This window comes from Streptomyces sp. NPDC052101 (assembly GCF_040680235.1).
GTDB lineage: Bacteria > Actinomycetota > Actinomycetes > Streptomycetales > Streptomycetaceae > Streptomyces.
In genome coordinates this window covers 113,294-170,964 of sequence record NZ_JBFAWH010000001.1, presented here as the reverse complement: position 1 = coordinate 170,964, position 57,671 = coordinate 113,294, and the positions used below count along the sequence as shown (strand labels likewise).

Here is a 57,671-nt window from a genome sequence, read left to right as displayed (position 1 = left end):
GATCTTGGGCCAGAAGTAGCTGTCCTGGCAGGAGTACGCGGGCGTGAAGCCGTCGCAGCCCGCGCCGTCGCTGTCGCCGATCTCGATGGTGAAGCTGGCCAGGCCGAGCTTGTCGTAGGTCCAGTCGTCGGTTCCGCCGGAGGCGTTGTAGAGGATCTCGCCCGCCTGGCCGTACTGGTAGCCGGTCAGTGAGGCCATGTGGGCGGCCAGCGCACGCAGGGCGGCGTCGTTGCCGGTGTGCACGGAGGCGTCGTACTCCCAGGGGAAGAGCACCATGCTGGCGTCGCTGTGCATGGTGATCATCATGCCCTTGGCGGTCGACGGCGCCGGGTCGGTGTCGCCGGTGCCGGTGCGCACCGCGGGGAACAGCTCGCGGAAGAGGTTCTCCAAAGCGGTGTTCTCCACCTCGGAGTTGCCCGCGGGACCGCCGTAGGTCTGGTCGCAGGACGCGTGGGAGGTGCCGGAGGCGCCCCAGTGGGAGCCGGCGTTGCGGTTGAGGTCGACGCCGATCTGGCTGTAGGCGCTGACCCCGCACCGGGAGCCGTGCGAATCATCGGCGTTCTTGCGCTGCAGTACGGGGTTGTCGCCGCCCGCCGCGACCATGTCGACGCCGTCGGGGTTGGCGTCGGGCACCACCCACATCTCGGTGGTGTCCATCAGCTTGGTGATCGCCGAGTCCTTGCCGTAGCCGCTGGTCAGCGCGTCGATCCAGCGCCACGACATCTCACCGGTCGTCAGTTCTCGGGCGTGGATCTGACTCATCAGGAAGAACCGCGGCTTGGTCGAGTTCGGGCTGAGCGCGCAGTCGCCCGCCTTGATCCTGGTGACGCAGATCGCCTTGAGGTCGCGGCCGCCCTTCCCCTTCTGCTTGAGCCATGACTGGCCGTACGTCACCACCTTGGCCAGGTCGGGGTGTTGGGACGCGGCGTCGTTCATATGGGAGTACTGGGCGGTGACCGTGTGGTAGCCGCCGTCGTAGGTGTCGCCCACGGCGTGGGGCGCCGCGGCGGAGGAGGGGAGCGCCTCGGTCAGTGTGGTGGCGACGGCGGGGCTGAAGCCGAGCCGTCGCAGTCCGGTCGCGGTCGACGTGTCGCCGGAGACGAACAGGCTGTTGCCCTGCCGTTTCTCCAGCAGGTCGTATCCGGAGTCGATGAGGCGTTCGGCGTCCGTGCGCGGATGGCGCGTGGGTACACGGTAGATGACGACCGTACGGTACCCACCGTGGGCGCGGCCGGAGGTGGTGGCGCGGCCCGCCGCGGCGTCCATGTCGGTGCTGGCATGCGCCAGTTGCGGCAGCAGAGCGGCGGCGACTATGACGGTACCGGCGGTCAGGCCCGCCAGGCGTTTGTGTGCCATGGAGGTGACCTTTCGTGGGGGATGGTCCACCTCAATATGGCATGTCCATGATGTATGGGGGTATGGGTTGCGCGGTACGAGGGTGAGTTTCGTCCTGGCCGCCCTCCCGCCAACTCGCCCGCCGCTGTGGCTGCACACCGACAGCCGAGACGCTGACTCACCGGAAACGCCTACGCACGGAAACACCGACGCACCGGAAAAAAAATCACGTGCCCCGGCCGCCCCCCTCTCGTACCGTCGTGCCGTACCGAGCGCCGCGACGACCGTGGCGGCGCCAGTCGTCCGATGCAGAGGGGAGTCCGGCCGTGCGCGCACGCACCGCTGTTGTCGCTCCCCGTTCCCGGTACGAGGTGATCCTCGTGTCCTGGTGGTGCCGGTGCCCGCTGCGCGGCCGGCACCGGACGCCCGTGACGCCCAGCTGACCTCCGCTGCCGAACCGGCCCACGCCGACGGCCGGGAGTCGGCGCTCGGCGCGAACGCACGGGTAATCGCGCTGCCCTTTCCCCTGGTCGTCGGACCCGCTCGTCAAAGCCGGCCGACAGACCTGATCGTCAGAAAGGCCCTGGGCCGTGCGCACGAACAACACCACCCTCGCCGCCGTCCGCAACCTCGGCATCCTCGCCCACGTCGACGCGGGCAAGACCACCGTCACCGAGCGGATCCTGTATGCGACGGGCACCACCCACAAGCGGGGCGAGGTGCACGACGGCACCACCGTCACCGACTTCGACCCGCAGGAACGGGACCGCGGCATCACCATCTTCGCCGCCGCCGTCACCTGCTCCTGGGACGGCCGCCGCATCAACCTCATCGACACCCCCGGCCACGTCGACTTCGCCGACGAGGTCGAGCGCTCGCTGCGCGTCCTCGACGGAGCGGTCGCCGTGTTCGACGCCGTCGCCGGGGTCGAGCCGCAGAGCGAGTCGGTGTGGCGGCAGGCAGACCGGCACGGTGTACCGAGAATCGCCTTCGTCAACAAGATGGACCGTGCGGGGGCCGACCTCGACCGGGCCGTCGCGTCCATCCGGCAGCGGCTGCACCCCGTCCCGCTCGTGGTCCAGCTTCCCATCGGCGCGGAGGACGCGTTCACGGGTGTGGTGGACCTCGTACGGATGCGCGCGCTGGTCTGGGCCGAGGGCGCGGGTACGGCCGTGGAGGGGCCGGTGCCCGAGGAGCTGAGGGAGGAGGCCGTACGGCGGCGGCGCGCGCTGGAGGAAACGGTTTCGGAAATGCATCCGGCCGCCCTGGAGGAGTTCTGCGATCGCGAGACCCTCTCCTGCGACACCCTCGCCCGCACCCTGCGTGACCTCACCCGCACCGGGGACGGCGTCGTCGTCCTGTGCGGCTCCGCCTACCGCAACCGCGGCATCGAGCCGTTGCTGGACGCGGTCGTGGCCTACCTGCCCTCGCCGCTGGACGTCCCCGCCGTACGCGGTGTCCACGACGGCACCGAGCAGGAACGTGCCGCGGATCCCGAAGTGCCGTTCTTGGGGCTCGTGTTCAAGGTGAACGCGACCGCCACCGGGCGGCTGGCCTATGTCCGCGTCTACGCGGGCACCGTCGAGAAGGGAGACACCGTGCGGGACCCGGGCACCGGGCGCACCGAGCGTGTCGCGCGCATCCTGCGGGTCATGGCGGACCGGCACGTCCAGCTGGACCGGGCCGTCGCCGGTGACATCGTCGCGTTCGCCGGGGTGAAGTCGGCGCGGGCCGGCTCCACGCTGTGCGACCCCGGCGCCCCGCTCGTCCTGGAACCGCCGCAGGCCGCCGAGCCCGTGGTGTCCGTGGCCGTCGAGGCCCGGCGCGCCACGGACACCGGTCGGCTGGCGACGGCGCTGGCGCGGCTGGCCGAGGAGGACCCCTCGCTGGTGGTGCGCACCGACGCCGAGACCGGACAGACCGTGCTGTCCGGGATGGGTGAACTCCACCTGGAGGTCGCGGTGGAGAAGATCCGCCGTGACAGCGGACCGGAGGTCGTCGTGGGCCGGCCGCGGGTCGCCTACCGGGAGACGGTTGTCGAGGGGGTGACCGGTTTCGCGTTCCGGCACGTCAAACAGGACGGCGGGGCGGGCCAGTTCGCCCATGTCGTGCTCGATGTGGAACCGCTCGGCCGCGAAGTCGGCGCAAATGGTTTCGAGTTCCGCTCCGCCGTGGTCGGCGGCCGGGTGCCGCAGGAGTATGTGCGCGCGGTCGAGGCCGGGTGCCGGGACGCTCTCGCCGAGGGCCCGCTGGACGGCCACCCGGTGACCGGGCTGCGGGTCACGCTCACGGACGGCTCCACCCATGTGAAGGACTCCTCCGACACGGCGTTCCGTACCGCCGGCCGGCTCGGGCTCCGTGATGCCCTGCGCGTCTGTACGACGGCTCTGCTGGAGCCGGTTGCCGAGGTGACGGTCACCGTGCCGGAGGACGCCGTCGGTTCGGTCCTCGGCGACCTCGCCGCCCGGCGCGGCCGGGTCGGCGGCTCCGTGACCCGTGGCGGCGCGGCCGTGGTGACCGCGACCGTGCCACTGGCCGAACTGTTCGGCTACGCCACGCGGTTGCGCAGCCGCACCCAGGGCCGGGGCACCTTCACGACCCGGCCCGCCGGCTACGCCCCGGCGCCCCGACCGGCGCCGGTCCGATAGCGAGCGGCGGAGGCCCGCACCATGTGCCGACCGGGCGCGTGGTGCGGGCTCCACCACCGTGCGCCTCGGAGGGGCACGGTGGTGCGGGTACAGGAGAGAAAGGAGAGAGCGGGAAGCGGTGGGGAGGCGCTTGGTCCGAACGGGCGGCTCAGTCACGGCAGTTGACTCCGCTTGTCATGCCAACCGCCCCGCTGACACGAACGCGGCGAGGGGGAGCACGGCCGCGCCCACGGTCACCGCGTCCGGTCCCAGTCGGCCCAGCTCGACGCGGACCCGGCCCGCGGGGTGGCGCAGCGCCCGGGCCAGGGCGTGGGCGCGGACCTGGTCGAGCCCACTACCGGCTCATCGGCCCGTCGACATACAACCGTTGCAGAACGGCGCCCCGCCTCTCCCGCCGCAGGTCACGCACCGTACGGCCGCCCAGTGCTGCCACCCGGCCTCCCCGTTTTCCGGCGTTTCTGCGCGGTTTTCCGGCCTGTTCGGACGTCCGCTGCCGCCGGATCTCTTGACGAGCGTTTCCCTTGAGGTTTAACTCACGTCCTAAATTAAGCCATGAGGGGCTTCGAGGGCCGCACGGGTGTCGACCCCGTGAGCAGCCTCGGGGATCTCGCCTCCCGGAAAGGGGCACCAGGAGCCATGCGCAGCATCCGAGCCGCGGCCACAGGCGCCGTCACCCTGTCTCTCGTCCTCGCGGCCACGGCCTGCGGAGGCGGCTCGTCCAGTGGCGGCGGGTCCGACGACTCGCCGAAGACGCTGACGTACTGGGCCTCCAACCAGGGCGCCGGCGTCGCCGTCGACAAGCAGGTCCTCCAGCCCGAACTCGACAAGTTCCGGAAGCAGACCGGGATCAAGGTGAATCTGGAGGTCGTGCCCTGGTCGGATCTGCTCAACCGGATCCTCACCGCGACCACCTCGGGCCAGGGCCCGGACGTGCTGAATATCGGCAACACCTGGAGTGCCTCGCTGCAGGCGACCGGCGCGCTGCTGCCGTGGGACGCCGGGAACTTCGCGAAGATCGGCGGCAAGGACCGGTTCGCCGGCACCGCGCTCGGCTCGACCGGCGCGGCGGGCAAGGACCCGGCCGCGGTCCCGCTGTACTCGATGGCGTACGCGCTCTACTACAACAAGAAGATCTTCGCCGACGCCGGCATCTCCAAACCCCCTGCCACCTGGGGCGAGTTGACGGCCGACAGCAAGAAGATCCAGGCCAGGGGCAAGTCGGCGCTCGGCGCCGAGGGCTCGAACCTGGCGGAGAACATCCACCACGTCTTCGTCTTCGCCAAGCAGCACGGCGCCGACTTCTTCACCGCCGACGGCAAGCCCGACTTCACGGGCCCCAAGGCGGTCGAGGCGGTCAAGAGCTACGTGGACCTGATGGCCAAGGACAAGGTCATCCCGGCCGGTGACGCCGAGTACGCGCAGAACCAGTCCGTCAGCGACTTCGCCAAGGGCAGGCAGGCGATGCTGCTGTGGCAGTCGGCCGCCGCCAACCTCAAGTCCCAGGGCATGAACGAGGACGCCTACGGCATCGCGCCGGTACCGGTGATCTCGGGCACGCCCGGCGGCGGCACCCAGGTCGACTCGGCGGTCATGGGCATCAACATGGCCGTCTTCAAGAACACCCACAACCTCGACGGTGCCACGCGGTTCGTGAAGTTCATGACCTCCGACGAGGAGCAGAAGATCCTCAACAAGGCCTACAGCTCCATCCCGCCGGTCACGTCCGCCCAGCAGGACCCGGCGTTCAGCGCCCCCGACACCGCCGTGCTGAAGAGCACCCTCGCCACCAGCGCGGCCGCCCTGCCGCAGGTCGCGGCCGAGTCACAGTTCGAGACGGTGGTCGGTACGGCCGTCAAGGACCTGTTCGCCGACGCCGCCGCCGGGCGCGCGGTGACCACCGACTCGGTCATGGCCGAGCTGCAGAAGGCCCAGCAGCAGATGCCGGCGGCGTGAGGGCGAAGATGACGACCACCGCCTTCAAGGAGCCGGTGCGTGCACAGGCCCCCGGTGCGGCGGCGGCGCGCAGACCCCGCCGCCGCACCGGACGGTTCCGCCGCGCATCGCTGCCGTATCTGCTGCTTCTGCCCGCCCTGCTGCTCGAACTCCTCGTCCACCTGGTGCCGATGGCCATCGGCATCGTGATGAGTTTCAAGGAACTCACCCAGTTCTACATCCGTGACTGGGGCACCGCCCCCTGGTCCGGCCTCGCCAACTACAAGGTGTCGGTGGACTTCGACGCGCCCGTCGGGAAAGCGTTGCTGCACTCGTTTCTCGTCACCGTCGGCTTCACCCTCCTGTCGGTCGGCCTGTGCTGGCTGATCGGCACCGCCGCCGCGGTCTTCATGCAGGACGCCTTTCGCGGCCGAGGCCTGCTGCGCGCCCTGTTCCTGGTGCCGTACGCGCTGCCCGTCTACGCGGCCACCATCACCTGGGTGTTCATGTTCCAGCACGACAACGGCCTGGTGAACCACGTCCTGCATGACCAGCTGCACCTCACCGACAAGCCGTCGTTCTGGCTCATCGGCGACAACAGTTTCTACGCCCTGCTGACCGTGTCGGTGTGGAAGGGCTGGCCGTTCGCCTTCCTCATCGTGACGGCCGGCCTGCAGAACATCCCGCGCGAGCTGTACGAGGCGGCCGCGCTGGACGGCGCCGGGATGTGGCAGCAGGTCCGCCGGATCACCCTGCCCTCGCTGCGCCCGGTCAACCAGGTGCTGGTGCTGGTGCTGTTCCTGTGGACGTTCAACGACTTCAACACGCCGTACGTGCTGTTCGGCAAGTCCGCCCCGCAGGCCGCGGACCTCATCTCGGTCCACATCTACCAGGCCTCCTTCGTCACCTGGAACTTCGGCACCGGCTCCGCCATGTCCGTCCTGCTGCTGCTCTTCCTGCTCGTCGTGACGGGCCTGTACCTGATGTTCACCTCGCGCGGACGGAGGACCGCCGATGGCTAGCCCGCCCCTCGTCCCGGCCCCACGCAACTCGCCCATGGCGCCGCCGCGTTCGTTCCTGTGGTCCCGGCGGATCTTCCTGACCCTGCTCACCGGATTCGTACTGATCCCGGTGTACGTGATGGTCTCCAGCTCGCTGAAGCCGCTCGCGGACGTCACCGGCACGTTCCGCTGGCTGCCGAGCGGTCTGACCTTCCGGCCGTACATCGACATCTGGTCGACGGTCCCGCTCGCGACGTACTTCGTGAACTCGCTGATCGTGGCGGGCGCGGCGACGGTCTGCTCGGTCGTCATCGCGGTCTTCGCCGCCTACGCCGTGAGCCGTTACGACTTCCGCGGCAAGCGGGTGTTCACGGTGACCGTGCTGTCGACGCAGATGTTCCCGGGCATCCTCTTCCTGCTCCCGCTGTTCCTGATCTACGTCAACATCGGCAACGCCACCGGTGTCGCCCTGTTCGGCTCCCGCGGCGGCCTGATCCTCACCTACCTCACCTTCTCGCTGCCGTTCTCCATCTGGATGCTGATCGGATACTTCGACTCGGTCCCGCGTGATCTGGACGAGGCGGCGCTGGTGGACGGCTGCGGCCCGCTCGGCGCGCTGCTCAGGATCGTCGTACCGGCCGCGATCCCCGGCATCGTCGCGGTCGCCGTCTACGCCTTCATGACCGCGTGGGGAGAGGTGCTCTTCGCGTCCGTCATGACCAACGACACCACCCGCACCCTCGCCGTCGGCCTGCAGGGCTACTCCACCCTCTACGACGTCTACTGGAACCAGGTCATGGCCGCCTCGCTGGTCGTCAGCGTGCCCGTGGTGGCCGGTTTCCTGCTGCTGCAGCGCTATCTCGTCGCCGGTCTGACGGCAGGCGCCGTCAAGTGACCGACCTCCCGCATTCCGAAGGGACTTCCGTGTCCGAACGCATCGACCTCGCCGCCCTCCCGCACGACTTCCTGTGGGGCACGGCCACCGCGGCGTACCAGATCGAGGGAGCCGTCGCCGAGGACGGCCGTACGCCCTCGATCTGGGACACCTTCTCGCACACCCCGGGGAAGATCGCGAACGGCGACACCGGCGACGTCGCCTGCGACCACTACCACCGCTGGCGCGAGGACATCGGGCTGATGCGGCAACTCGGCGTCAACGCCTACCGGTTGTCCGTCGCCTGGCCGCGCGTGCTGCCCGGCGGCACCGGACCGGTCAACCCCGAGGGCCTCGCGTTCTACGACCGCCTGGTGGACGCCCTGCTGGAGGCGGGCATCGCCCCGTCCGTCACCCTCTACCACTGGGACCTGCCGCAGGTGCTCCAGGACCGCGGCGGCTGGCCGGAGCGGGACACCGCCTTCGCGCTCGCCGAGTACGCCTCGGCCGTCGCCGCCCGCCTCGGCGACCGCGTCAAGCTCTGGACCACGCTCAACGAGCCCAGCTGCTCGGCCTGGATCGGCCATCTGGAGGGCAAGATGGCCCCCGGCTGGACGGATCTCACCGCAGCCGTACGCGCTTCCTGCCATCTGCTGCTCGGCCACGGTCTCGCCACCCAGGCGATCCGTGCCGCCGCCCCCGGCGCCCAGGTCGGCATCGTCAACAACCTCTCCACCGTGCACGCCGCCACCGACCGCCCCGAGGACGTCGCGGCCGCCCACCGGCACGACGGCCACGTCAACCGCTGGTGGCTCGACCCGGTGCACGGCCGCGGCTTCCCCGCCGACATGATCGAGACTTATGGCGTCGAACTCCCCTTGTGTGCGGGGGATTTGGCGGCCATCGCGACACCCCTGGACTGGCTCGGCCTGAACTACTACTTCCCGGCCCATGTCGCCGACGCCCCGGACGGCCCGGCGCCGTACGTCCGTGCGGTGCGCCGCGAGGGCGTGCCGCGGACCGGCATGGACTGGGAGATCGACGCGAGCGGCATCGAGACCCTGCTGCTGCGGCTGAGTGAGGAGTACGGCGCCCGGAAGATCTACGTCACGGAAAACGGTTCCGCCTTCCCGGACGTGGTCCGCCCCGACGGCAGCATCGACGACCCCGAGCGCCAGGACTACCTGGAAGCCCATCTCGCCGCCTGCGCCTCGGCCGCCCGCAGGGGAGCCCCGCTGGCCGGCTACTTCGCCTGGTCCCTGCTGGACAACTTCGAGTGGGCGTACGGCTACGACAAGCGCTTCGGTCTGGTCCACGTCGACTACCGCACCCAGGCGCGCACGATCAAGGGCAGCGGACACCGGTACGCGGACATCGTCCGCGTCCACCGCGGCCAGGCGCGCCGGGCCGCCTGAGCCGGGCCCGGCGGGTCGTCCGGTGAGCACGGGAAGGCGGGCTGATCACGTTCCGGACTTAATACATATGATGTGCAAGTGCATGTGATTAGCGTTAGGACTGCGACCCCCACCGACCTGGACGGCGCCCGGGCCGTCATGCTCGACACCGTCTACCGGGAGTTCGGGACCGGTTACCTGCCTGGCTGGCACGGGGACATCGTGGATCCGGGCGGGGCGTATCTCCTGCCCGCCCGGCACACGCTGCTCGTCGCGGTCGACGAGGCCGGAGAGACCGTCGGGACCGGGGCGCTCGACGCGCGGGGGCCGGGGTCTCCGCCGAATCCGGGGTGGTTGGCACAGCGGTATCCCTCCGGGCCCACCGCTCAGCTGCGGCGCGTGTATGTGCGGCCCGAGTGCCGCAGGCGGGGGATCGCGCGGGAACTGGTCCGGCAGCTCGTGGAGTTCGCCGTCGCGGACGGGGGGTACCGGGCCCTGTATCTGCACACGGATCCGGCCGTGCCCGGCGCCGAGGCGTTCTGGCGGTCGCTCGGGAAGGTCGTGCACGACGAGCGCACGGACCCCGAACACCCGCACAGCCTCGTCCACTTCGAGCTTCCGATGGGGCGATAGGCGTGCGCACCTCCCCGGCTTCCCGCGTCTCCCATGTTTCTCGCGTTTTCCGCGCCTCCCGCTCTCCGCGTGTTCCCGGCGGCCCGCGGCTGCTCGCCGCGCTGGCGGTCGCGCCGCTGCTGGCCGGATGCTTCGCCTCCGGTGGGGCCAGCGGTTCCCCCGGTGACGAGCCTGGCGGCGGGGCCCGGCTGCGGGTCGCCCTCGCCTTTCCGCCCGCCGAGCGGCTCTCGCCGTACGGCGCCGACGGCACCATCCTCACGCGGCTCGGCGTCACCGAGTCGCTGACATCTCTCGACGGCAACGGGGCCGCCGCGCCCGCCCTCGCCTCCTCCTGGCGGCAGGAAGGCGCCCGCAGCTGGCTCTTCACGCTGCGCGAGGCCACCTTCCACGACGGGTCCGACGTGACCGCGCAGGCCGTCGCCGCCTCGCTCGCGCAGGCCGCCCGGGCCGAGCCCGCCCCGGCCGCCGTGTCCGGACTCACGCTCACCGCACGAGCCGTGGACCGGCACCGGGTGCGCATCACCACCGGCCGGCCCGACCCGATCCTGCCGCTCCGGCTCTCCAGCCCCGGCCTCGCCGTACTGTCCGCCAAGGCGTACGCACACCGGGGCGCCGTCGATCCGGCGGGCAGCGGCACCGGGCCCTTCGTGCTGAAGAAGGTGAGCGGCGCCTCGTCCGCGACCCTCGACCGGTACGACGGCTACTGGGGCGGACATGCCCGGGCGACCGGTATCGACGTCCGTTTCATTCCCGACGGCACCGCCCGCACCAACGCCCTGCGCAGTGGCGACATCGACATCGCCGAGGCCGTGCCCGTCGCCCAGGCCGCCACCCTGGACGAGCGCACGCGCCGGGAGACCGCCACCACACGGACGACCAGTCTGCTCCTCAACTCCCGGTCAGGGGTGTTCCAGGACGCCGGTCTGCGTGCCGCCGCCCGTGCGGCCGTCGACACCTCCGGTCTCGCCCGCGGGGTGTACGAGGGGCACGCCGATCGCGGCGCCGGGATCTACGGGCCCGCCGTCAGCTGGGCCGCGGGCAAGCGCGTCGTGCCCGTGGGGCGGGCCGCGGCGAAGCGCCCCGGCGGGGCCGCCGTCACCCTGGCCACCTATGACAACCGTCCCGAACTCCCTGAAGCCGTCCAGGTGTTGAAGCAGCAGCTGGAGCAGGCCGGCTTCGCTGTGAAGCTTGTCGTACGCGAGTACTCCCGGCTGGAGGGCGACGCGCTCGCCGGGAAGTTCGATGCCTTCGTGCTCGCCCGCAACAGCCTCGTCGACACCGGCGACCCGGTCGCCGTCCTCGCCAGTGACTACACCTGCGACGGCGGCTACAACCTGGCCCGGCTGTGCGACAAGGGCGTCGACCGTGCCGTGGCCGCCGCCGAACGCACCGCCGGCACCGCCCAGCGGCAGGACGCGGCGATGCGCGCCGAGGCGGCGATCCTCGGCACCGACACCGTCGTACCGCTGGTCCACCAGCGGGTGATCACCGGCGTCGGCGCCGCGGTCGAGGGAGTGCTCCTCGACCCTTACGAGCGCACCCTCGTCGGCACCGGCACCCGGTGCTGAACGATGCGCAGCATGCTGTGGCGGGCCTCGCTCGCCGGTGCCCTGGTGTGCGGGATCGGGCTGCTGCCCTGGCTGGCGCGCACCGATCCCGCGCTCACCGTCCTCAAGGCCCGTGCCCAGGACCGCGACCCGGACCCCGAGGTCCTCGCCGCGATCCGCCGCCAACTGGGCTTGGACGACGGTCCGTTGATGCTGCTCGGGCGCTGGCTCGGCGGACTGCTGCGCGGCGACGCCGGGCGGTCCTGGATCTCGGGCACCGAGGTCGGGCCGGCCGTGCTCCAGGCGCTCGGCGCCTCCCTGCTGCTCATGGCGGTCGCCCTCCTCGTCGCCGTCTGCACCGCCGCCGCCGTGTGCGCGCCCACCCTGTACCGGGGCGGGCGCGTCCGGCCCGGCGGCACCTGCTCGGCCGTAATCGCCGCACTGCCGGAGTTCCTCACTGCCTCGGTCCTTGCCACCGTCGTGGGCGTACAGCTCGGCTGGCTGCCCGCCCTCGGCTGGTACGGCCCGCAGTACACCGTCCTGCCCGCACTCGCCCTCGGCCTGCCCGCCGGCGCCGTCCTCGGCCGGCTCCTCGACGACCAGCTGCCCGGCGCCTTCGCCGAACCCTGGGTTCGGGCCGCCGCCGCGCGGGGACTGCCCGCGCGGACCCTCGCCCGGCAGGCGGTACGGCGCTGTCTGCCCGGACTGCTGCCCAACACCGCGCTGTTCGTCGTCGGCATGACCGGCGGCGCCGTCGCCGTGGAGCAGCTCTTCGACATCCCCGGCCTCGGCCGCACCACCCTCCAGGCCGCCCTCGCCCAGGATCTGCCCGTCCTGCAGACCGGCACCCTCGCCCTGGTGCTCCTCGCGGCCCTGGCCGCGGGCGCCGCCCGGTTCGGCGTCCGCCTGCTCATCGGGCCCGCGCTGAGGGACGGCGCCGTCCCGGCGCTGCACAGGCCTGCCGCGCCCGCCCGGCGTACGACGCCCTTCGTCCTCGCGGCGGCCCTGCTGGCCGTCCTCGCCGCCGGCCTGCCCCGCGACCCGCTCGCCGTGCACACCACCGCCCGCCTCCAACCCCCGTCCACCGCCCACCCGTTCGGCACCGACGCGCTCGGCCGCGACCTGCTCGCCCGCATCGCCCACGGCGCCCTCGACACCCTCCTGCTCGCCCTCGCCATCAGCGCCGGCACCCTCCTCACCGGGCTGCTGCTCGGGCTGCTGCCCCGGCTGTCCGGGCCGCTCGTCGACACCGTCAACGCCGTACCGCCGGTGCTCGCCGCGCTCCTCGTCACCGCCGTCGCGGGCGGCGGCCCGGCCGCACCCGCGCCGGCCGTCGCCGCCGTGGCCTGGGCCCCGCTGGCCGCCCACACCTCCGCTCTGCTTCGGCAGGAACGGGCGGCCCTGCATCTCACCGCCACCCGTGCCCTCGGCGCCGGCCGCTGGTATCTGCTGCGGCACGAACTGCTGCCCGCCGTCGTCCCGCCGGTCGCCCGGCACGCCCTGCTGCGGCTTCCGGGCACCGCCCTCGCCCTCGCCTCACTCGGCTTCCTCGGCCTCGGCGCCCAGCCGCCGTCCCCCGAATGGGGTCAACTCCTCGCCGAGAACCAGCCGTACGCCGAGCGCGCGCCCTGGACGGTCCTGGCGCCCGCGGTCGTCCTCGCCGCCCTGGGCGTGCTCGCGGTGACGGCGGCGGGAGGGGTACGGCGCTCGCGGCGCGGTACCGGTGCCGCCTGAGGCGCGGTGGGCCAGAGGGCTTTCGCAGGCACTGGGGGAGGCACGACCGGCCGCAACCACGCGGGACAGGCGGGGTGTGAACACGGCATCCCCGCCGCACGTATCAACCGGACGTGGGAAGATCCCTCACCATGAGTGCGTCCCCGGCGGTGAGAGGTCTGCGGGCCGCGGTGTTCGCCGCGGTGTGCGTGCTGCTCGCCGCCGCCGGGCACGGGCTCGCCATGGGCGACATGCCGCCGCTGAGGGCCGACGCGGCCGGATTCCTCGCCGTGTTCGCGGTCGGCTGGGTCCTGGGCGGACAGGAGCGGTCGCTGGCCGGGATCGGCAGCGCCATGCTGCTCACCCAGGCCGCACTGCATCTCGGTTTCGACGCCGCCCACCGCACCACCTCGCGCGCGGTCATGCCGGGGCACGCCATGGCCGCGATGCACACCGGCGCGGCATCCCACGTCGCCGTCCACCCGCACATCACCGCCCACGCCACCGCCGCCCACCTCCTCGCCGCGCTGGCCGCCTCCTGGTGGCTGCGGCGGGGCGAGGCCGCGCTGTGGTCGCTGCTGCGCCGGACCGCGACCTTCGTGCCCGGCCTCGTCGCCTGGTGGCGCGACGCCCCGCTGCCCGCCCCCGCCCCGCGCATCCCGCGCGTCCCGGCCGCCCCCGCGTCGCCCCGCCGGACCCCGCTGCGGCACGCGGTCAGCCGGCGCGGGCCCCCGCACCCGATCCCGTACTCGCTCTGACCCTGTTCCCCGCGTCATTCGTACGGAGATCGACTCACTCATGTCCGCATCACATCCCACCGCGCGCCGCGCCGTCACCGTCGCCGCCGTCGCCGCCGTCGCCGTCCTGCTCGCCGCCGGTGCCGCCTCCGCGCATGTCACCGTGCACCCCGAGAGCTACGCCAAGGGAGCCACCGACGGCGTGCTGACCTTCCGCGTGCCCAACGAGGAGGACAGCGCCTCCACCACCAAGGTGCAGGTCTTCCTGCCCACCGACCACCCCGTCCTCGGCGTGCTCGTCCATCCGCAGGACGGCTGGACGGCCAAGGTCACCACCACCAAGCTGAAGACACCGGTCAAGACCGACGACGGCACCATCACGGAGGCGGCCTCCGAGATCACCTTCACCGGCGGGAAGATCGGCGCCGGGCAGTACGAGGACTTCGACGTCGCCTTCGGTCAACTGCCCGACGACACCGGCCAGTTGGTCTTCAAGACCCTGCAGACCTACTCCGACGGCAAGGTCGCGCGCTGGATCGAGGGGCCGACCGGCGGCGACGAGCCGGAGAACCCGGCCCCGGTGCTGAAGCTGACGGCCGGTGACGCGAGTGCGGCGCCCGCGCCCGCCAGGGCCGAGTCCGCCGGCACGAGCGACTCCACGGCCCGTGGGCTCGGCATCGCCGGGCTGGTCACCGGTGTCCTCGGCCTCGCGGCCGCCGCGTTCGCGATCGTACGAGGCCGGGGCGCACGCTCGTAACTCCCGGCGGCGAGCGCAGGGCCCGGACCGGCAACCCGGTCCGGGCCCTCTCGCATGCCGCGTCGGCCTCAGCGCACCGCCAGCTCCAGCAGCTCCGCCCCAGCCGGCGGCGCCTGCACGGATATCCGCGAGGTACGCCACAGCCACCGCACGTCCCGTCCGAAGGACCACAGCAGCGAGCCCAGGGCCAGCAGCACGACCGCCAGATCGGCCAGGTGGGGGAGAAGCTCGGCGCCCGCCAGGAGCAGCGCGACGCCCTGGACCGCGGCGACGGTCTTGCGGGCGAACGACGGCGGCAGCGGGGCGTTCAGCCAGGGGGCCAGGCGGGCCGCGGCGACGAAGGCGTAGCGCATCCCGCCGATCAGCAGCACCCACGGGCCGAGCTGCATGGCCACGTACACGCTCAGCACCAGGATCAGAAACGCGTCGACCTCCATGTCGAAGCGGGCGCCGAGCGCGGTCGACGTACCGGTGCGGCGGGCCACCTTGCCGTCGACGCCGTCCAGCAGCAGCGCGACCGCGGTCAGGCCGACCAGCAAAGTCACCGGCGGTGCGCTCTCGAAGGAGTCCGCGACCAGCGCGGTCACCCCGCCCACCAGGGTCGCGCGGCCGAGCGTGACCCGGTTCGCCGGGCCGAAGGAGCGCAGGCAGGAGCGGTGCAGGGCGCGCGCCAGCACCGCCCAGGTGGCGAACGCGAACGCGAGCCCCGTCAGCCAGCCGGCCGGCCCCATGCCTATCGCCGTGCCGAGCAACGCGAGCAGCAGGACCTGTAGGCCCGCTCCCACAGCGGTCTCCTGCTGGGGCCTCGCGTCATACGTGTTGTTCAGGGCCACCGCACACCCTCCGGCCGAGTGACAGAGTCGATCACGCCGCGTACTGTGCGCGGCCTGTGCACTTCTCGGTACGTGAACAACTTGCCTACTGTTCAGGAGGATGCCGATGAACCGCTCGGCCCGCGCGTTCTGGCTGCGCTCACCCGGTCACGGCGAACTGCGCGATGTCACCCTCACGGAGCCCGCCGAGGGTGAGGTCCTGGTGCGCGCGCTGTACTCCGGGGTGAGCCGCGGCACGGAGACGCTCGTCTTCCGCGGCGGGGTCCCGGAGAGCCAACACGCCGTGATGCGGGCGCCGTTCCAGGAGGGCGGCTTCCCGGGCCCGGTGAAGTACGGCTACCTCAGCGTCGGCACGGTGGAGGAGGGCCCGGCTGAGCTGATCGGGCGAACCGTTTTCTGCCTGTATCCGCATCAGAGCCGTTACGTCGTTCCGGTGAGTGCCGTGACGGTCGTGCCCGAGCGGGTGCCCGCCGCACGGGCCGTGCTCGCCGGGACCGTGGAGACCGCCGTGAACGCCCTGTGGGACGCCGCGCCGCTGATCGGCGACCGGATCGCGGTGGTCGGCGGCGGCATGGTCGGCTGCTCGGTGGCCGCCCTGCTCGCCCGCTTCCCCGGCGTCCGCCTCCAGCTCGTCGACGCCGACCCGGCCCGCGCGAAGACCGCCGAGGCGCTCGGCGTGGACTTCGCCACACCCGACGCCGCGCTCGGCGACTGCGACCTGGTCGTGCACGCCAGCGCCACCGAGGCCGGCCTCACCGGCGCCCTGCGGCTGCTCGCCCCCGAGGGCACCGTCGTGGAACTGAGCTGGTACGGCGACCGGCGCGTCGCCCTGCCGCTCGGCGAGGCCTTCCACTCCCGCCGGCTCACCCTGCGCAGCAGCCAGGTCGGCACCGTCTCCCCGGCCGCCCGCGCCGGCCGCGACTACGCCGACCGGATGGCGCTCGCCCTCGACCTGCTCGCCGACCCGGCACTGGACGCGCTCATCACCGGAGAGAGCGCTTTCGAGCAACTCCCGGACGTCATGCCGCAGCTCGCCTCGGGCGAGATCCCCGCGCTGTGCCACCGGATCCGGTACGCCGAGACGGGCCTGACCTGAGAAAAGAGTGAGAGAGCGCTGAACGCGGGGAAGCGAAGAGCCGTACTACACGGCATCCCCCGCCGGGTAAGGAACACGGGTAAGGAACAGGGGGACCAGACGCGTCGTACCTGGAGGGTCGTCCGTTGTTCAGCATCACCGTCCGCGATCACATCATGATCGCCCACAGCTTCCGCGGCGAGGTGTTCGGGCCCGCGCAGCGACTGCACGGCGCCACGTTCCTGGTGGACGCCACCTTCCGCCGCGAGCAGCTGGACGAGGACAACATCGTGGTCGACATCGGCCTGGCCACGCAGGAACTGCGGGTCATCACCGCCGAGCTGAACTATCGCAACCTCGACGACGAACCCGAGTTCGCGGGCATCAACACCTCCACCGAGTTCCTCGCCAAGGTCATCGCCGACCGGCTTGCCGAACGCATCCACAAGGGCGCGCTGGGCGAGGGCGCCAAGGGCCTAGCGGGCATCACGGTCACCCTGCACGAATCGCACATCGCCTGGGCGAGTTACGAGCGTGGCCTGTGACCGGGGCGACCACGCGGCGGGCGCGCCTGGCGTATGTGCCGGCGCAGCCCACCGCCGTCGCGCAGGCCACCGCCGTCGCGCAGGCCACCGCCGTCGAGAAGGCCACCGCCGTCGAGAAGGCCGGAATCACCCCCATGTCCCTGCGCACCGTGCACTTCGTCCTGCCGGGCGGCGTCGACGACCCGGCCGCGCCCAGCGGCGGCAACGCCTACGACCGCCGGGTCTGCCTGGACCTGCCCGGCTTCGGCTGGGACGTCACCCGGCACGCGGCGCCCGGCACCTGGCCGTGCCCCGACCGGGCCGCCCGCGACCGCTTCGTCCGCACCCTGAGCGACCTGCCGGACGACGCGGTCGTCCTGCTGGACGGGCTCGTCGCCTGCGGGGTGCCGGAACTCCTCACCCCGCACGCCGACCGGCTGCGCCTGGCCGTGCTCGTCCATCTGCCGCTCGGCGACGAGACCGGCCTCGCCCCGGCCGTCGCCGGCGACCTCGACGCCCGCGAACGCGCCGTGCTGCGCGCCGTGCCCGCCGTCGTCGCGACCAGCGACTGGGCGGTGCGCCGGCTCGTCTCCCACCACGGCCTCGCCCCCGAACGGGTGCATGTCGCCGCGCCCGGCGCCGACATCGCGCCGCTCGCGCCCGGCACCGACGGCGTCTCCCGGCTGCTGTGCGTGGCCGCCGTGACCCCGCGCAAGGGCCAGCACCGGCTCGTGGAGGCGCTCGCGGCGGTCCGGGACCTGCCGTGGACCTGCGAGCTGGTCGGCGGCCTTAGCCACGACCCCGCCTACGTCGGCCGGTTGCGCACCCTCATCAACCGGTACGGCCTCGCCGACCGGCTGCACCTGACCGGCCCGCGCGCCGGGGCGGACCTCGACGCCACGTACGCCGCCGCCGACCTGATGGTCCTCACCTCCTACGCCGAGACCTACGGCATGGCGGTCACCGAGGCACTGGCCCGCGGCATCCCGGTCCTCGCCACCGACGTGGGCGGAGTGCCGGAGGCGGTCGGCCGCGCCCCCGACGGCGGGGTGCCCGGCATCCTCGTCCCGCCGGAGGATCCCGGCGCGCTCGCCGCCGAACTGCGCGGCTGGTTCGGCGAACCCGACGTACGCCGCCGGCTCAAGGCCGCGGCCCGCGGCCGCCGCGCCGCGCTCGACGGCTGGGCCGCCACCGCCCGCAGCCTGGCCGGAGTCCTCGCCCGACTCCCCGAAGCCCCGAGGAGGGCGGCATGACCACGCCGGAGACCACGACGAACGGCGCGGCGAGGAACGGCATGGTGTCGATCCCGGGACAGCCCGGGCCGAAGGATGTGGAGCCGGTGCGCGGGACCGAGGACGAGGTGGAGCCGGTGCGCGAGGCCGGCCGCGGTGCGGCTCGTACGCCGGACGCCATGACGCGGGGGGAGGGGGCCTGTGCGGGGGAGCGCGGCGACGAGGCCGCCGCGGCGACGGACCGTGCCCGCGACTCCGCCGGCGGAGCACACGCTGCCGGCTCCGCCGTCGTCGCCGGGGCCGGGCCCGTCGGGCGTCCCGGGGAGCGGGCCACGCTGCGGCTGCGCGGCGACGAACCCGAGGAGCCACCCCGGTACGCGCCCGAATGGCTGCGCCTGCGGGAAGCGGCCGACGCGGACGCCCGGGCCCAGGACCTGCTGGAACCGCTGCGGATCCGGCTGGCGGACCTGCCGGAGCGCACCGGCGGACTCGCCGTGCACGACCTGGGCTGCGGCACCGGCTCGATGGGCCGCTGGCTCGCGCCCCGCCTGGACGGACCCCAGCACTGGGTCCTGCACGACCGCGACCCCTACCTGCTGCACTTCGCCGCCGTGGCCTCCCCCCGCTCCGCCGCCGACGGCAGCGGCGTCACCGTCGAGACACGGCGCGGCGACGTGGCCCGGCTGACCCCGGACGCCCTGGCCGGCGCCGCGCTGGTCACCGCCTCCGCGCTGCTCGACGTCCTCACCCGCGAGCAGGTCGACACCCTCGCCGACGCCTGCGCCGGGGCCGGTTGCCCCGCCCTGCTCACACTGTCCGTCGTCGGACGCGTCGAACTCACCCCGGCCGACCCGCTGGACGCGGAGATCGCCGAGGCGTTCAACGCGCATCAGCGGCGTGCCGGGCTGCTCGGCCCGGACGCGGTCACCGTGGCCCGCGAGGCGTTCGGCGAGCGCGGGGCCGCCGTACGGGTGCAGCCCAGCCCGTGGCGGCTCGGCCCGCAGCAGATGGCGCTGACCGAGCAATGGCTGCGCGGCTGGGTGGGCGCGGCCGTGGAGCAGAGGCCCGAGCTGCGCGACGGCGCCGAACGCTATCTGCGGGACCGGCTCGCCGCCTGTGCGGCCGGCGAATTGCGGGTCGTGGTCCACCACAGCGACCTGCTGGCCGTGCCCCGGCCGACGGACGGAGCGTCATGACCGCACGGTCGGCCGCGACGGACCACGAGCACCGGGTCACCGCAGCGGGCCCGCACGCGCGCGTGACGCCCACGGGCACCACGCACGCGCGCGTACCCGACACCGGCCCGGCGGGCGCCTGCGTGTACGGCGCCGGCACGGTCCACACGCGTGTGCCGGGCGTGAACCCGGGGCGCGCGGCGCACGACTCCGGCACCGGGCCGGCAGAGCCGCAGCCCGCGGCCGCCGCACCAGCGGCCGCACGGGACAGCGCACCGGGGCCCGCAGGAGAGACCGCGCCCGAGGCCGTACCGCCCCCCGTCCACCGGCGTCCCGGACTCCGCGCGCTGCGTACGCACTTCGGCACCTTCGCCGGCGTGGTCATCCTGGGCGCTCTGCTGTGGCAGCTCGGCACCGGGGTGCTGCTCGACGGGCTGCGCCGGATCGACACCGCGACGGTGCTGGCGGCGCTGGCCATCGGCGTGGTCACCACCGTGTTCAGCGCCTGGCGCTGGCAGTTGGTGGCCCGCGGACTGCGCATCCGGCTGCCGTTCGGTCCCGCCGTCGCCGACTACTACCGCGCGCTGTTCCTGAACGCGGCGCTGCCCGGCGGGATCCTGGGCGATGTGCATCGCGCGGTGCGGCACGGACAGAGCGCCGGTGACCTGCGGCGCGGCGTGCAGGCCGTGGTCCTGGAACGGGTCGCCGGGCAGATCGCGCTGGCCGTGTTCGCCGCGGCGGTGCTGCCGACGCTGCCCTCCCCGGTGCGCGCCGAGGCCCGCGACTTCGCCGCACCGGTGGCGCTCGCCCTGGCCGGCGCCCTCGCCGTCGGCCTCGCCGTCCGCATGAACCGCGCGCCCTCCCGCCGAGCCGGGGCCCTCGGCGCCGCGCTCGGCGAGGCACGCCAGGGGCTGCTGTCCCGCCGCGGCGGACCGGGCATCGCCGTTTCCTCCGCCGTCGTCCTGGCCGGGCACCTGGCGATGTTCGTCGTGGCCGCCCGGGTCGCCGGGTCGGCCGCCCCGGTGGCGGTGCTGGTCCCGCTCGCCGTCCTCGCCCTGGTCGCCATGGGGCTGCCGCTGAACGTCGGCGGCTTCGGACCCCGCGAGGGCGTGACCGCCTGGGCGTTCGGCGCCGCGGGGCTCGGCGCGAGCACCGGTGTCGCCGTCGCCGTCGTGTACGGCGTGCTCAGCTTCGTGGCGAGCCTGCCCGGTGCCGTCGTCCTCGCTGTGCGCTGGTACGCCGGTGTGCGGGGCGGGGCCGGCACGGCGGACCCCGCCCCGGCCGCCGAGACCGGCCCTCCCGCAGAGGACTACCGGCCTTCCCGCGCGGAGGTGAGCAACGCGAAATACGACTCGAAGGATTCCGCCAGGCTCGCCAGCAGTTCCTTCCCCTTTTCCGCCGACCCCAGGGAAGGACGGCCGATGACCCCCGATTCGGTATAGGCGGACATTCCCACGGTGAGCAGATGACGACGGTCGTCAGCGATGAAATCGGCGGACTCGTGACCAGGGCGGACGAATTCGGGATGAGCGTGCAACAGAATCGAGGTCTCGATTTCCCCCGCGTGCATGTCGGTGAGCAGCGAGGTGACGACCCCCGCGCGCTCGCGCGCCGCCTCCCAGTCCTCGGCGGCCGGGAACAGCGCCATCCGCTCACCGCGCGCGGAGGCCTCCTGGACGACGTTGCCCAGAACGTAGTTGCCGCCGTGCCCGTTGACCACGACGAGCGCGTCGACGCCCGAGCGGCGCAGCGACGCCGCGATGTCCGAGACCACCGCATGGAGGGTCACGGCGGAGATGCTGACGGTCCCCGGCCAGTGCGCGTGCTCGTGCGAGCAGGAGACCGTCACCGGAGGAAGGAGGTGCACCGGGTACGCGGCGGCGATCTCCCGCGCCACGGCACAGGCGACGAGCGTGTCCGTCGCCAGCGGCAGGAAGGGACCGTGCTGCTCGAAACTGCCGACGGGAAGGACGGCGACCTGTGCTGACACACCCGCCCCCCGCGCCGTCACGTCCTTCGTGGTGTCCGTCGGCACCACGCCGTACGCCACGCTGTTCGTTCCCCCGCATGCCGCTGCACGCGCGCCCGAACCACTCATCGTTCCACGGCCTTTCGTCTCTGCTTAGGAATCAGATCATGACAGAAAACACCGGCGTCAACCTCGGCGTACTCGGTAAGAAGTCCCCGCGGCGTTCGGGCGCGGAACGAGTGGTGAATGCACCGCTGCCCACCGTGTACGGAAAATTCCAGGCGATCGGTTACCTGGACCACGACCGCGGGGACGAGCAAGTGGCCCTGGTGTACGGCGAGATCGGCACCGAGAGCGTGCTGACCCGGCTGCACTCGGAGTGCCTGACCGGGGACGCGTTCGGCTCCCGGCACTGCGAGTGCGGCGACCAGCTGGCGTCGGCGCTGCGCGCCGTCGTCGCCGAAGGCAGCGGAATCGTCGTCTACTTGAGGGGCCACGAGGGCCGCGGCATCGGGCTGCTCGCCAAGCTGCGCGCGATGGCCCTGCAGGCGGAGGGCCTGGACACGGTGGAGGCGAACCTCGCGCTCGGCCTGCCCGTGGACGCCCGGGACTACGGCGTCGCCGCCGAGATCCTGCGCGACCTCGGGGTCCGCTCGGTGCGCCTGATGTCCAACAACCCGCGCAAGCGTGAGGCGCTGGTACGGCACGGGATCCAGGTCGCCGAGCAGGTGCCGCTGCTGATCGAGCCGTGCGAGAGCAACATCACCTATCTGCGCACCAAGCGGGAGCGGATGGACCACATCCTGCCTCATCTGGATGCCGTCGCCCACGGCTCCTGAGGCGACGGTGACCGGCGCGGCGTCCGCCGCCTCCCCCACGGGCGGTGGGCGCCCGGTCGGTCAGTCCGTCAGTGCCTCGTGCACCAGCCGCCGCAGCTGCGGGAAGACCTTCAGTGTCCTCGGGCGTACCTGCGTCATGAACTGGACGGTCAGCGCGCGGGCCGGATCGACCCAGAACGCGGTCGTGGCCGCGCCGGTCCAGCCGTACGTGCCCGGGCCGGCGGGGGCGAGGGTACGGGACGGGTCGGTCACCACCGACACGTTGAAGCCGAAGCCGAGCCCGTCGTTGGCGGGCTCCTGGTGGACGGGGGCGCCGAAGGACCGCAGGCCCGCGTCGCCGGGCAGCTGGTTGCGGGTCATCAGCGCGACCGTGTCCGCGGACAGCAGCCGGACGCCGTCCAGTTCACCGCCCCGGCGCAGCATCTCCATGAACCGATGGAAGTCGTAAGCGCAGGAGACCAGGCCGCCGCTGCCGGACAGGAACCGCGGCCGGCCGTGCACCGGCAGCCCCGGCACCGGCGCGATCCCGCCGTCGTCGGTCTCCCCGTACAACTCGGCCAGCCTGTCCGTCTGTTCGGGCTCGATGTGGAAACCGGTGTCGGTCATGCCGAGCGGCCCGAGGATCCGCTCGGCGAAGAACGCGTCCAGCGGCCGCCCCGACACCACCTCGATCACCCGGCCCAGCACGTTCGAGGCGACCGAGTAGTTCCACTGTGTGCCCGGTTCGAACTGCAGCGGCATCCGCGCGTACACCTCGACCGTCTCGGCCAGATCGGCGCCCGGCGGGACCGAGTACTCCAGGCCGGAGGCGCGGTAGAGCGCGTCGACCGGGTGCCGGTGGTAGAAACCGAACGTCAGGCCCGCGGTGTGGGTGAGCAGATGCCGGATCAGGATCGGGCCGGCGGCCGGGCGGGTGCGCAGGTCCGCGCCCGAACCGCCCTCGTACACCACGGGATCGGCGAAGTGCGGCAGGTGGCGGTCGAGCGGGTCGTCCAGGGACAGCCTGCCCTCCTCCACCAGCAGCAGCACGGCGACCGCGGTCACCGGCTTGGTCATCGAGTAGATCCGCCACAGGGTGTCCGTCTCGACCGGCAGCCCCGCCGCCGCATCGCGCAGGCCGTACGTGGTGAGATGGGCGATCCGGCCGTCGCGGGACAGGGCCAGGAGAGAGCCCGGCAGCCGGCCCTGGTCGACGAGGCCGGCGACCCACCGGTCCAGGCGGTCCAGCGCCTTGCCGTCCAACCCCGCCTCGCCCGGCCCGACTTCCTGCCGCAGCTGTGCCATCGCTCTCCTCCGGTCGCTCGTCCGCGATACGTCCCCGACCGCCCGCCGGGAACGCACCCGGTCCTCATCGTCCCGCAGCAGCACCACCGCGCACCCGCTGATCAGCGCCGGGTGTGATCGACGCGACGCGGTCGGCCGTATCGGCGCCGTCGGCCGCTTCGGCGCCGTCGGTCCGGGGCAGCGCACGGGCCAGGGGTACGGCGAGCGCCGCTACGGCGGCCAGCGTGAGCAGCGCGGTTTCGGTCCCGGCGCTCATCAGCGCGCTCGCCGTGGCCACGCCCACCGCCGGGCCGACGTTCATCGCCGTCTGCTGCAGCCCGCCCGCCACTCCGGCCACCGCCACCTCCGCCCGTCGTACGACGACCTGGGTGGCCGCCACCATCACCGTTCCGAACCCCGCGCCCAGCAGCGCGCACGCGCAGCCGAACGCCGGTGCGGACGTGGCCCCGGACAGCACGAGGACACCGAGCGCGAGCAGCGCCGTCGCCGCCGTCGTCGTACCGCGCGCGCCGAGGCGGCGCAGCAGTGCCGGGCACAGCGCGGCGGACGCCACCATCAGCACCGCCAGGGGCAGACTGCGCAGCGCGCTGTGCAACGGGTCGAGCCCCAGGCGGCGTTGGAGGACGTAGGTGGCCACGAAGAGGGTGCCGAACAGGGCCGCCGAGACGACGACCAGGACGCCGAGCGCCGCACCGATCGCCCGCGAGCCGAGGACGGCGGGCGACAGCAGCGGGCTCGCCGTACGCCGCTCGTGCCGTACGAGGACGGCGGCGGCGACCGCGGCGACGGCGAGCCCCGCCGCGGAGACCGGCCGCGCGCTCAGCGAGTACACCAGGCAGGACAGGGTCACCGCGAGCAGTACGGCACCCGGCAGGTCCAGCGGAGTCCGGGAACCGGCGGGGGTCTGCTGCGGCCTTGAGCAGGGTGGGCGAAGTCCGCTGCGGTTCGGCCGGTCAGGACGGCGCCGCGGACGAACGGGGGCCCGTCGCGGCAGTGGCGGCGGAACGCCCGGCAGGGCCGGCAGGCCGAAGACGAGCGCGGGCAGTACGTTGACGAAGAACACCGCCCGCCAGCCCAGGGCCGTCACCAGCGCCCCGCCCAGCAGCGGACCCGCGGCCGCCGCCAGCCCGATCGCGGCGGTCCGCACGGCGAGAGGCGTGGCCAGCCGGTCCGGCGGGAACGCGGCCCGCAGCATGCCCAGCGTGGCGGGCTGCAACAGCGCCCCGAACACCCCCTGCAGCGCCCGCAGTCCGATGACCCAGCCGACGCCGGGCGCGACACCGATCGCCGCCGACGCCGCCCCGAACCCCAGCATGCCGAGTGCGAACACCCGCTGCTGCCCGTACCGGTCACCGAGCCGCCCCGCGAACACCAGCAGGCTCGCCACCGCGACGAGATACGCCGTACTGGTCCACTGCACCTCCGCGAGCGATGCGCCCAACTGCCGCTGCAGACGCGGCTGCGCGACGGTGAGGACCGTACCGTCCAGCGCGACGACCACCGCGCCCGCCACGCTGCTCGCCAGTGTCCACCGCCGGTTCACCGGCCGCCCTCCGCGCCGAGGTGCGCCTCCAGTGCCACATCGAGGATCGCCGCCAAGTCGTCGTCTTCGACGGCGAGTTGGAGGCTGCGCCAGCGGCCCAGCTGGGCGAGGCCGTGCAGATTGGCCCACAGGGCGCCCGCCACCCGCCGCGCGTCGGCCCCCGGCCGGGCCTCCCCGACCAGCCCCGCCAGCACGCCGAACAGGGGAAGGCTCGTCTCCCGCAGCCCCAGATGCCCGCTCTCCAGCAGATCGTGACGGAACATCAGCTCATACATGCCGGGGTTGTCCAGCGCGAACTCCAGATACGTCCGCGCCAGCGCCGCCACCCGCGCCCGGGGGCCGGCCGGCGCCTGTGCGAGCGCCGTCCGGCTCCGCTCGGCCAGGCCGGCGAAGCCGCGCCGGGCGATGGCCGACAGCAGTTCCAGATGGGTGGGGAAGTAGCGGCGCGGCGCCCCGTGCGAGACCCCGGCGCGCCGGGCGATCTCCCGCAGGGTCAGCGCCTGCAGCCCCTCGGCGGCCAGCAGCTCCACGCCCACGTCGACCAGACGCTCCCGCAACCCGATGTCGGACTCAGTCATAGACACTGTCTACCACTGGTCGGTAGACACCGTCTACCGCATGCCTGTGCGAAGGGAATGCGGGGCCCGCTCCCGCGAGTTGACCGTGGTATGACTCACGACACCACCCAGGACGTCCTGCTCGAACTGCTCGCGGCGGGCCACGGCGGCGTACTGGTCACCCTCAAGCGCGACGGCCGCCCCCAGCTGTCCAACGTCAGCCACGCCTACTACCCCGACGAGCGGATCATCCGGATCTCCGTCACCGACGACCGCGCCAAGACCCGCAACCTGCGCCGCGACCCCCGCGCCTCGTACCACGTCACCAGCGCCGACCGCTGGGCGTACGCCGTCGCCGAGGGAACGGCCGGACTGTCACCCGTCGCCCGGGACCCGCACGACGACACCGTCGAGGAACTGATCCGCCTCTACAGGGACGTCCTCGGCGAACACCCGGACTGGGACGACTACCGGGCGGCGATGGTCCGCGACCGCCGCCTGGTGGTCCGGCTGCATGTCGACCGGGTCTACGGCGTCCCGAAGCGCTGACCCGCGGGCTCTCCTACAGCCCGGCGGCGCGCGCCTCGATCGCGCGCAGTACAGCGACCATGTCCTCGCCGCCGTACCCCTGCGCCACCGTCTTCAGCACGTCCAGCGCGGCCGCCTGCACCGAGAAGTCCCGCTCACGCGGCTTCGGCGCCTTCATCCGGGAGACACCGCCGGCCATGGGGCCCGCGTCCAGGACGTCCAGGAACAGCCGCCGGTCCAGGCCCTGCCGCTCGGCGAAGGGGAACGCCTCGGTCAGCCCGGTCACCAGGGTGATCAGGAAGAGGTCCGTGTGGACGACGGTGCGTCCCGCGACGCGTGCGGCGACGGCGGGTGTGCCGCGACCGAGGATGGCGTCGACCGCGGATTCGTCGGCGAGCATCAAGAGCCATGGGCCGGCCCATCACTCCGAGACCGATGAAACCGACGTTCACATGTTTGTGGCCGCCGTCGTTATGACGTCAGTCATAGAGTGGGCACGGCGAGGAACGGAGGCCGGGATGGGCGAGATCCGACGGGGCCCGCGGGAGCGGATGGTCTTCAGCGCGGCCCAGCTGATCCGGCGCGACGGTGTCGCCGCGACCGGCATGCGGGAGGTCGCGGCACACGCCGGCGCACCGCGCGGCTCGCTGCAGCACTACTTCCCGGGCGGGAAGGAGCAGCTGGTCAACGAGGCGGTCGACTGGGCCGGACGGTATGCGGGCAAGCGGATCACGCGTTTCCTCGCGGGGCTGGAGCGGCCGACGCCGAGCGGTCTTTTCACGGCGATGGTCGCGCAGTGGACCGACGAGTACACGGCGGACGGCTTCCAGGCGGGCTGCCCGGTCGCCGCCGCCACCGCCGAGTGCGCCTCCGCCGGCGGCTCCACCCGTGCGGCCGCGGCCGCCGCGTTCACCGCCTGGCGGACCCCGCTCGCCGAGGCCCTGACCTCCATGGGCGTCCCCGCGGCCCGTGCCGCATCGCTGGCCACGCTGATGATCAGCACCCTGGAGGGCGCGATCCTGATGGCCCGCGCCGAACACGACGTAGGCCCCCTGACCACGGCCGTACGGGAACTGTCCCCGCTCCTCGACGCGGCGGCGGCCCCGGCCCCCTGAGCCCGGCAACCGGTCCTCTAGTCCTCGTCCCGCAGTCTCCGCCAGATACGGGTGCGGTACAGCACGTAGAAGGCGACGAACAGAACAGCCACCTGAAGTCCCACGCCGAGCAGCCAGAAGACCGCCCTGCTCTCCAGCTCATCGGTCATGAAGGCGAAGTTCATGCCGAAGAAGCCGGTCAGGAACGACAGCGGCAGGAAGATCACCGACACGATGGCCAACCGGTTGATCACGCCGTTCTGCTCGCCCGCGACCAGGGACGCGTAGCTGGCGAAGGCCCGCCGGGTGGCATCCTGGAGGGACTCGATGTCCGCGAGGACCAGCCGCGCCGCACGCTGGAACTCCTGGGCGAGCCGCTGCCGTTCCACCGGGAAGTCACGGCTCATCATCCTGCGCGTGATGATCTCCTCGACCACCTGGAGATAGGGCAGCAACGAGTGGTGCAGGAGGGCGGAACGGCGGCGCAGCTGGGACAGCCGGTAGATCTGCTCGGGCCGCCGCCCCTCGAACATGTCGTCCTCCAGCCCCTCCACCTCCAGCAGCGCGTCCACCGCGGCACGGCGAAAGGTCGCCAGCGTCTCCTGGAGCAGAAGGAACAGCGTGGCCACGGCGTCATGGGGCTTCTCCTGCCGCAGGTGCGTCGTGATGTCCGCCGCCAGGACGGCCCGGCCCCGGTGAGCGATGACCAGGAAGCGCTCACTGGCCAGGGCGTGCACATGGGCGATTCGCACGCCATGGACCACCGGTATGACGAAGCCGGCGATGTCGCCCAGGAATTCGGCCCGTGCGGACTCGCCCGGTCTGCCGAACCAGGCCAGTTCCTCGGCGTCCAGCCCGAGCCGGCGGGCCGGCGGCTCGTCCGCCGGGCCCTCCTTCGGGCCCTCCTCCTCCGGCAACTCGACATCGAGGAGCAGGAAACGGTCCATGGCGAGCCGCTGGCGTGCCTCCGACACGGAGACACGCGTCGTGGCCCCCTCCGGCATCGACACCATCGTTACGATCATCACCCTCACCGCTCATCCCGTGCCCCCGCGGGCCGGCTCTGCGACGGTGCGCCGCCCCTGGCCGCCAGCCTGGACCAGAAGACACTCAGCGCCGGATAGTCGTACGCGAGGTAGTACTGCGCACTCATGTCTCGTCCTCCGTTCGGCGGGTGAACGGCCGTCACGGCAGCGACGGATCCGCTGGGCCGGCGGCCGGCCCCGTCGCGGCGGCCAGGGCCGCCGTGGCGGCGAGCACGGCCACGACCAGAAGCAGAACGAGTGCCACCGCGCCCGCCGTGGGGTGGTTCCACAGGACGAGCGCCAGCGCACCGGCCCCTATGGTGACGCCGGTGGTCCACGGCCGATGGGCGGCCAGCCACTGTCCGAGGTGCCCGGTGTGCACACCGGCACGGCTCAGTCCCCGCCCCGCCGCGGTGGCGCCCTTCTGCGCCCCGGAGCGCACGGCCCGGGCAACTCGGCTCGGCCCGTACAGGTAGGCCGCCAGTGCCGTGATCACGGAGACGACGAGCAGCGTACGGACGCTGTTGCGCAGGAAACGTACGAAGGTATCGAAGATCACCGCCGCGGCGTCGGGCGGCAGCGTGGCCGGGGGGACCGAGTCCAGGTAGACACGCCGTACGACGACCAGGGCCACGAGCAGCACGATCATCATGGCGCCGATGCCGAGGGAGGTGATCATCAGCATCACCCGGTGTCCCGGAGCGGCCCACGGCCGCGGCGGCCGCGGCGAGGGTCAGTACGGGCATCCAGGTGCCGAGGATGTCGAGCAGCCGCATCGCGTTCTGGGCCTTGTGGAGTTTGTCGGTGCGGAACAGGGTGATCGAGCGGTCGACCTGCGGGATGGCGGAGGCCTGCTTGAAGCCGGCGTCGACCAGGCGCTTCTGCACCTGGTCGATGACCACTCCGAGGTCGAGCTGGACGGTGTCGCCCTGGGCCTTGAGCGCTCCCTGCCCCTCTCCGGTGAGCATCCCCACCACCGCGGACTGCGCCCGCCGGTTGCCCGTCACCCATGCCTGCTGGAAGACGTCGCTGGTCACCACGCGGTCGATGGTCCGGTGCACGACGGTCTGCAGGGCGGAGCGCAGGGGACCGGTCAGTGCCCCGGACGCGTCGACCACGCGTGGCGGTGCGCCGTTGTCCGCGAGCAGCTTGGTGACCGCGGCCGTCACCGCCTGGACGTCGACCTGGGACACCACACGATCGGTCAGCCTGTTCACGAGGGCGTTCTGGACGGCCGGTTCCGAGGCGAGCGGTGTCACGGTCTGCACATACCAGTCGGTGTCGGCGACGGTGTCATGGACCCAGACCGCGACGACGGCCAGCGGAGCGAGCACGAGCGTCAGCACCAGGAGCACCGAGGCGCCCAGCCGGCGCAGGCGCCGGTGGCGCAGCCGCGAGGCACGCCGGAGCCGCAGATACTCCGCGTGTTCCTCGTCGCTCAGGACATGACCGCCCTGCCCGGGCGAGCCCGGACCGGACGGTCCGGAGGCGGTGCCGGAAGCCATGGCGCCTCCTTGGTCGGGAGTGCCGTCGGCGGCGGTGGCGGGGACGGAGACCGCGGAGGGATCCCGTCCGGGAGGTCCGCGAACGGCCTGGCGGAGTGGTCAGACGTCGACGTCCGGGCGTACCGGCTCGTGAGGCCACCGCGACGCCGGCCAGGAAGCCGCGGTGGGGCAGGTCCGGGAACGGCCGAGCCTCGCCGGCGCGTCCGCCGGGTCGACGGCTCCGGTGAGGGAGGCCCCGCCGGGAACCTGCTCCGATCCGGCGTACGGCTCGTGACCACGGGACTCGGTCATGGCTCCTCCTCACGTGATCAGCAGATCCGCTCCGGGACGGCCGGCGGGGCCGTGTGCGGGGACCTCACCGGGCCAGCGTCCCGCCGGCCGGCCGCCCCGGGCGTCACCCCTGGCGGGTGATCCGTAGCGGGGGCCGGGGCGATGAGGTGGGTCACGGAGGGCCGGCGACCGGCCCGCGGCGGAGCGGACGAGGAGGCACACGATGACCGATCCAGCGGGTGCCGGGAAACGGCGGACCTCGCCGCAGGGGGCTGTCCCTCCCCGCCGGCCGGGGCCCGGGGCCGCGGCCGTGTCCGTCGCCCGGTCGGTCGGCATCGCGGTCGGTCTCGTCGCCGCGTACTACCTGCTGCCGCTGGACTGGCACGGTGACGCCGTCACCGCGCTGATCCTCGTCGGTGGCCTGCTGGCGGTGAGTCTGTTCTTCGGCTGGGAGCTGTGGCTCATCATGCACTCGCCCTCGCCCCGGCTGAAGGCGGTCGAGGCCCTGGCCGCCACGGTCACCCTGTATCTGGTCCTCTTCGCGAGCGGCTACTACCTGCTCGAACACGACGTGCCCGGCTCCTTCAGCAAGCACCTGACCAGAACGGACGCCCTGTACTTCACCCTCTCCACGTTCACCACCGTCGGCTTCGGCGACATCACCGCGCTCTCCGAGACCGGCAGGGTGGTGGTGATGTGCCAGATGGTCTGCAGTCTGCTGATCGTGGGTGTGGCGGCACGGGTGCTCGCGGCCGCGGTCCGTGCCGGGCTTCGACGCCAGGGACGGCAGACGCCGCAGTGAGGCTCCTGGTCATCCGGCGGACGGAGTCTGGCGTATCTCGAGCACCCTCAGCCCCAATGACCGGCAGCGGGCCAGCAGCCCGTACAGCTGCGCCTCGTCGACGACCGCTCCGAACAGGATGGTCTGGTCGGCCAGCAGCACATGGTCCAGCTCGGGGAACGCCTTGACCAGCGGCTCGGTCATCTGTCCGTCGACGCGAATCTCGTAGCGCATGAGCCGCTCTTCCCCACGTCTCCCGAAGGGGTGTGCCCGTTCCTGTCCGTTTCCTGTCCGTGCGATCCTGCGCCCTCGGTCCACCGCGCGGCCTCACCCCAGGGAGGTGATACCGCCGCCGCGCCCGGCCCGCTTCGCGGGAGCCGCCGGTCGCGTCAGAGAAGCCCCAGGTCGCGCGCGCGGTGCACCGCGTCGTGACGCCGGTTCACGGCCAGTTTCCGGTAGGCGCTCTTGAGATGGGTCTTGACCGTGTTGACCGACACATACATGTCGGCGGCGATCTCCTGCGTCGACATCATCTGCGCGAGGCGGCGCAGGACGTCGCGTTCGCGTCCGCTCAGCTCCTCCACCACCGGCAGCGGCGGCTGCTCCCCGGCCCGCGTCGGGCCGCCGGCCGTCGGCGGGCCCGGGGTGAGCCAGCCCTCGGCCAGTGCGCGCAACGGCACGGTGCGCAGCAACGGCCGCAGCCACGGTCCCGCGTCCACGAAGGGGCGTCGCAGCCGCCCGCGCCGGGCTTCCCGCAGGGCCTGGGCGACCAGCCCGCGCTGGGTGGCGAAGTCTCCGGCCGCGCCTGCCACCTGGGCCCTGACCAGTGCGGCCCGTACCGTGACGGCCGGTCCGACGTCGCCCCCGGACCGCACCCTGTCGAGCAGGCCGGCAGCGGCGCCGGGCCTGCCCGCGGCCAGCTCGGCCAGCGCGGCTCCCACGAGGCACACCGGCTCGCCGTCGGCCTCCGCTTCCAGCAGCTTGACGGCCAGCTCCGGCCGGCCCTCGGCGAGGTGAGCGGCGGCGGCCACGGACGCCGTGTGCGCTTCGGCCCAGGGAGACGGCACATCGGCTACGACGGCCCGGTCGGCCGCTTCGAGAGCGGCCTGTGTGTCGCCGCGGGCCAGGAACAGCCGCCCGGCGACGATGGATTCCCCGGCCCGCGCCACCGGGTCCAGCGGCAGGTGCCGCGCCTCCGCCGCGGCGTCGAGAAGCGCCTGGGCCCGGTCCAGCTCGTCGCGGTCGACGGCCACCGCGGCCAGGACCAGTGAGGCCAGACCCGGCCCGGACGCCGGGGGCGGGCTGCCGCGGTCCGCCGCGGTGACCGAGGCCAACGCCCGGCGCTCCGCCTTGTCCGGCCAGCCCTTCAGATAGTCGATCAGCGCCAGCTGGCCGAGGCACTCCTGATGCGCCTGTGCCGTCGCCGCTGACCGGCCGGAGTCGACCACCGTGGTCAGGGCCGCTCGCGCGTCCCGGATACGGCCGGCCCACAGGCGTGCCGCGCCGAGATGGGTGAGCAGGAGCGCGATCAGCTCGGGGTGCGCTTCCAGCAGCCTGCCGGGCACTTCGCGCCGCAGCTTCTCGGCGGCCCGCGCCGCCGTCTCCGCTCGTCCCGGCGCCCCGGTCAGGCGCGCTGCCAGCACTTCCAGGAAGGCACAGCTCAGCCGGGCGGCTGCCAGGTAGGCCGGCTCGTCGCCCTCTACGCCCTCGTCGCCGGATGATCCGTTCGGCGGTGCCAGGGCCTGTTCGGCCCGGTGCAGGCGGCAGAGGCCGCGCTCGATGTCGCAACGGGACAGTTCGCGGGCCGCACGGACCAGGTCCGTGGCGGGGCTGGTGGGCTCGGACCCCATGCGGGAGAACAGCTCGGACAGATCGTCGACGTGCAGGCCGGTGAAGATCTCCCCGATGGCGAGATCGCCGACGAGGGCACCTGCGGCCGTCTCCCAGTCGTACGCCGCCGCCGCGTGGCCGAGCGTTTCGCCGAGCGGACCCGAGCGCCGCAGCCAGTGTGCCGCGCGGCGGTGGAGTTCGGACTCCAGCCCGGGAGAGCGCGCCCGCAGATGGGCGCGGAGGATCTCCCCGAACAGCGGATGCAGACGGAACCAGGCGTGCCCGAGGTACTCGACGAAAGCGTTCTCGCGGTGCAGACCGGTGAGGATGAGTTCGGCGTCGGCGCGCCCGGTGAGCGCGTTGGCAAGATCCGGGCAGAAACGTTCGAGGATGCTGGTCCGCAGCAGCAGGTCCTGCGTCTCGGCCCGCTGCCGCTTGAGCACCTCGGCCAGCAGGAAGTCGGCGATTGTGGTGCGGTCCGCCTCGAACTCCTTCAGATATGTGCCCGGATCGGGCTCTCCCCGCGCGGCGAGGGCGCACAGCCGCAGCCCGGCCGCCCAGCCCCGGGTGCGCTCCACCAGCGCGTCCACGTCGGCGGCCGGGAGGCGCAGCCCGTGCAGTGCCAGCAGATCAGCCGCCTCGTCGCAGGTGAAGGCCAGCTCGGCGTTCCTGATCTCCGTGACGGTGCCGGCCGCCCGGTAGCGGTGCAGCGGGAGCAGCGGTTCGGTGCGTGTGACGAGGACCAGGCGCATGCCGTGTCCCGCCTGGTGGAGGACGAATTCCAGCTGGTCCGCGATCTCGGGGTCACTCGCCCGGTCGTACTCGTCGATGACCACGATCAGCGGTGTGTTCCGGGCGCTCAGTTCGGCGGCGAGCCGCGTGAGCAGCCCGTCGTGCACCCGGCCGGGTTCGGTGGGGAAGCCGACAGCGGTGTCCACCGGCACGCCGGCCAGGCGCAGGGCCTGCAGGAGGTACGCCCAGAAGGTTCCGCACCCCTTGTCCGCGGCCTGCGCGGTGAGCCAGGCGACGGGCCCCTCCCGCGCCGAGGCCCAGTCGGCGACCAGCAGCGTCTTGCCCGCTCCCGCGGCTCCCTGGACCACGGTCAACGGGGTCGGACGGGCATCGTCGAGGTGTCCCACCAGCCGGTCGCGCCGCAGGAACGTCGCGGGACGCGTCGGTACGGCGAACTGCGTCCGGAGGAACGGATCCCCTCGGGGATCGGCATGGGGTGCGGGTGGCGCCGGTCCGTTCTCGCCCGGTCCGGCCATGGTGCTCACCACCGCTCATGATCGTGGGGTCGCCCGCGACGCTCCTTCTCGCCGCCAGCGTGCGCCCGCCCGGTCACCCGCACCAGGGGCCGATGGTCCCCGGGTGGTCCCCGGGAAGGACGGAAGGGCCCTGACGCGGGGCCGGTGCTTGTCCGGCCCCGCCCGCCGCACTAGCCTCCGCGCGTGATCAACGGTGCACATGTGGTGCTCTACAGCCGGGACCCGGAGGCCGACCGGGCCTTTCTGCGCGGCACCCTCTGCTGGAACTACGTCGACGCGGGCCGCGGATGGCTCATCTTCAAGACGCCGCCCGCCGAGGTGGCCTGTCACCCCACCGACGGCGAGCCCGCGCACGAATTCATGCTGATGTGCGACGACCTCGACGCGACACGGCAGCAACTCGCCGAGCGCGGAGTGGAGTTCACCCGGCCGGTGGAGGAGGCCCGCTGGGGCCGGGTGACCGCCCTGCGGCTGCCGGGCGGCGGCGAACTCGCCCTGTACGAGCCACGCCACCCCAGACCGTAGCGGCACGGCGTGCGCCCGGTACGGCACCGGCCTCAGGCCGTGCCCCGCTCCGCCCGTTGCGCCTGCCTCCCGGTCCGCTCCCCGAGCAGCTAATGAACCTACTGGATAGTTCGTGCGAGCCCGCGTGCCGGCCGACGTCAGCCGGGCGTTCGCTCCGCCGTCAGATAGGCGATCACCATGTCGCCGAGCATCGTCCGGTAGTGCTCCCGCTGGGCGGGATTCACCAGGTCCCGGCCGAACAGGGCGCCGAACGTGTGCCGATTGGCGACCCGGAAGAAGCAGAACGAGCTGATCACCGCGTGCAGGTCGACGGCGTCCACATCGGCCGTGAACAGCCCCGACTCCCGCCCCGCGGCGAGGATCCGGCGGATCACCTCCAGGGCGGGCGAGCCGATCTTCCCGAGCTTCTGGGAGGCCGCGATGTGCTCGGCGTCGTGGATGTTCTCGATGCTGACCAGGCGGATGAAGTCCGGGTGCTGCTCATGGTGGTCGAAGGTCAGCTCGGCCAGCCGCCGGATCGCGGCCACCGGGTCCAGATGCTCGACGTCCAGCTGCCGCTCGGCCTCGCGGATCACCCCGTACGCCCGCTCCAGCACGGCCGTGAACAGCTGCTCCTTGCCGCCGAAGTAGTAGTAGATCATCCGCTTGGTGGTGCGGGTGCGGGCCGCTATCTCGTCCACCCGCGCGCCGTCGTAGCCGGCCCGCGCGAACTCCTGCGTGGCCACGTCGAGGATCTCGGCCCTGGTGCGGGCGGCGTCGCGCACCCGTCCCCCGGGTCGTACCGGTTCTTCGACGCTGGTCATCGCTGTCCTTCGGGCCGTGGAGGCGCCTGGTCGGCGCGCTCGTGCGCGTGCCGGTGATTGTAGAAGCAGGAGCCTCCTGTACGGCCCGGGTCTTTCTCACACTGCGCGCGGCTGATATGGCTAACGTACTGGTTCGTACATTCGACCGGTTGCCGACGGCAGAGGGGCGGTGCCTGGCCGCCCCGCACCTCACTGCCGGCTGACGGTCCTGGTCACGCCGGTGACGACCGTCGTGGCCAGGATCCAGCCGGTGATGATCAGCGCGTAGGACAGGCCCTGGTACCAGCCGTCGGGCGCGAAGGCGTCCTCCTGGCCGAAGGAGATCACCGGGAGGAGCAGGTCGAGGGTGTAGAAGACCGGGTTGAAGTGCGGCGCCTCGGACGGCTTGAGGGCGCGGGGCGGGTGCAGGGCGTACACGGCCGAGCCGATGGCCAGCAGGGACAGCAGCCAGACGGCCGCACGCAGCGGACGGAAGCCGTAGCCGACCGTGCCGTCCTGGACGTAGCCCCAGAGGCGGGCGTACGAGGGGAGGGTCGCGCGGTGCCGGCGCTGCCGGGCGAGCTGGACGAGGCGGGCGGCGTGGTCGTCGCCGATACGGCGGTAGGCGGCGGCCAACTGCTCGTAGGCGTGGGGGACATAGCCGTCGGTGTCCCGCAGCACCGCCGGCAGCCGGCGCTCGGCCGGCTGGTGCGGGGCGAGGGTGGTGTACGTCAGGCCGTCGAGCTGGACGCGGTCCGGCCAGGTCTCCGGCGCGATGTGCAGCAGGTCGACCTGGGCGCGGCGCAGATTGACGGAGCCCACGACGGGTTCGGCCTCGCGCAGCCAGAGTTCGCCGATCACCGCGCTGCTGGCGCGCAGCGCCCTGCCGCCCGGGTGGGAGAGTTGCGCGTGGGCGAGGTTGAGCTGACCGGGTATGCGCGCCCCGCGCAGATCGACCAGGCCGTGCGCGACGAGCCGCATCGCACGCAGATCGGCTCCCACGGTGAGCGTCTGCGCGGTGAGAGCCGTGCCGCGGGGGTCGGAGAGGAACGCGTCGTCCAGGTCGATCGTCCCGACGACGGAGGCCCGGTCGAGCCGCACCTGGCCGTGGGCGCGCAGCCCGGCGGCCGACACGTCGTCGCCGAGGACGGCCTGGTCGAGCCGGAGCACCGGCTTTTGCTCGTCCGGTGAGGTGAGCTGCGCCCGATCCAGGAACAGCTGACCGGTGATCTGCGCGCCGGTGAGCTGTAGCGGTCCGCCGAACCGGCAGCCGGTCAGGCGGAGTGCGCCCTCGATGCGGACATGCGCCGACCGCAGGCCGGGCAGCGCGGAGCCGCCCAGATTGAGGTGGCGCAGCCGGGCTCCGGAGAGGTCCGGGACCTCGTCGAAGTGACAGGTGCTCAGCCGAGTGATGTGGTCGACCGTCGCATACCTCAGGTCCAGCGCTCCGGTGATCTTGGCCCCCGCCAGCTTCAGCGCGGCTATCTCCCCGGCCTCCTGCGGCGCGTGGAGCAGCAGTGCCCGCAACACCGTGGCCCGGACGGTGCGTTCCGGCCCCCACGAGCCGCCCTCGGCCACGTCCTCGTCCGCTGCCGTGCCGAAGTCGACACGCTCGCCCCGCGGAAACGCCTGCCACACCCGTCGCTCGGCCGGCGTCAGTTCATCAAGATCCATCAGCCGAAAGGCTGACGTGTCCCCTCGGACGTGTCAACCGCGGCCCGGGCCGACCACGTCGAGGGGCCCGCTCCACCGAGGGGTCGAGCGGGCCCGCAGGCGTCACCTGCCGTGGCCGGGGCCACGGGATCAGGGCCGTCTGTTCCACTCCGCGATCACGGGGCGCCCGTGTTCGGTGGACAGCCGGCTGACCGTCCCCGTGGCCAGCTGGAACAGCCGGCCCTCGGCGGGCGGCAGGCCCAGGCGGCGGGCGGTGAGCACGCGCAGGAAGTGCGCGTGGGCGACGAGGACGACGTCCCCGGCGTCCACGGTGAGTGCCGTGTCGACGCGGGCCAGGACCCGGTCGGCGCGGGCGCCGGTCTCCTCCGGTGACTCGCCCGGGTGCCCCTCGGGGCCGGGCGGCACGCCGTCGGTCCACAGGTCCCAGCCGGGGCGCGTCCGGTGGATGTCGACGGTGGTGATGCCCTCGTAGCCGCCGTAGTCCCACTCGTGCAGATCGGGGTCGGGCACGATGCCGGTCAGGCCCGCCAGCTCGGCGGTGCGTATCGCGCGGCCCAGCGGGCTGGCCAGCGCGAGGGCGTAGGTCCGGTCGGTGAGGAGCGGGGCGAGGGACTTGGCCTGTTCCTCGCCGTGCTCGGTCAGGGGCAGGTCGGTCCAGCTGGTGTGCTGTCCCGACCGGCTCCACTCCGTCTCACCGTGGCGGACCAGCAGAAGGTCCCCCACGGCAGGTCAGTCCTTCTTCTCGACCGCGTGGCCGCCGAACTGGTTGCGCAGCGCGGCGATCATCTTCATCTGCGGGGAGTCGTCCTGGCGCGAGGCGAACCGCGCGAACAGCGACGCGGTGATCGCGGGCAGCGGCACCGCGTTGTCGATGGCCGCCTCGACCGTCCAGCGGCCCTCGCCGGAGTCCTCCGCGTAGCCGCGCAGCTTCTCCAGGTGCTCGTCCTCGTCCAGCGCGTTGACGGCGAGGTCGAGGAGCCAGGAGCGGATGACCGTGCCCTCCTGCCAGGAGCGGAACACCTCGCGGACGTTCTCCACCGAGTGGACCTTCTCCAGCAGCTCCCAGCCCTCGGCGTAGGCCTGCATCATGGCGTACTCGATGCCGTTGTGGACCATCTTGGAGAAGTGCCCGGCGCCGACCCGGCCCGCGTGCACATAGCCGTACGGGCCCTCCGGCTTGAGCGCCTCGAAGATCGGCTTCAGTGGCTCCACGTGCTCCTTGTCACCGCCGACCATGAGCGCGTAGCCGTTCTGCAGGCCCCACACACCGCCGGAGACACCGGCGTCGACGAAGCCGATGCCCTTGATGGCGAGGGCGGCGGCGTGCTTCTCGTCGTCCGTCCAGCGGGAGTTGCCGCCGTCGATCACCGTGTCGCCGGGCTGGAGCAGGTCGCCCAGCTCGTCCACGACGGTCTGGGTGGCGGTCCCGGCCGGGACCATCACCCACACATGCCGGGGCGCGTCCAGCTTCTCGACCAGTTCGGCGAGGGACTTGACGTCGGAGACCTCGGGGTTGCGGTCGTAGCCGATGACGGTGTGGCCGGCGCGGCGGATCCGCTCGCGCATGTTGCCGCCCATCTTGCCGAGACCGATGAGACCGAGCTGCATGATCAGTTCTCCTGAGCGTTCTTGAGAGTGCGGTAGACGGCGACGAGGGCCTTGGACGAGGGGTCGAGACCGGGGACGTCGGCGCCCTCGGTGAGGGCGGGTTCGACGCGCTTGGCCAGGACCTTGCCCAGCTCCACGCCCCACTGGTCGAAGGAGTCGATGTTCCACACCGCGCCCTGCACGAACACCTTGTGCTCGTAGAGGGCGATCAGCTGGCCGAGCACGGACGGGGTCAGCTCGGGGCTGAGGATGGTGGTGGTGGGGTGGTCGCCGCGGAAGGTGCGGTGGGTCACCTGGTCCTCGGGGATGCCCTCCGCGCGGACCTCCTCGGCGGTCTTGCCGAAGGCGAGGGCCTGGGTCTGGGCGAAGAAGTTCGCCATCAACAGGTCGTGCTGGGCCTTGAGTTCACCGCTCAGCTCGCCGACGGGCCAGGCGAAGCCGATGAAGTCCGCCGGGATCATCTTGGTGCCCTGGTGGATCAACTGGTAGTAGGCGTGCTGCCCGTTGGTGCCCGGGGTGCCCCACACGACCGGCCCGGTCTGCCACTCCACCCGCTCGCCGTCACGCTGCACCGACTTGCCGTTGGACTCCATGTCCAGCTGCTGGAGATAGGCGGTGAACTTCGACAGATAGTGGCTGTACGGCAGGACGGCGTGCGACTGGGCGTCGTGGAAGTTGCCGTACCAGATGCCCAGCAGGCCGAGCAGCAAGGGCGCGTTGGCCTCGGCGGGGGCGGTGCGGAAGTGCTCGTCCATCAGCCGGAAGCCGTCGAGCATCTCGCGGAACCGCTCCGGGCCGATGGCGATCATCAGGGACAGGCCGATCGCGGAGTCGTACGAGTACCGGCCGCCGACCCAGTCCCAGAACTCGAACATGTTGTCCGGGTCGATGCCGAAGTCGGTGACCTTCTCGCCGTTCGTGGACAGCGCCACGAAGTGCTTGGCGACCGCCTTGTCGTCGCCGTCGAAGGCCTTCAGCAGCCACGAGCGCGCCGACGTCGCGTTGGTGATCGTCTCGATCGTGGTGAACGTCTTGGACGCGACGATGAACAGGGTCTCCGCCGGGTCCAGGTCCCGGGTCGCCTCGTGCAGGTCGGCGCCGTCCACGTTCGACACGAAGCGGAACGTCAACTCCCGTGCGGTGTACGGGCGCAGCACCTCGTAGGCCATCGCCGGGCCGAGGTCGGAACCGCCGATGCCGATGTTGACGACGTTCCTGATCCGCCTGCCGCTGTGGCCGAGCCACTCACCGGAGCGGATCCGGTCGGCGAAGCCGGCCATCTTGTCCAGCACCGCGTGCACCTTCGGCACGACGTTCTCGCCGTCGACCTCGATCACCGCGTCCCGCGAGGCGCGCAGCGCGGTGTGCAGCACGGCCCGCCGCTCGGTGACGTTGATCTTCTCGCCGCGGAACATGGCGTCGCGCAGCGCGAACACACCGGTGGCGGTGGCGAGTTCCTGGAGCAGGGCGAGGGTCTCGTCGGTGATCAGGTGCTTGCTGTAGTCGATGTACAGGTCGCCGACCCGTACGGCGTACCGCTCGGCGCGGCCGGGGTCCGCCGCGAACAGCTCGCGCAGATGCGGCTGCCCCTGGGCGCGGTGGTCGGCGAGGGCCGCCCACTCGGGCCGGTGGGTGAGCTTGGGAAACTCGGACTGTGCCATCTCAGGCGTTCTCCTTGGCGGCCTCGCCCCTGAGGGCGACGGCGTACATCTCGTCGGCGTCGAGGCGGCGCAGCTCCTCGGCGATGAGTTCGGAGGTGGTGCGGACCTTCAGGGCCAGGGTGCGCGGCGGCTGGCCCGGCAGGGTCAGGGTCGCGAGCGGGCCCTCGGGGCGGTCGATGACGATCTCGCCGCCCGCGGTGCCGAGGCGCACGGCCGTGACGACCGGGCCCGCGGTGACCACACGGTCCACGGTGACGCCCAGGCGGGCCTCCAGCCAGCGCGAGAGCAGTTCGGCGCTGGGGTTGTCGGCCTCGGCCTCGACGGCCGCCGAGGTCACCTCGGTCCGGGCCTGGTCCAGGGCGGCGGCCAGCATGGACCGCCACAGCGTCAGCCGGGTCCAGGCGAGGTCGGTGTCGCCGGGGGCGTAGTTGCGCGCGCGGGTCTCCAGGACCTCCATCGGCCGCTCGACCGCGTACAGGTCGGTGATGCGGCGCTGGGCCAGCGCGCCGAGCGGGTCCTTCGACGGCGTGTCGGGCGCGTCCACCGGCCACCACACGACGACGGGCGCGTCCGGCAGCAGCAGCGGCAGGACGACCGAGTCGGCGTGGTCGGACACCTCGCCGTAGGTGCGCAGTACGACCGTCTCGCCGGCGCCGGCCTCGGAGCCGACCCGGACCTCGGCGTCGAGCCGTGAGTGGGTGCGGTCGCGCAGGGTGCGGGCGTGCCGCTTGATGACGACCAGCGTGCGCGAGGGGTGCTCGTGCGAGGCCTCCTCGGCGGCCTTGATCGAGTCGTAGGCGTTCTCCTCGTCCGTGACGATGACCATCGTCAGGACCATGCCCACGGCCGGGGTGCCGATGGCGCGGCGGCCCTGCACCAGCGCCTTGTTGATCTTGCTTGCCGTGGTGTCGGTCAGGTCGATCTTCATGGCCTGCGCCAGCTCCGTCCGTCTCGTGCGAGCATCTCGTCCGCTTCACTCGGTCCCCAGCTGCCCGACGCGTACTGCGCCGGCCTGCCGTGCGCCGCCCAGTACTCCTCGATCGGGTCGAGGATCTTCCAGGACTCTTCCACTTCCTGGTGACGGGGGAACAAATTCGCGTCGCCGAGCAGCACGTCCAGGATGAGCCGCTCGTACGCCTCGGGGCTCGACTCGGTGAACGACTCGCCGTACGCGAAGTCCATCGACACGTCCCGGATCTCCATCGAGGTGCCCGGCACCTTGGAGCCGAACCGGACGGTCATGCCCTCGTCGGGCTGGACGCGGATGACGATCGCGTTCTGGCCCAGCTCCTCGGTGGCGGTGGAGTCGAACGGGGAGTGCGGGGCCCGCTTGAAGACCACCGCGATCTCGGTGACCCGGCGGCCCAGCCGCTTGCCGGTGCGCAGATAGAAGGGGACGCCCGCCCAGCGGCGGTTGTCGATGCCCAGCTTGATCGCGGCGAAGGTGTCGGTCTTCGACTTGGGGTCGATGCCGTCCTCCTGGAGGTAGCCGACGACCTTCTCGCCGCCCTGCCAGCCGGCGGCGTACTGCGCCCGCACGGTGTGGCTGCCCAGGTCCTCCGGCAGCCGCACCGACTTCAGCACCTTCAGCTTCTCGGTGAGCAGCGCCTCCGCGTCGAACGCGATCGGCTCCTCCATGGCGGTCAGCGCCATCAGCTGCAGCAGGTGGTTCTGGATGACGTCACGGGCTGCGCCGATGCCGTCGTAGTAGCCGGCCCGGCCGCCGATGCCGATGTCCTCGGCCATGGTGATCTGCACATGGTCGACGTACGACCGGTTCCAGATCGGCTCGTACATCTGGTTGGCGAAGCGCAGCGCCAGGATGTTCTGGACGGTCTCCTTGCCCAGGTAGTGGTCGATGCGGAACACCTGGTCCGGCTCGAACACGTCGTGCACGATCCCGTTCAGCTCGATGGCGCTGGCCAGGTCGTGGCCGAACGGCTTCTCGATGACCGCGCGCCGCCAGGAACCCTGCGGCGGACTCGCCAGGCCGTGCTTCTTCAGCTGCTGCACGACCTTCGGGAAGAACTTCGGCGGCACGGAGAGGTAGAACGCGAAGTTGCCGCCGGTGCCGCGGGAGGCGTCCAGCTCCTCGACGGCGTCCTTCAGCTGCTTGAACGCGGTGTCGTCGTCGAAGTCGCCGGGGATGAAGCGCATGCCCTCGGCGAGCTGCTGCCACACCTCCTCGCGGAACGGGGTGCGGGAGTGCTCGCGCACGGAGTCGTGGACGACCTGCGCGAAGTCCTGGTCCTCCCACTCCCGGCGGGCGAAGCCGACGAGGGAGAAGCCCGGCGGCAGCAGACCGCGGTTGGCCAGGTCGTAGACGGCCGGCATGAGCTTCTTGCGGGACAGGTCACCGGTCACACCGAAGATGACCAGCCCGGACGGGCCCGCGATCCGGGGGAGCCGGCGGTCGCGGGTGTCCCGCAGCGGGTTTACCCAGTCGGCGGCCGGGGCCACCGGCACGGTCACCTGCGCCGGCGCCTGGGCAGGTGCCGGGGCGGCGGGTGCGTTGTCGGTCATCGGGCGTCAACTCCCTTGCTCTCCAGGGACTTCGCTACGGCGTCCAGCAGCTCCTGCCAGGCCGCCTCGAACTTCGCGACGCCCTCGTCCTCCAGCTGCTGGACGACCTCGTCGTAGGAGACGCCGAGCCGCTCCACGGCGGCCAGGTCGGCGCGGGCCTGCGCATAGCCGCCGGTCACCGTGTCGCCGGTGATCTCGCCGTGGTCGGCGACGGCGTTCAGGGTGGCCTCCGGCATGGTGTTGACGGTGCCGGGCGCGACCAGCTCGTCCACGTACAGGGTGTCCTTGTACGCGGGATCCTTCACCCCGGTGGACGCCCACAGCGGGCGCTGCCTGTTCGCCTTGTCCCCGGCGAGCGCGACCCAGCGCGCGGAGCCGAAGACCTGCTCGTACGCCTCGTAGGCGAGACGGGCGTTGGCGAGGGCCGCGCGGCCCTTGAGCCCGAGGGCCTCCTCGGTGCCGAGGGCGGTCAGCCGCTTGTCGATCTCGGAGTCGACGCGGGAGACGAAGAAGGACGCCACCGAGTGGATCATGGAGAGGTCGATGCCGTGCTCGCGGGCCTTCTCCAGGCCGGCCAGGTAGGCGGCCATGACCTCGTGGTAGCGCTCCAGGGAGAAGATCAGCGTGACATTGACGCTGATGCCGAGGCCGATGACCTCGGTGATCGCCGGCAGGCCCGCCCGGGTCGCCGGGATCTTGATCATCACGTTGGGGCGGTCGACCAGCCAGGCGAGCTGCTTGGCCTCGGCGACGGTCGCCCCGGTGTCGTGGGCGAGGCGCGGGTCGACCTCGATGGAGACCCGGCCGTCCCGGCCGGCGGAGGCGTCGTACACCGGGCGCAGCACGTCGGCGGCGTCGCGCACATCGGCGGTCGTCATCATCCGCACGGCCTCGTCGACCGTGACCCCCCGTACGGCGAGGTCGGTGAGCTGCTCCTCGTAGCCCTCGCCGGATCCGATGGCGGCCTGGAAGATCGAGGGGTTGGTGGTGACACCGACCGCGCTCCCGCTCGCCACCAGCTCGGCGAGGCTGCCCGACGTGATCCGCTTGCGCGACAGGTCGTCGAGCCAGATCGACACGCCCTCGTCGGCGAGGCGCTTGAGGGCTCCCGGGGTCGCGATTGCTTCGGTCACAGTGATCATCTTTCTTCTTGTGTCGGTATCGGGCGTCGGTGTCAGGCGCGCGCGGCGGCGAGGGACTCGCGGGCCGCCGCGGCGACGTTCTCGGGGGTGAAGCCGAACTCGGCGAAGAGGGTCCCCGCGTCCGCGGAGGCGCCGAAGTGCTCCAGGGAGACGATGCGTCCGGCATCGCCCACGTACCGGTACCAGGTCAGGCCGATCCCGGCCTCGACGGCGACCCGTGCCTTCACGGCCGGCGGCAGCACCCGCTCGCGGTACTCGCGCGGCTGCTCCTCGAACCACTCCACGGACGGCATCGACACCACCCGGGTGCCGATCCCCTCGGCCTCCAGCCCCTCCCGGGCGGCCACGGCCAGCTGCACCTCGGAGCCCGTCGCGATGATGACCACCTCCGGGACCTCGGTCGAGGACTCGCGCAGCACATAGCCGCCCTTGGCCGCGTCCTCGTTCGGCGCGTACACCGGCACGCCCTGGCGGGTGAGCGCGAGCCCGTGCGGGGCGGGGTTCGTGGCGTGCCTCTTCAGGATCTCGGCCCAGGCGATCGCGGTCTCGTTGGCGTCGGCCGGGCGGACGACGTTCAGACCGGGGATCGCGCGCAGCGAGGCCAGGTGCTCGACCGGCTGGTGGGTGGGGCCGTCCTCGCCGAGACCGATGGAGTCGTGCGTCCACACGTACGTCACCGGCAGCTGCATCAGCGCCGCCATCCGCACGGCGTTGCGCATGTAGTCGGAGAAGACCAGGAAGGTGCCGCCGTAGATGCGGGTGTTGCCGTGCAGGGCGATGCCGTTCATCTCCGCGGCCATGGAGAACTCGCGGATGCCGAAGTGGACGGTGCGGCCGTAGGGGTCGGCCTCGGGCAGCGGGTTGCCCTTCGGCAGGAAGGAGCTGGTCCTGTCGATGGTGGTGTTGTTCGAGCCGGCGAGGTCGGCGGAGCCGCCCCACAGCTCCGGGATCACCGGGCCGAGGGCCTGCAGCACCTTGCCGGAGGCGGCGCGGGTCGCGACCGACCTGCCCTCCTCGAAGACGGGGATCTCCTCCTCCCAGCCCTCGGGCAGCTCGCCCTTGCTGACGCGGTCGAACAGCTCGGCGCGCGCCGGCTGCGCGGCGCGCCATTCGGCGATCCGCTTGTCCCAGGCCGCGTGCGCCTCGGCACCCCGGTCCAGGGCCCGCCGGGAGTGGTTCAGGACCTCGTCCTCGACCTGGAAGGCGTGCTCCGCGTCGAAGCCGAGGACGCGCTTGGTGGCGGCGATCTCCTCCGCGCCGAGCGCGGAGCCGTGGGAGGCCTCGGTGTTCCGGGCGTTCGGGGCGGGCCAGGCGATGATCGTGCGCATCGCGATGATCGAGGGCCGCCCGGTCTCGGCCTGCGCGGCCTTCAGCGCCGCGTGGAGGGCGGGTACGTCGATGTCGCCGTCGGCGGTGGGCTCGATGCGCTGGGTGTGCCAGCCGTAGGCCTCGTACCGCTTCAGTACGTCCTCGGAGAAGGCGGTCGCGGTGTCGCCCTCGATGGAGATGTGGTTGTCGTCGTAGACGAAGACCAGGTTGCCGAGCTTCTGGTGGCCGGCGAGCGAGGAGGCCTCGGCGGAGACGCCCTCCTCCAGGTCGCCGTCGGAGACGATCGCCCAGACGGTGTGGTCGAAGGGGGAGGTGCCCTCGGGGGCCTCGGGGTCGAACAGGCCGCGCTCGTAGCGGGCGGCCATCGCCATGCCGACGGCGTTGGCGACACCCTGGCCGAGCGGGCCGGTGGTGGTCTCGACGCCGGCGGTGTGTCCGTACTCGGGGTGGCCGGGGGTCTTCGAGCCCTGGGTGCGGAACGCCTTCAGGTCGTCCAGCTCCAGCTCGTAGCCGGCGAGGAACAGCTGCGTGTACAGCGTCAGCGAGGTGTGGCCGGGGGAGAGGACGAAGCGGTCGCGGCCGGCCCACTCCGGGTCGGCCGGGTCATGACGCATCACCTTCTGAAAGATCGTGTACGCGGCCGGGGCCAGGCTCATCGCGGTGCCGGGGTGCCCGTTGCCGACCTTCTGCACGGCGTCGGCCGCGAGGAGACGCGCGGTGTCCACGGCGCGCCGGTCGAGTTCGGTCCACTCGAAGCCGTCTGATGTCTGCGTACTCATCTTCAAGAAGTCCTCGATTGGAGCGCTCTGCATAACCTGACGCGTTCAAAACTAAAAGTCTGACTTTTGAGAGGGAAGGTTGGAGTGTGTCAGCCTGTGGTGAAAGTGGGACACGGATCTTCGTTAGGGACGGCACGAGAAGGACATGGCGGACAGAACGCCCGGCGAGGCAGGCGACGACGGCGGAATCAGAACCTTCCCCTTCCCGGTCGATCTGAGCGTCGGCGGCGTCGGCATACAGGTCGGCCCGATGGGGACCGAGCGCAGATGGCACGCCGACGCCCCGCTGCACCGCGTCCACCGCATCGACTTCCACGTCGTCATGCTCTTCACCGAGGGCCCCGTCCGCCACATGATCGACTTCGCCGAGTACGAGGCGCAGGCAGGCGACCTGCTGTGGATCCGGCCCGGACAGGTGCACCGCTTCTCGCGGAGCTGCGAGTACCGCGGAACCGTGCTGACCATGCAGCCCGGCTTCCTGCCCCGCGCCATCGTGGAGGCCACCGGCCTCTACCGCTACGACCTGCCGCCCCTGCTCCGCCCCGAACCGCCCCAGCTCGCCGCGCTCAAGGCCGCACTCGGGCATCTGCAACGCGAGTACGAGGACACCGAGACGCTCCCGCTGAGCCTGCACACGGCGGTCCTGCGGCACTCCCTCACGGCGTTCCTGCTGCGGCTCGCGCATCTCGCGGCCAGCTCGGCGGAGGCGGCCCGCCGCCAGGCCGACACCACGTTCACCCTCTTCAGGGACGCGGTCGAGAAGGACTTCGCCGTCAACCACAGCGTCAGCGCCTACGCCGACGCACTCGGTTACTCCCGCCGCACCCTCGTCCGCGCCGTCCGCGCCGCCACCGGCGAGACCCCGAAGGGTTTCATCGACAAACGCGTCGTCCTGGAGGCCAAGCGCCTCCTCGCCCACACCGACATGCCGATCGGCCGCGTCGGGGCGGCCGTGGGCTTCCCCGACGCGGCGAACTTCACCAAGTTCTTCCATCTGCACACCGGGCAGACGCCGGTGGCGTTCCGCGCGGAACTGGGGTAGCGGCAGGAGGCCGTGACGGTTCGGCGCTCCTTGATGCGCCGCTGTGACGAGGAACGGCCGAATCCGCCGAAAACGATCAAGAAGTTCGATCGCTCAGTGCCCGAAGTCGAACCAGTTCACGTTCACGAAGTCGGACGGCTGACCGCTGGAGAAGGTCAGATAGACGTCGTGGGTGCCGGTCACCGGGCTGATGTTGGCCGGGACGGTCCGCCAGGACTGCCAGCCGCCGGTACCGGCCACCGCGAAGCTGCCGACCGGGGTGCTGGTGGGGCTGTCCAGCCGCACCTGGACCAGGCCGCTGACGCCGCTCGCGGCGCCGCTGGCGACCCGGCCGTAGAACTGCGTGGCCGGTGTCGAGCCGAAGTTCACGCCCTTGTACAGCGCCCAGTCGCCGTTCGCGATCCAGCCCATGTCCTGGCCGCCGCCGGTGTCCGTGGTGGTCTCGGTGCTCACGCCGGACTGACTGTCGTAGGACTCGGCCTGGATGGGGCTGTAGGCGTCGCGGTTGCCGGACGGCGGGGGAGTGGTGCCGCCGCCCGAGGACTGCAGGACCTGTACATAGTCGACGGCCATCGGGTGGCCGGGCTCCGTGGCGCCGGTCGGGCCGCCGCCGAACGCCGCCGGGAAGCCGCCGCCCATCGCCACGTCCAGGATGACGAAGAAGCCGTGGTTCGTGGCGTTGGCCCAGGTCGTCGCGTCCACCTGATTCGCCGTGACCGTCTGGTAGTTGACGCCGTCGACGAAGAAGCGGATCGCCTCCGGGCTCACCGAGCGGTCCCACTCCATGGTGTAGGTGTGGAAGCCCGACTGACAGGTGGTGCCGGGGCACGCGGTCGAATTGCCCAGCCCCGTGGTCTCGTTGCAGGGACCGCCCGGACTGGTGCCGCAGTGCATGGTGGCCCATGTCTTGTTCAGGCCCTGGACGTTCTCCATGATGTCCAGCTCGCCGACGCTCGGCCAGTTCTGGTAGTTGCCGCGGTACGGCGCGCCCAGCATCCAGAAGGCCGGCCAGTAGCCGGCAGCCGCGTCACCGGTCACGTTCGGCATCTGGACGCGCGCCTGAACGCGCAGCTTGCCGCCCGCCGGAGGCTGGAAGTCGGTGCGGGTGGTCTCGATCCGTCCGGAGGTCCAGTTGCCGGAGGCGTCCCGGCGCGGGGTGATGAGCAGGTTGCCGTTGCCGTCGAGGGCGACGTTGCCGGCGCTCGACGTCATCGTCTCGACCTCACCGGTGCCCCAGTTGGCGGCTCCGCCCGGATACGAAGTCCCGGTGTCGTACTGCCAGTCGGCCGTGTTGACGCCGGATCCCGCGGCGCCGTCGAAGTCGTCCAGGAAGACCTGCGTCCAGCCCGAGGGCGGTGTGGGGGCGGTGGCGCTCGCGGGTGCGGTGGCGGCCGTGGCGGCGGCCGCGGCCAGGCCGAGCGAGGCGACGACGGCGAGCAGTGCGCGCCGCAGCGGGCGGGATCTGGGTATGCCGGAGGAATCGCTCATGGGGAGGCCTCTCGGGTACGGGGGCGGGGGTGCGGGAGTCTCGGCGAGCGCTCCCGGACGGTTCTGAGAGCGCTCTCACGATGCCGTCAATGTGCTCCCCGCCCCCGTGACCGTCAAGACTTGAAACAAGGAAAGTCCCGCCCCTGTAGGCGAGTTCACGGGCTGAAGCCAGGTGAAGCCAGGTGAAGGCGGTTGAAGGCGGGTGAATTCGCCGATGCCGCTCAGACCGCGCTGCCCGCCTTCCAGTCGGACCACGACAGGTTCCAGCCGTTCAGCCCGTTGGCCGGGTCGACGGTCCTCTCGCCGGAGTTCCTCACGATCACCACGTCGCCGAGCATCGAGCTGTCGTAGAACCGGTAACCGGCTGCCGAGCTGTCGCCCGCGCCCTTCGCGTCGTGCAGTCCGACGCAGCCATGGCTGGTGTTCTCGTGCCCGAACACCGAGGCGGCCGCCCAGTAGTTGCCGTGAACGAAGGTGCCGGACGTGGTCAGCCGCTGGGCGTGCGGCACGTCCGGGATGTCGTACTCGTCGCCCAGGCCGACCGTGGAGGACTCCATCCGGGTCTGCCGGAACCGCTCGCTGATCACCATGATCCCGGACCAGGTGGTGTGCGAGGAGTCGCCGCCGGTCACCGGATAGGTGGCGACAGTCCTGCCGGAGCGCCGCACCGTCATCGTCCTCGTCGCGAGGTCGACCGTGTTGATCTGCTCGCGGCCGATGTGAAAGACGACGTCCTTCTGCTGGACGCCGTAGACACCGTCCGCGCCCTCGACGTCCTTCAGCCGCAGACCGAGCGTGATCTTCGTGCCCGGAGCCCAGTACGTCCGCGGCCGGAAGTCCAGCCGGGTGTCGCTGAACCAGTGCCCGACCACCTCCACGGCCGGCTCCGCCGTCACCGTGATCGCCTTCTGCACGGCTGCCCGGTCGGTGACGGCGTGCGTGAAGTCGATCGACACCGGCATGCCGACCCCCGAGGTCGAGTCGGCCTCCGGGGTGTAGGAGCCGACGAACGTGGCGCCGGGCGCCCGGATGGCGAACGACGCCACGTGGGCCTCGGCGGCTCCCTCGGCCTTGGCGGTGACCGTGTACGTCGTCCCGGAGTACGGATTGCGCAAGGAGGTCCACCGGGTGCGGGCCGCGTTGAAGCCGCCCGCGAGCGTCGTGCCGTCGTTGCCCGTGACCTGCACCGACGCGAGCGCGCCGGCGCTGACGGCGACCTCGACGGGGCTGGTGAAACCGGCCTTGCGCGTGCCGTTTCCGGGCGTGACGGCGATGGTCGCCGGCTTCTCCGTGGCCGCGTGCGAGGAAGCCGTCGCTCCCTTGTCGTCCGTGGCGGTGGAGGCGCCCGCCGAGGAACCGCACCCTGCCAGGGCCGCCGCGGCGGGTGCCGTGCCGAGCGCGGCGAGCAGGCCGCGCCGGGACCAGCCGCCCGGCTGCCGTCCGGACCGGTTCGATATGTGCGCCACTGACACGACACGCCTTCCTGAGTCATCCTTCGCTCCTCGGGCATCCTGCGCCCGTTGTCCGGGCCGGTCCTTTGAATCCGGAGGGCGCTTCCTGAGATTCCCGTGAGGACGAGGGTCCGCTGGGACGGCGTCAACGGGTCATGAAGGAGGTGACGGGCAGCGCCCGGGAGACGATCCGGACGTCGCCGAGCCGGCCGTGCAGGATCTGGTCGATCCGGTCCGCATACTCGTAGCCGCCGAGCAGCCAGGGCCGTCCGGACGAGGCGATGCCGATCGCGGAGGCGTGCGGATTGCGGGCCACCGGACAGCCCTGGACGTACATCGTCGTGTGCCGTCCGTCGTTCACCACGGCCAGGTGCCACCAGGTCTCGCGGGCGGTCTCGTCGCCCCAGTTGGTGGCCAGCCGCTGCTGGTTGAGCGGATGCACCGCCCACTGCGGGCCGGGGCCGTCGGAGAGGGACAGGGTGGCGAGGGGCTCGTCCGGGTCGTCGGTGACCGTACCGACGGAGCCGTTGCGGCCGGTCCGGCCGACCAGGCCTGACCAGGCGTGGTGCGCGGGATCCCAGTCGGCGGGCAGCCAGTAGAACGCCTCGATGGTGTAACCGTTCCTGAACGTCGCCGAGTTGAGCGGAGCGCTGTCGACCGTCTTCAGGTACGCGCCCGTCAGCGGCGACGTGGAGCCGGTGAACTCCAGGCTTCCGTGGCCCGGCTGATCGGGGTGGTGCTCCGCCGACCAGCCGAGCGAGCCGCCGCCCACCGAGACCACGGTGAGGTCGTTGCCGCGGCCGGACAGGTCGCGGACCGTGCCCGAGACGGGCGACTCGAACCGCCAGTAGGCGACCGTGCCCGGTATCAGCATCTGCGACACCGGCCGCGCCGGGCGGACCGGCACCGGGTCGAAGCCGGAGAAGCGGTCGGCGAAGTCGATACCGACCGAGAAGCGGTCCGCGTCGCCGCTCAGCTCGATCTCCTGCCGTTCCAGCTCGTTGAGCCCCTTCCCCGCTCGGCCGAGGATCCACGGCGAAACCGTTTCCACATCGATGACGTCACGGTCCAGGTCGAAGTGGTAGAGGCGGATCATGGCGGCACCGCCGAAGTAGCGGTTCTGGTAGTTCGTCAGATGCAGATGGACCTCGTTGCCGGCCGCGTTCTTGCGGATCGCCCGGCCGGCAGGCCAGAAGTGGCCGTTGAGGGCCAGGAAGATCTGGTCGTGGTCCGCGATCAGCCGGTCCCACAGCTGCTGCCCGTAGTCCGACAGGGAGTCGTCCCCGGCGACCAGTTCGTGCGTGGTGAGGACGACCGGCGTCCTGGGGTGCCGGGCCAGCACGTCCTTCGCCCAGGCGTACCCCTGCGCCGACAGCCGCCAGTCCAGGGCGAGCACCATCCACCGGCGGCCGGCGGCCTGGAACAGGTGGTAGGTGTTGTAGCCGTCCGCGGAGGCGCCGCCGAAGGTCGGCTTGTTCCGGAAGCGCTGCGGCCCGAAGGCGTCCAGGTACGGCGTGGCGCCGCGTTGGTCGTCGGTGGACGACCTGATGTCGTGGTTGCCGGCCAGCACGCTGTAGCCCACACCCCGCCGGTCGAGGATCCCGAACGCCTCGCCGATCGCGGAGAATTCGTCCTCGGCGCCGTTCTGGGTGAGGTCGCCGAGATGGGTCAGGAAGACGATGTTGTCGTCCTCGCCGTGCTCCAGCAGATAGCGCAACGAGGCCTCCAGCGGTGCCGGGTGGATGCTGGGGCCGTCGAACAGGTACTGGGTGTCGGGCATCACCGCCAGCGTGAACCGGCGGCTGTCCGCGTCCGGCCGCCGGCCGCGCCTCTCCGCCGCCTCCGCGACGGACGGCAGGGCGACACCGGCCGTGGCGGCAGCGCCCAGCAGTGCGGTGGCCCTGAGGAAACCACGTCTTCCGGCACCGGTCTGCGCGGGCTCGGCCTGCTCGTGATCATGCGAGGTACACACATGTGCTCCGTGAAGGTGACGGGGAAGGCGGGGGCGAGGGGGGCTACGGGGCTGCGGAACGCACCGACTCCGGCTCAAGGGGCGGACACCGGTGGGACGGGATGCGGTACGCGGGGAAGGCCTCGGGTGCGTACGACGCCGCGCCCGGCCGTTGACGCACCACGTCGATGTGCACCACACCCGCGGGACGCGGCAGGGGCTCGGAGCGGTGCCCGGTGGCTGTCGGGTCCTCCGCGCGGTGGCGGGTGACCGAGAGCTGACGGGACTCTTGCGACTCGACCTCGACCGCGGGCCACGGGGCGTCCACCGCCGCCGGACCCGGACCCGGCGCGGACCGAGCCGGGACGGTCCTGCGCAGCCGGATCCGCGGCGCGCACACCTGCGTACCGCGCGGCGCCCCCGTCTCCTCCTCGGCCGTCATCACCCGCAAGGTCAGCCACATCTCGCCGCCGCCCTCCGGCAGGGAGAAGGGCAGCGGAACGGACGCCGTCTCGCCCGGCCGCAGCTCGGGCAGCTCGGCGGGAGCCGTCACGGTACGGCCGTCGGCCAGGGCCAGCTCCCAGGCCGCCGCCAGCCGGGCGAGGCCCCGGGAACGCTGATGGTTGGTGACGACGATGCCCTCGTGCCGGTAGCACCGGATCCCGACCGGCGCCGCGAACTCCCGGCGCCCGTCCCGCTCGTACCGGGATGCGGTGACACCGCTGTCGTACGGCCGGGCACCCGCGGGCGCGGCCGGTCTTCCGTCGTCCACGCGCTGCAGGATCGCGCGGTCCCAGAACTCCCGGATGAAGCCACTCCGAATACCCGGGGTGGACTCGGTGGCCGCCCAGTGGTCCGCGGCCACGCCGTGTGGTGGTCCGTCGCATCCATCAGCGGACGGCCCCTCGGCGAGCGTGGCGCCGGTCAGCACCACGAGTAACGTTCATGCCGTGCCGGCAGAACGACGGTATCGACTCATCCTGAGAGCCCTGCGCTCCGGTGGCCCGGCCGCTGTGACCTCCGGTGTCGAGGTGGTCATCGCGGGAGTTGCGGGAAAGGTGCAGACGTGAAGCTCACGATTCTGGGCGGCGGCGGATTCCGGGTGCCGCTCGTATACGGTGCACTGCTGAGCGACCACGCCGAAGGGCGGGTCACCGAGGTCGTCCTGCACGACCTGGACGATTGCCGACTGTATGCGGTGGGCCGGGTGCTGGACGAACAGGCCGCCGGTATCCCCGACGCGCCCCGCGTGAGTGCCACCACCGACCTCGACGAGGCCCTCGCCGGCGCCGACTTCGTCTTCTCCGCGATCCGTGTCGGCGGCCTTCAGGGCCGGGCGGACGACGAGCGGGTGGCGCTCGCCGAGGGCGTCCTCGGCCAGGAGACCGTCGGCGCGGGCGGCATCGCCTACGGCCTGCGCACCGTCCCCGTCGCCGTCGACATCGCCCGGCACGTGGCCCGGCTCGCCCCCGACGCCTGGGTCATCAACTTCACCAACCCGGCCGGCCTGGTCACCGAGGCCATGTCCCGGCACCTGGGCGACCGCGTCATCGGTATCTGCGACTCTCCCGTGGGCCTCGGCCGCCGTATCGCCCGGGTCCTCGGCGCCGACCCGAAGCAGGCCTTCATCGACTACGTCGGCCTCAACCACCTCGGCTGGGTGCGCGGCCTGCGCGTCGCCGGACGCGATGAACTGCCGCGCCTGCTCGCCGACCCCGGCCTGCTCGGCTCCTTCGAGGAGGGAAGGCTGTTCGGCGTCGACTGGCTGCAGTCGCTCGGCGCGATCCCCAACGAGTATCTGCACTACTACTACTTCAACCGGGAAGCCGTACACGCCTACCAGCGGGCCGAGCGGACCCGGGGCGCCTTCCTCCGTGACCAGCAGGCCGGGTTCTACGCGGAGGCCCAGCGTACGGATCGGTCCGCGCTGGACGTGTGGGACCGTACACGCGCCGAACGCGAGGCCACCTACATGGCCGAGAATCGGGAGAGCGCCGGCGCGGGCGAGCGCGAGGCCGACGATCTGTCCGGCGGTTACGAGAAGGTCGCACTCGCCCTGATGCGGGCCATCGCCCGCGACGAGCGGACCACGCTGATCCTCAACGTGCGCAACGGAAACACGTTGTCCGCGCTCGACGGAGACGCGGTGATCGAGGTTCCCTGCCTGGTCGACGCGGGCGGCGCCCACCCGCTGGCCGTCGCCCCGCTGCCCGGTCATGCCACCGGGCTGGTCTGCTCGGTCAAGGCCGTCGAGCGGGAGGTGCTCGCCGCTGCCGAGTCCGGGTCCCGGCAGACGGCCGTGAAGGCCTTCGCGCTGCACCCGCTGGTCGATTCGGTCAACGTGGCGCGCAGGCTGGTCGACGGCTACAGCGAGGTCCATCCTGGCCTGGCGTACCTGAAGTAAGCGCTTCCGCGAGCTTTCCCCGCTACCCGCTGTCCGCTGTCCGCTGTCCCGCCGTCTCGCTGTCCCGCTTCCCCTCCGCTGTTCCACGGCTTCCTCTGGAGACCTCCATGCACGACGAACGCCGCCGGATCGAGGAGCGCGTCGCACGCCTCCACCACCAGCGCATCAAGCCCGCGATCTACGCAGCCGCCGTCCCCTTCGAGGTGGCGGCCTGGCAGCCCCCCGGAGAACCGGTTCCCTTCGAGGGGGCCGCGGCCGCCCCGTACACCCCGTTCGCCACGGACACACCCTGGGGCCCGCCCTGGGGGACGACCTGGTTCCGGATGCACGGCCGGGTGCCCGCCGAGTGGGCCGGCAAGCGGGTCGAGTCGGTCATCGACCTCGGCTTCGTCGGCGACTGGCCCGGCAACCAGGCCGAGGCGCTCGTCCACCGCCCCGACGGCACCCCGCTGAAGGCGGTCAACCCGCTCAACCAGTACGTGCCGGTCGCCCGTCCGGCGGCGGGCGGCGAAGTGGTCGAGTATCTGGTGGAGGCCGCCTCCAACCCGGACATCCTCGCGAACGGTTTCGCCGCACCGACCCCGCTCGGCGATCTACGGACGGCGGGCGACCGCCCCCTGTACACCTTCCGCCGCGCCGATCTCGCCGTCCTCGACGAGCAGGTCTGGCACCTCGACCTCGACCTGCAGGTGCTGCGCGAACTGATGGCGGAACTCGGCGAGCACGAGCCGCGCCGGCACGAGATCATGCACGCCCTCGACCGGGCCATGGACCTGCTCGACCTGGACGACATCTCCGGCTCGGCCCCCGCCGTGCGCGACGCCCTGCGCCCGGCGCTCGCCAAACCCGCCCACGCCAGCGCGCACATCCTCTCCGGCGTCGGCCACGCCCACATCGACACCGCCTGGCTCTGGCCGATCCGGGAGACCAGGCGCAAGACGTCGAGGACGTTTTCCAATGTGACCGCGCTCGCCGACGAGTACGAGGAGTTCGTCTTCGCCTGCTCCCAGGCCCAGCAGTACGCATGGGTCCGCGACCACTACCCCCAGGTCTGGGAGCGGATCAAGAAGTCGGTGGCGAAGGGGCAGTGGGCGCCGGTCGGCGGTATGTGGGTGGAGGCCGACGGCAATCTGCCCGGCGGTGAGGCCCTCGCCCGCCAACTGGTCCACGGAAAGCGTTTCTTCATGGACCACTTCGGCATCGAGACCAAGGGCGTCTGGCTGCCGGACTCCTTCGGCTACACCGCGGCCTACCCGCAGCTGGCGCGGCTCGCCGGCAACGACTGGTTCCTCACCCAGAAGATCTCCTGGAACCAGACCAACGCCTTCCCCCACCACACCTTCTGGTGGGAGGGCATCGACGGCACCCGCGTCTTCACCCACTTCCCGCCCATCGACACCTACAACGCCCGCTTCAGCGGGGAGGAGATGTCCCGGGCGGTGCGCAACTACGCCGAGAAGGGCGGCGCCAGCCGCTCCCTCGCGCCCTTCGGCTGGGGCGACGGCGGAGGCGGCCCCACCCGCGAGATCATGGAACGCGCCCGCCGTCTGCGGGACCTGGAGGGCTCGGCCAAGGTCGAGATCGAACACCCCGACGCGTTCTTCGCCAAGGCCCGCGCGGAGTACCCGGACGCCCCGGTCTGGGCGGGTGAGCTGTACCTGGAGCTGCACCGTGCCACGTACACCACCCAGGCACGCACCAAGCAGGGCAACCGGCGCTCCGAACACCTGCTGCGCGAGGCCGAGTTGTGGGCCACCACGGCCGCCCTGCACGCGCCGGGCTACGGCTACCCGTACGAGAGGCTGGACCGGCTGTGGAAGACGGTCCTGCTGCACCAGTTCCACGACATCCTGCCCGGCTCCTCCATCGCCTGGGTGCACCGCGAGGCCGAGGCCGAATACGCCCGCGTGGCAAGGGAGTTGACGGAACTCACCGGCGAGGCGATCACCGCGCTGGGCACCGGCGGGCCCCGCGTGTTCAACACCAGCCCGCGCGAGCGAGCCGAGGTGGTCCGCACTCCCGAGGGCGCACCGGTGTACGTGCGGGTGCCCGCGAACGGCTCCGCGCCCCTCACCCCGGCCGAACCCCCGCACCCGGTGACCGCGCGCGGACGCACCCTGGACAACGGGATCGTCCAGGTACAGGTGGCGGAGGACGGAACACTGGCGTCGGTGCACGATCTACGAGCCGGCCGTGAAGTCCTCGCCGGCCAGGGCAATCTGCTCCGCCTCCACACGGACCTGCCCAACTGCTGGGACGCCTGGGACATCGACAAGCACTACAGGAACCGCTACACCGACCTGCTGGAACCCGACTCGGTCACCGTGGCCGAGGAAGGCCCGCTCGTGGGTGCGATCCGGGTGGTCCGCTCCTTCGGCAAAGGATCCCGCATCACCCAGACGATCACCGTCCGCGCCGGCAGCGCCCGGATCGACTTCGAGACGGACATCGACTGGCACGAGACGGAGAAGATCCTCAAGGCGGGCTTCCCCGTCGACCTGCGCGCCCCGCATTCCTCCGCCGAGATCCAGTTCGGCCACGTCCAACGGCCCACCCACACCAACACCAGCTGGGAAGCGGCCCGTTTCGAGGTCCCCGGGCATCGCTGGGTACACATCGCCGAAACCGGTTACGGCGTCGCCCTCATCAACGACTCCACCTACGGCCACGACGTCACCCGTACGGTCCGCGACGACGGGGGGACGACCACCACGGTCCGCCTCAGCCTGGTCCGCGCCCCGCGCGTCCCCGACCCCGAGGCCGACCAGGGCCGGCATCGCTTCACCTACGCCCTGCTGCCCGGCGCGAGCATCGAGGACGCGGTGGCCGAGGGCTATGCCCTCAACCTCCCGCTCCGCGTGGCGGATTCGGCGGGCGAGCCCGAGCCGGTCGTCTCCGTCGAGGGAGAAGGCGTGACCGTGGAGGCGGTCAAGCTCGCCGACGACGGCTCCGGGGACGTGGTGGTCCGGCTGTACGAGTCCCGGGGCGGCCGGGCCGCCGGGGCGCTGCGCACCGGTTTCCCGCTGGCCGGCGCCGAGGTCACCGACCTGCTGGAACGCCCCCTGGGCGACGCGCGGACCGACGCGAACGGTGCCGTCCCGGTCACGCTCAGGCCCTTCCAGATCCTGACCCTGCGGCTGCGGCGGGCCTGAGCACACAGGCTCTGGCTCTACGTGCTGCGGCGGGCCGCAAATAAGGAGGGCGCAGTAATAACGTCATGTCGACATGACACCGCCGCACACCTCGCCCGTCTGCGAGGCTGATCCGGGCCGGCCGGTCGCCCCCCGTGACCGCGACCGACCGACCCGTTCCCCCGTTCCCCCGTGGAATCCCCCGTTGCTTCCCCGTGCTCCCCCGTGGGGGTTTCCCGTTCCATAAGGGAGAGTCGCGAGGTCCCGCTCTGATACAC

Annotated in this window: 45 protein-coding genes and 5 pseudogenes (1 of these 50 cut by a window edge); 23 read left to right on the top strand and 27 right to left on the bottom strand. The window is 72.1% G+C overall.

Annotation, left to right across the window (positions count from 1 at the left end):
- Positions 1-1,356, bottom strand: the 5' portion of a protein-coding gene (locus AB0L75_RS00765; protein WP_365173494.1) for a M14 family zinc carboxypeptidase. It extends 72 nt beyond the left edge of the window; the window shows 1,356 of its 1,428 coding nt (coding positions 1-1,356); the start codon lies at positions 1,354-1,356; its stop codon lies off the left edge, out of view.
- Positions 1,357-1,925: 569 nt separating this feature from the next.
- Here AB0L75_RS00765 and fusA point away from each other — a divergent pair.
- Complete coding sequence (fusA, locus tag AB0L75_RS00760; protein WP_365173491.1) at positions 1,926-3,983, top strand: elongation factor G; 2,058 nt, start codon at positions 1,926-1,928, stop codon at positions 3,981-3,983.
- 174 nt (positions 3,984-4,157) lie between these two features.
- Here the strand turns inward: fusA and AB0L75_RS00755 are convergent.
- Positions 4,158-4,304, bottom strand: a pseudogene (locus tag AB0L75_RS00755) (sugar kinase); the annotation flags it as partial.
- A gap of 315 nt (positions 4,305-4,619) precedes the next feature.
- On the opposite strand from AB0L75_RS00755, the gene AB0L75_RS00750 reads away from it, so the two are divergent.
- The 9 genes from AB0L75_RS00750 (at position 4,620) to AB0L75_RS00710 (ending at position 14,571) form a co-directional block, all read left to right on the top strand.
- Positions 4,620-5,936, top strand: a complete 1,317-nt coding sequence (locus AB0L75_RS00750) for a sugar ABC transporter substrate-binding protein (protein ID WP_365173488.1) — start codon at positions 4,620-4,622, stop codon at positions 5,934-5,936.
- Between the two features lie 8 nt (positions 5,937-5,944).
- Positions 5,945-6,937: a sugar ABC transporter permease gene (locus AB0L75_RS00745; RefSeq protein ID WP_365173486.1), complete on the top strand. Its 993-nt coding sequence runs from the start codon at positions 5,945-5,947 to the stop codon at positions 6,935-6,937.
- Entirely contained in the window at positions 6,930-7,811 is an 882-nt protein-coding gene (locus AB0L75_RS00740) for a carbohydrate ABC transporter permease (protein ID WP_365173483.1), read from the top strand. Before AB0L75_RS00745 ends, AB0L75_RS00740 begins: the two co-directional genes overlap by 8 nt.
- Positions 7,812-7,840: 29 nt before the next feature.
- Complete coding sequence (locus AB0L75_RS00735; RefSeq protein ID WP_365173481.1) at positions 7,841-9,205, top strand: GH1 family beta-glucosidase; 1,365 nt, start codon at positions 7,841-7,843, stop codon at positions 9,203-9,205.
- 78 nt (positions 9,206-9,283) lie between these two features.
- Positions 9,284-9,817, top strand: a complete 534-nt coding sequence (locus AB0L75_RS00730) for a GNAT family N-acetyltransferase (RefSeq protein ID WP_365173478.1) — start codon at positions 9,284-9,286, stop codon at positions 9,815-9,817.
- Positions 9,818-9,906: 89 nt separating this feature from the next.
- A complete protein-coding gene (locus AB0L75_RS00725) occupies positions 9,907-11,385 on the top strand; it encodes an ABC transporter substrate-binding protein (RefSeq protein ID WP_365174807.1) in 1,479 nt (492 codons plus the stop codon).
- A 3-nt stretch (positions 11,386-11,388) separates the two neighbouring features.
- Positions 11,389-13,098 carry an ABC transporter permease subunit gene (locus tag AB0L75_RS00720; RefSeq protein ID WP_365173476.1) on the top strand — a complete coding sequence of 570 codons (1,710 nt, stop codon included), beginning with the start codon at positions 11,389-11,391 and terminating at the stop codon, positions 13,096-13,098.
- 131 nt (positions 13,099-13,229) lie between these two features.
- Positions 13,230-13,835 (top strand): hypothetical protein, encoded by a 606-nt coding sequence (locus AB0L75_RS00715; RefSeq protein ID WP_365173473.1) that lies wholly within the window; start codon positions 13,230-13,232, stop codon positions 13,833-13,835.
- A 40-nt stretch (positions 13,836-13,875) separates the two neighbouring features.
- Positions 13,876-14,571: a YcnI family protein gene (locus tag AB0L75_RS00710; RefSeq protein WP_365173470.1), complete on the top strand. Its 696-nt coding sequence runs from the start codon at positions 13,876-13,878 to the stop codon at positions 14,569-14,571.
- A gap of 68 nt (positions 14,572-14,639) precedes the next feature.
- On the opposite strand, the gene AB0L75_RS00705 is transcribed toward AB0L75_RS00710, so the two are convergent.
- The gene (locus AB0L75_RS00705; RefSeq protein WP_365173467.1) at positions 14,640-15,404 is read right to left on the bottom strand and encodes a CDP-alcohol phosphatidyltransferase family protein; all 765 of its coding nucleotides are present in this window, start codon (positions 15,402-15,404) and stop codon (positions 14,640-14,642) included.
- 106 nt (positions 15,405-15,510) lie between these two features.
- Between AB0L75_RS00705 and AB0L75_RS00700 the strand changes: the two genes are divergently transcribed.
- From AB0L75_RS00700 to AB0L75_RS00680, 5 genes and pseudogenes are all read left to right on the top strand, one after another.
- Positions 15,511-16,500 (top strand): zinc-binding alcohol dehydrogenase, encoded by a 990-nt coding sequence (locus tag AB0L75_RS00700; RefSeq protein WP_365173464.1) that lies wholly within the window; start codon positions 15,511-15,513, stop codon positions 16,498-16,500.
- Between the two features lie 125 nt (positions 16,501-16,625).
- On the top strand, positions 16,626-17,024 hold the full coding sequence (locus AB0L75_RS00695; RefSeq protein ID WP_365173461.1) for a 6-carboxytetrahydropterin synthase: 399 nt from the start codon (positions 16,626-16,628) through the stop codon (positions 17,022-17,024).
- The gene (locus tag AB0L75_RS00690) at positions 17,021-18,256 is read left to right on the top strand and encodes a glycosyltransferase family 4 protein (RefSeq protein WP_365173459.1); all 1,236 of its coding nucleotides are present in this window, start codon (positions 17,021-17,023) and stop codon (positions 18,254-18,256) included. Before AB0L75_RS00695 ends, AB0L75_RS00690 begins: the two co-directional genes overlap by 4 nt.
- Entirely contained in the window at positions 18,253-19,431 is a 1,179-nt protein-coding gene (locus AB0L75_RS00685; protein ID WP_365173457.1) for a class I SAM-dependent methyltransferase, read from the top strand. Before AB0L75_RS00690 ends, AB0L75_RS00685 begins: the two co-directional genes overlap by 4 nt.
- Positions 19,428-20,609: pseudogene (locus AB0L75_RS00680) on the top strand (lysylphosphatidylglycerol synthase transmembrane domain-containing protein); the annotation flags it as partial. The gene AB0L75_RS00685 and the pseudogene AB0L75_RS00680, both read left to right, overlap by 4 nt.
- A 110-nt stretch (positions 20,610-20,719) precedes the next feature.
- Here AB0L75_RS00680 and AB0L75_RS00675 read toward each other — a convergent pair.
- Positions 20,720-21,508 (bottom strand): creatininase family protein, encoded by a 789-nt coding sequence (locus tag AB0L75_RS00675; RefSeq protein ID WP_365173454.1) that lies wholly within the window; start codon positions 21,506-21,508, stop codon positions 20,720-20,722.
- 38 nt (positions 21,509-21,546) lie between these two features.
- Between AB0L75_RS00675 and ribA the strand changes: the two genes are divergently transcribed.
- Positions 21,547-22,218, top strand: coding sequence for a GTP cyclohydrolase II (gene ribA / locus AB0L75_RS00670; protein WP_365173452.1), 672 nt, complete (start codon positions 21,547-21,549; stop codon positions 22,216-22,218).
- Positions 22,219-22,278: 60 nt separating this feature from the next.
- Here the strand turns inward: ribA and AB0L75_RS00665 are convergent, their stop codons facing one another.
- The 3 genes from AB0L75_RS00665 to AB0L75_RS00655 form a co-directional block, all read right to left on the bottom strand.
- Positions 22,279-23,502, bottom strand: coding sequence for a serine hydrolase domain-containing protein (locus tag AB0L75_RS00665; protein ID WP_365173449.1), 1,224 nt, complete (start codon positions 23,500-23,502; stop codon positions 22,279-22,281).
- A 64-nt stretch (positions 23,503-23,566) separates the two neighbouring features.
- Positions 23,567-25,045 carry an MFS transporter gene (locus tag AB0L75_RS00660; protein ID WP_365173446.1) on the bottom strand — a complete coding sequence of 493 codons (1,479 nt, stop codon included), beginning with the start codon at positions 25,043-25,045 and terminating at the stop codon, positions 23,567-23,569.
- Positions 25,042-25,623, bottom strand: a complete 582-nt coding sequence (locus AB0L75_RS00655; RefSeq protein ID WP_365173443.1) for a TetR/AcrR family transcriptional regulator — start codon at positions 25,621-25,623, stop codon at positions 25,042-25,044. Before AB0L75_RS00655 ends, AB0L75_RS00660 begins: the two co-directional genes overlap by 4 nt.
- Before the next feature lie 90 nt (positions 25,624-25,713).
- Here AB0L75_RS00655 and AB0L75_RS00650 point away from each other — a divergent pair, with 90 nt between their 5' ends.
- Positions 25,714-26,151, top strand: coding sequence for a PPOX class F420-dependent oxidoreductase (locus tag AB0L75_RS00650; RefSeq protein ID WP_365173441.1), 438 nt, complete (start codon positions 25,714-25,716; stop codon positions 26,149-26,151).
- 13 nt (positions 26,152-26,164) lie between these two features.
- Here AB0L75_RS00650 and AB0L75_RS00645 read toward each other — a convergent pair.
- A pseudogene (locus AB0L75_RS00645) lies at positions 26,165-26,536 on the bottom strand (NAD(P)-dependent oxidoreductase); the annotation flags it as partial.
- Between the two features lie 112 nt (positions 26,537-26,648).
- On the opposite strand from AB0L75_RS00645, the gene AB0L75_RS00640 reads away from it, so the two are divergent.
- Entirely contained in the window at positions 26,649-27,245 is a 597-nt protein-coding gene (locus AB0L75_RS00640; RefSeq protein WP_365173438.1) for a TetR/AcrR family transcriptional regulator, read from the top strand.
- A gap of 17 nt (positions 27,246-27,262) precedes the next feature.
- Here AB0L75_RS00640 and AB0L75_RS00635 read toward each other — a convergent pair whose 3' ends face one another.
- From AB0L75_RS00635 to AB0L75_RS00620, 4 genes and pseudogenes are all read right to left on the bottom strand, one after another.
- A complete protein-coding gene (locus AB0L75_RS00635) occupies positions 27,263-28,228 on the bottom strand; it encodes a CorA family divalent cation transporter (protein ID WP_365173436.1) in 966 nt (321 codons plus the stop codon).
- A gap of 26 nt (positions 28,229-28,254) precedes the next feature.
- Complete coding sequence (locus tag AB0L75_RS00630; protein WP_365173433.1) at positions 28,255-28,377, bottom strand: hypothetical protein; 123 nt, start codon at positions 28,375-28,377, stop codon at positions 28,255-28,257.
- 32 nt (positions 28,378-28,409) lie between these two features.
- Positions 28,410-29,754, bottom strand: a pseudogene (locus AB0L75_RS00625) (hypothetical protein).
- Between the two features lie 99 nt (positions 29,755-29,853).
- Entirely contained in the window at positions 29,854-30,045 is a 192-nt protein-coding gene (locus AB0L75_RS00620; RefSeq protein ID WP_365173431.1) for a hypothetical protein, read from the bottom strand.
- A 202-nt stretch (positions 30,046-30,247) separates the two neighbouring features.
- On the opposite strand from AB0L75_RS00620, the gene AB0L75_RS00615 reads away from it, so the two are divergent.
- On the top strand, positions 30,248-30,826 hold the full coding sequence (locus AB0L75_RS00615; RefSeq protein ID WP_365173429.1) for a potassium channel family protein: 579 nt from the start codon (positions 30,248-30,250) through the stop codon (positions 30,824-30,826).
- A 9-nt stretch (positions 30,827-30,835) separates the two neighbouring features.
- On the opposite strand, the gene AB0L75_RS00610 is transcribed toward AB0L75_RS00615, so the two are convergent.
- Both AB0L75_RS00610 and AB0L75_RS00605 read right to left on the bottom strand, forming a co-directional pair.
- Positions 30,836-31,039 carry a hypothetical protein gene (locus AB0L75_RS00610; RefSeq protein ID WP_365173427.1) on the bottom strand — a complete coding sequence of 68 codons (204 nt, stop codon included), beginning with the start codon at positions 31,037-31,039 and terminating at the stop codon, positions 30,836-30,838.
- A 155-nt stretch (positions 31,040-31,194) separates the two neighbouring features.
- Entirely contained in the window at positions 31,195-33,903 is a 2,709-nt protein-coding gene (locus AB0L75_RS00605) for a LuxR C-terminal-related transcriptional regulator (RefSeq protein WP_365174805.1), read from the bottom strand.
- Between the two features lie 183 nt (positions 33,904-34,086).
- Here AB0L75_RS00605 and AB0L75_RS00600 point away from each other — a divergent pair, with 183 nt between their 5' ends.
- Complete coding sequence (locus tag AB0L75_RS00600; RefSeq protein ID WP_365173425.1) at positions 34,087-34,428, top strand: VOC family protein; 342 nt, start codon at positions 34,087-34,089, stop codon at positions 34,426-34,428.
- A gap of 137 nt (positions 34,429-34,565) precedes the next feature.
- Here AB0L75_RS00600 and AB0L75_RS00595 read toward each other — a convergent pair whose 3' ends face one another.
- The 9 genes from AB0L75_RS00595 to tkt form a co-directional block, all read right to left on the bottom strand.
- Positions 34,566-35,231 (bottom strand): TetR/AcrR family transcriptional regulator, encoded by a 666-nt coding sequence (locus AB0L75_RS00595; RefSeq protein WP_365173422.1) that lies wholly within the window; start codon positions 35,229-35,231, stop codon positions 34,566-34,568.
- A 189-nt stretch (positions 35,232-35,420) separates the two neighbouring features.
- A complete protein-coding gene (locus tag AB0L75_RS00590) occupies positions 35,421-36,884 on the bottom strand; it encodes a membrane-associated oxidoreductase (protein WP_365173420.1) in 1,464 nt (487 codons plus the stop codon).
- A 129-nt stretch (positions 36,885-37,013) separates the two neighbouring features.
- Positions 37,014-37,607 carry a histidine phosphatase family protein gene (locus tag AB0L75_RS00585; RefSeq protein ID WP_365173417.1) on the bottom strand — a complete coding sequence of 198 codons (594 nt, stop codon included), beginning with the start codon at positions 37,605-37,607 and terminating at the stop codon, positions 37,014-37,016.
- A gap of 6 nt (positions 37,608-37,613) precedes the next feature.
- Positions 37,614-38,492, bottom strand: a complete 879-nt coding sequence (gene gnd, locus AB0L75_RS00580) for a phosphogluconate dehydrogenase (NAD(+)-dependent, decarboxylating) (protein ID WP_365173415.1) — start codon at positions 38,490-38,492, stop codon at positions 37,614-37,616.
- Positions 38,493-38,494: 2 nt separating this feature from the next.
- Positions 38,495-40,153: a glucose-6-phosphate isomerase gene (gene pgi / locus AB0L75_RS00575; protein ID WP_365173412.1), complete on the bottom strand. Its 1,659-nt coding sequence runs from the start codon at positions 40,151-40,153 to the stop codon at positions 38,495-38,497.
- A gap of 1 nt (position 40,154) precedes the next feature.
- Positions 40,155-41,081, bottom strand: coding sequence for a glucose-6-phosphate dehydrogenase assembly protein OpcA (gene opcA / locus AB0L75_RS00570; RefSeq protein WP_365173409.1), 927 nt, complete (start codon positions 41,079-41,081; stop codon positions 40,155-40,157).
- Entirely contained in the window at positions 41,078-42,676 is a 1,599-nt protein-coding gene (zwf, locus tag AB0L75_RS00565) for a glucose-6-phosphate dehydrogenase (RefSeq protein WP_365173406.1), read from the bottom strand. Before zwf ends, opcA begins: the two co-directional genes overlap by 4 nt.
- Entirely contained in the window at positions 42,673-43,818 is a 1,146-nt protein-coding gene (gene tal, locus AB0L75_RS00560) for a transaldolase (protein ID WP_365173404.1), read from the bottom strand. The genes zwf and tal overlap by 4 nt, the downstream gene beginning before the upstream one ends.
- A 32-nt stretch (positions 43,819-43,850) precedes the next feature.
- Complete coding sequence (gene tkt, locus AB0L75_RS00555) at positions 43,851-45,926, bottom strand: transketolase (RefSeq protein ID WP_365173401.1); 2,076 nt, start codon at positions 45,924-45,926, stop codon at positions 43,851-43,853.
- A gap of 145 nt (positions 45,927-46,071) precedes the next feature.
- Here tkt and AB0L75_RS00550 point away from each other — a divergent pair, with 145 nt between their 5' ends.
- Positions 46,072-46,968, top strand: a complete 897-nt coding sequence (locus AB0L75_RS00550; RefSeq protein ID WP_365173399.1) for an AraC family transcriptional regulator — start codon at positions 46,072-46,074, stop codon at positions 46,966-46,968.
- Between the two features lie 93 nt (positions 46,969-47,061).
- Here AB0L75_RS00550 and AB0L75_RS00545 read toward each other — a convergent pair whose 3' ends face one another.
- The 4 genes and pseudogenes from AB0L75_RS00545 to AB0L75_RS00530 all read right to left on the bottom strand — a co-directional run.
- Positions 47,062-48,456 carry a glycoside hydrolase family 16 protein gene (locus AB0L75_RS00545; RefSeq protein WP_365173396.1) on the bottom strand — a complete coding sequence of 465 codons (1,395 nt, stop codon included), beginning with the start codon at positions 48,454-48,456 and terminating at the stop codon, positions 47,062-47,064.
- Between the two features lie 221 nt (positions 48,457-48,677).
- Positions 48,678-49,928 (bottom strand): Ig-like domain-containing protein, encoded by a 1,251-nt coding sequence (locus tag AB0L75_RS00540; RefSeq protein WP_365173394.1) that lies wholly within the window; start codon positions 49,926-49,928, stop codon positions 48,678-48,680.
- 124 nt (positions 49,929-50,052) lie between these two features.
- On the bottom strand, positions 50,053-51,879 hold the full coding sequence (locus AB0L75_RS00535; protein ID WP_365173392.1) for a LamG-like jellyroll fold domain-containing protein: 1,827 nt from the start codon (positions 51,877-51,879) through the stop codon (positions 50,053-50,055).
- 352 nt (positions 51,880-52,231) lie between these two features.
- Positions 52,232-52,729 (bottom strand): annotated as a pseudogene (locus tag AB0L75_RS00530) (beta-galactosidase domain 4-containing protein); the annotation flags it as partial.
- A gap of 195 nt (positions 52,730-52,924) precedes the next feature.
- On the opposite strand from AB0L75_RS00530, the gene AB0L75_RS00525 reads away from it, so the two are divergent.
- The gene (locus tag AB0L75_RS00525) at positions 52,925-54,262 is read left to right on the top strand and encodes a 6-phospho-beta-glucosidase (RefSeq protein WP_365173389.1); all 1,338 of its coding nucleotides are present in this window, start codon (positions 52,925-52,927) and stop codon (positions 54,260-54,262) included.
- Between the two features lie 107 nt (positions 54,263-54,369).
- Positions 54,370-57,414: a glycoside hydrolase family 38 C-terminal domain-containing protein gene (locus tag AB0L75_RS00520; protein ID WP_365173386.1), complete on the top strand. Its 3,045-nt coding sequence runs from the start codon at positions 54,370-54,372 to the stop codon at positions 57,412-57,414.
- The last annotated feature ends 257 nt before the right edge of the window (positions 57,415-57,671 follow it).

Bases quoted from the DNA above. Each gene is read 5' to 3' on its own strand.
- AB0L75_RS00750 (WP_365173488.1), top strand. From the start codon at position 4,620: ATGCGCAGCATCCGAGCCGCGGCCACAGGCGCCGTCACCCTGTCTCTC.
- AB0L75_RS00745 (WP_365173486.1), top strand. From the start codon at position 5,945: ATGACGACCACCGCCTTCAAGGAGCCGGTGCGTGCACAGGCCCCCGGT.
- AB0L75_RS00740 (WP_365173483.1), top strand. From the start codon at position 6,930: ATGGCTAGCCCGCCCCTCGTCCCGGCCCCACGCAACTCGCCCATGGCG.
- AB0L75_RS00720 (WP_365173476.1), top strand. From the start codon at position 11,389: ATGCGCAGCATGCTGTGGCGGGCCTCGCTCGCCGGTGCCCTGGTGTGC.
- AB0L75_RS00715 (WP_365173473.1), top strand. From the start codon at position 13,230: ATGAGTGCGTCCCCGGCGGTGAGAGGTCTGCGGGCCGCGGTGTTCGCC.
- AB0L75_RS00710 (WP_365173470.1), top strand. From the start codon at position 13,876: ATGTCCGCATCACATCCCACCGCGCGCCGCGCCGTCACCGTCGCCGCC.
- AB0L75_RS00700 (WP_365173464.1), top strand. From the start codon at position 15,511: ATGAACCGCTCGGCCCGCGCGTTCTGGCTGCGCTCACCCGGTCACGGC.
- AB0L75_RS00685 (WP_365173457.1), top strand. From the start codon at position 18,253: ATGACCACGCCGGAGACCACGACGAACGGCGCGGCGAGGAACGGCATG.
- AB0L75_RS00675 (WP_365173454.1), bottom strand. From the start codon at position 21,508: ATGAGTGGTTCGGGCGCGCGTGCAGCGGCATGCGGGGGAACGAACAGC.
- ribA (WP_365173452.1), top strand. From the start codon at position 21,547: ATGACAGAAAACACCGGCGTCAACCTCGGCGTACTCGGTAAGAAGTCC.
- AB0L75_RS00665 (WP_365173449.1), bottom strand. From the start codon at position 23,502: ATGGCACAGCTGCGGCAGGAAGTCGGGCCGGGCGAGGCGGGGTTGGAC.
- AB0L75_RS00655 (WP_365173443.1), bottom strand. From the start codon at position 25,623: ATGACTGAGTCCGACATCGGGTTGCGGGAGCGTCTGGTCGACGTGGGC.
- AB0L75_RS00650 (WP_365173441.1), top strand. From the start codon at position 25,714: ATGACTCACGACACCACCCAGGACGTCCTGCTCGAACTGCTCGCGGCG.
- AB0L75_RS00640 (WP_365173438.1), top strand. From the start codon at position 26,649: ATGGGCGAGATCCGACGGGGCCCGCGGGAGCGGATGGTCTTCAGCGCG.
- AB0L75_RS00635 (WP_365173436.1), bottom strand. From the start codon at position 28,228: ATGCCGGAGGGGGCCACGACGCGTGTCTCCGTGTCGGAGGCACGCCAG.
- AB0L75_RS00630 (WP_365173433.1), bottom strand. From the start codon at position 28,377: ATGAGTGCGCAGTACTACCTCGCGTACGACTATCCGGCGCTGAGTGTC.
- AB0L75_RS00620 (WP_365173431.1), bottom strand. From the start codon at position 30,045: ATGACCGAGTCCCGTGGTCACGAGCCGTACGCCGGATCGGAGCAGGTT.
- AB0L75_RS00615 (WP_365173429.1), top strand. From the start codon at position 30,248: ATGACCGATCCAGCGGGTGCCGGGAAACGGCGGACCTCGCCGCAGGGG.
- AB0L75_RS00610 (WP_365173427.1), bottom strand. From the start codon at position 31,039: ATGCGCTACGAGATTCGCGTCGACGGACAGATGACCGAGCCGCTGGTC.
- AB0L75_RS00605 (WP_365174805.1), bottom strand. From the start codon at position 33,903: ATGGCCGGACCGGGCGAGAACGGACCGGCGCCACCCGCACCCCATGCC.
- AB0L75_RS00595 (WP_365173422.1), bottom strand. From the start codon at position 35,231: ATGACCAGCGTCGAAGAACCGGTACGACCCGGGGGACGGGTGCGCGAC.
- AB0L75_RS00590 (WP_365173420.1), bottom strand. From the start codon at position 36,884: ATGGATCTTGATGAACTGACGCCGGCCGAGCGACGGGTGTGGCAGGCG.
- gnd (WP_365173415.1), bottom strand. From the start codon at position 38,492: ATGCAGCTCGGTCTCATCGGTCTCGGCAAGATGGGCGGCAACATGCGC.
- pgi (WP_365173412.1), bottom strand. From the start codon at position 40,153: ATGGCACAGTCCGAGTTTCCCAAGCTCACCCACCGGCCCGAGTGGGCG.
- opcA (WP_365173409.1), bottom strand. From the start codon at position 41,081: ATGAAGATCGACCTGACCGACACCACGGCAAGCAAGATCAACAAGGCG.
- zwf (WP_365173406.1), bottom strand. From the start codon at position 42,676: ATGACCGACAACGCACCCGCCGCCCCGGCACCTGCCCAGGCGCCGGCG.
- tal (WP_365173404.1), bottom strand. From the start codon at position 43,818: ATGATCACTGTGACCGAAGCAATCGCGACCCCGGGAGCCCTCAAGCGC.
- tkt (WP_365173401.1), bottom strand. From the start codon at position 45,926: ATGAGTACGCAGACATCAGACGGCTTCGAGTGGACCGAACTCGACCGG.
- AB0L75_RS00550 (WP_365173399.1), top strand. From the start codon at position 46,072: ATGGCGGACAGAACGCCCGGCGAGGCAGGCGACGACGGCGGAATCAGA.
- AB0L75_RS00545 (WP_365173396.1), bottom strand. From the start codon at position 48,456: ATGAGCGATTCCTCCGGCATACCCAGATCCCGCCCGCTGCGGCGCGCA.
- AB0L75_RS00520 (WP_365173386.1), top strand. From the start codon at position 54,370: ATGCACGACGAACGCCGCCGGATCGAGGAGCGCGTCGCACGCCTCCAC.